This is a genomic window from Enterobacteriaceae endosymbiont of Donacia thalassina (assembly GCF_012568245.1).
In the GTDB taxonomy this organism is placed as follows: domain Bacteria; phylum Pseudomonadota; class Gammaproteobacteria; order Enterobacterales; family Enterobacteriaceae.
The window spans coordinates 232,917-290,587 of record NZ_CP046188.1; the positions used below are offsets into that span (position 1 = coordinate 232,917).

Annotated in this window: 70 protein-coding genes and 5 tRNA genes (2 of these 75 cut by a window edge); 16 read left to right on the forward strand and 59 right to left on the reverse strand. The window is 19.5% G+C overall.

Translation table 11 applies throughout. The features are described 5' to 3' along the window. Positions 1 to 1,027: the 3' portion of a proline--tRNA ligase gene (locus GJU02_RS01080; protein ID WP_168919254.1), read on the forward strand. It extends 728 nt beyond the left edge of the window; the window shows 1,027 of its 1,755 coding nt (coding positions 729-1,755); the start codon falls outside the window, past its left edge; it ends in the stop codon at positions 1,025 to 1,027. Here the strand turns inward: GJU02_RS01080 and tilS are convergent. The 11 genes from tilS to rpsB all read right to left on the reverse strand — a co-directional run bounded on the left by tilS (position 1,002) and on the right by rpsB (position 14,616). Beyond that, complete coding sequence (gene tilS, locus GJU02_RS01085) at positions 1,002 to 2,333, reverse strand: tRNA lysidine(34) synthetase TilS (protein WP_168919255.1); 1,332 nt, start codon at positions 2,331 to 2,333, stop codon at positions 1,002 to 1,004. The two genes, GJU02_RS01080 and tilS, sit on opposite strands and share 26 nt — an antisense overlap. Before the next feature lie 39 nt (positions 2,334 to 2,372). Then, complete coding sequence (gene dnaE, locus GJU02_RS01090) at positions 2,373 to 5,906, reverse strand: DNA polymerase III subunit alpha (RefSeq protein WP_168919256.1); 3,534 nt, start codon at positions 5,904 to 5,906, stop codon at positions 2,373 to 2,375. Beyond that, positions 5,903 to 6,352 carry a 3-hydroxyacyl-ACP dehydratase FabZ gene (gene fabZ, locus GJU02_RS01095; protein ID WP_168919257.1) on the reverse strand — a complete coding sequence of 150 codons (450 nt, stop codon included), beginning with the start codon at positions 6,350 to 6,352 and terminating at the stop codon, positions 5,903 to 5,905. The genes dnaE and fabZ overlap by 4 nt, the downstream gene beginning before the upstream one ends. A 79-nt stretch (positions 6,353 to 6,431) precedes the next feature. Beyond that, the gene (locus tag GJU02_RS01100) at positions 6,432 to 6,950 is read right to left on the reverse strand and encodes an OmpH family outer membrane protein (RefSeq protein ID WP_168919258.1); all 519 of its coding nucleotides are present in this window, start codon (positions 6,948 to 6,950) and stop codon (positions 6,432 to 6,434) included. Between the two features lie 32 nt (positions 6,951 to 6,982). Next, a complete protein-coding gene (bamA, locus tag GJU02_RS01105) occupies positions 6,983 to 9,472 on the reverse strand; it encodes an outer membrane protein assembly factor BamA (RefSeq protein WP_168919259.1) in 2,490 nt (829 codons plus the stop codon). Further along, complete coding sequence (gene rseP / locus GJU02_RS01110; protein WP_168919260.1) at positions 9,453 to 10,814, reverse strand: RIP metalloprotease RseP; 1,362 nt, start codon at positions 10,812 to 10,814, stop codon at positions 9,453 to 9,455. Before rseP ends, bamA begins: the two co-directional genes overlap by 20 nt. Before the next feature lie 91 nt (positions 10,815 to 10,905). Beyond that, positions 10,906 to 11,640 (reverse strand): polyprenyl diphosphate synthase, encoded by a 735-nt coding sequence (gene uppS / locus GJU02_RS01115; RefSeq protein ID WP_168919261.1) that lies wholly within the window; start codon positions 11,638 to 11,640, stop codon positions 10,906 to 10,908. A gap of 72 nt (positions 11,641 to 11,712) precedes the next feature. Beyond that, positions 11,713 to 12,267 (reverse strand): ribosome recycling factor, encoded by a 555-nt coding sequence (locus GJU02_RS01120; RefSeq protein ID WP_168919262.1) that lies wholly within the window; start codon positions 12,265 to 12,267, stop codon positions 11,713 to 11,715. 30 nt (positions 12,268 to 12,297) lie between these two features. Next, on the reverse strand, positions 12,298 to 13,026 hold the full coding sequence (pyrH, locus tag GJU02_RS01125) for a UMP kinase (protein ID WP_168919263.1): 729 nt from the start codon (positions 13,024 to 13,026) through the stop codon (positions 12,298 to 12,300). A 60-nt stretch (positions 13,027 to 13,086) separates the two neighbouring features. Then, positions 13,087 to 13,896: a translation elongation factor Ts gene (tsf, locus tag GJU02_RS01130; protein WP_168919264.1), complete on the reverse strand. Its 810-nt coding sequence runs from the start codon at positions 13,894 to 13,896 to the stop codon at positions 13,087 to 13,089. A gap of 21 nt (positions 13,897 to 13,917) precedes the next feature. Next, the gene (gene rpsB, locus GJU02_RS01135; protein WP_425482340.1) at positions 13,918 to 14,616 is read right to left on the reverse strand and encodes a 30S ribosomal protein S2; all 699 of its coding nucleotides are present in this window, start codon (positions 14,614 to 14,616) and stop codon (positions 13,918 to 13,920) included. Between the two features lie 161 nt (positions 14,617 to 14,777). On the opposite strand from rpsB, the gene map reads away from it, so the two are divergent. Further along, complete coding sequence (gene map, locus GJU02_RS01140; protein WP_168919265.1) at positions 14,778 to 15,557, forward strand: type I methionyl aminopeptidase; 780 nt, start codon at positions 14,778 to 14,780, stop codon at positions 15,555 to 15,557. Between the two features lie 69 nt (positions 15,558 to 15,626). On the opposite strand, the gene rpoD is transcribed toward map, so the two are convergent. The 3 genes from rpoD to rpsU all read right to left on the reverse strand — a co-directional run bounded on the left by rpoD (position 15,627) and on the right by rpsU (position 19,559). Continuing rightward, positions 15,627 to 17,429 (reverse strand): RNA polymerase sigma factor RpoD, encoded by a 1,803-nt coding sequence (rpoD, locus tag GJU02_RS01145; protein WP_168919462.1) that lies wholly within the window; start codon positions 17,427 to 17,429, stop codon positions 15,627 to 15,629. Positions 17,430 to 17,569: 140 nt separating this feature from the next. Continuing rightward, positions 17,570 to 19,300 carry a DNA primase gene (dnaG, locus tag GJU02_RS01150; RefSeq protein WP_168919266.1) on the reverse strand — a complete coding sequence of 577 codons (1,731 nt, stop codon included), beginning with the start codon at positions 19,298 to 19,300 and terminating at the stop codon, positions 17,570 to 17,572. A 43-nt stretch (positions 19,301 to 19,343) separates the two neighbouring features. Further along, positions 19,344 to 19,559 (reverse strand): 30S ribosomal protein S21, encoded by a 216-nt coding sequence (gene rpsU / locus GJU02_RS01155; RefSeq protein WP_168919463.1) that lies wholly within the window; start codon positions 19,557 to 19,559, stop codon positions 19,344 to 19,346. A 122-nt stretch (positions 19,560 to 19,681) separates the two neighbouring features. Here rpsU and tsaD point away from each other — a divergent pair, with 122 nt between their 5' ends. Together tsaD and uppP are read left to right on the forward strand one after the other, a co-directional pair. Further along, a complete protein-coding gene (tsaD, locus tag GJU02_RS01160) occupies positions 19,682 to 20,698 on the forward strand; it encodes a tRNA (adenosine(37)-N6)-threonylcarbamoyltransferase complex transferase subunit TsaD (RefSeq protein WP_168919267.1) in 1,017 nt (338 codons plus the stop codon). 100 nt (positions 20,699 to 20,798) lie between these two features. After that, complete coding sequence (uppP, locus tag GJU02_RS01165; RefSeq protein WP_168919268.1) at positions 20,799 to 21,602, forward strand: undecaprenyl-diphosphatase UppP; 804 nt, start codon at positions 20,799 to 20,801, stop codon at positions 21,600 to 21,602. Between the two features lie 24 nt (positions 21,603 to 21,626). Here the strand turns inward: uppP and GJU02_RS01170 are convergent, their stop codons facing one another. Beyond that, a complete protein-coding gene (locus GJU02_RS01170; protein WP_168919464.1) occupies positions 21,627 to 22,856 on the reverse strand; it encodes a multifunctional CCA addition/repair protein in 1,230 nt (409 codons plus the stop codon). 202 nt (positions 22,857 to 23,058) lie between these two features. Here GJU02_RS01170 and ribB point away from each other — a divergent pair, with 202 nt between their 5' ends. Then, positions 23,059 to 23,706: a 3,4-dihydroxy-2-butanone-4-phosphate synthase gene (ribB, locus tag GJU02_RS01175; protein ID WP_168919269.1), complete on the forward strand. Its 648-nt coding sequence runs from the start codon at positions 23,059 to 23,061 to the stop codon at positions 23,704 to 23,706. A gap of 15 nt (positions 23,707 to 23,721) precedes the next feature. Here ribB and GJU02_RS01180 read toward each other — a convergent pair. The 5 genes from GJU02_RS01180 to trxA form a co-directional block, all read right to left on the reverse strand. Beyond that, positions 23,722 to 23,795: transfer RNA gene (locus tag GJU02_RS01180), tRNA-Pro, on the reverse strand. Positions 23,796 to 23,827: 32 nt separating this feature from the next. Further along, positions 23,828 to 23,900 (reverse strand) — tRNA-His (locus tag GJU02_RS01185). A 53-nt stretch (positions 23,901 to 23,953) separates the two neighbouring features. Next, positions 23,954 to 24,027 (reverse strand) — tRNA-Arg (locus GJU02_RS01190). A gap of 155 nt (positions 24,028 to 24,182) precedes the next feature. Continuing rightward, positions 24,183 to 25,442: a transcription termination factor Rho gene (gene rho / locus GJU02_RS01195; RefSeq protein WP_168919270.1), complete on the reverse strand. Its 1,260-nt coding sequence runs from the start codon at positions 25,440 to 25,442 to the stop codon at positions 24,183 to 24,185. A 156-nt stretch (positions 25,443 to 25,598) separates the two neighbouring features. After that, positions 25,599 to 25,931 (reverse strand): thioredoxin, encoded by a 333-nt coding sequence (gene trxA, locus GJU02_RS01200; protein WP_246208769.1) that lies wholly within the window; start codon positions 25,929 to 25,931, stop codon positions 25,599 to 25,601. Positions 25,932 to 26,271: 340 nt separating this feature from the next. Between trxA and dksA the strand changes: the two genes are divergently transcribed. Further along, positions 26,272 to 26,724: an RNA polymerase-binding protein DksA gene (gene dksA, locus GJU02_RS01205; RefSeq protein ID WP_168919271.1), complete on the forward strand. Its 453-nt coding sequence runs from the start codon at positions 26,272 to 26,274 to the stop codon at positions 26,722 to 26,724. Between the two features lie 28 nt (positions 26,725 to 26,752). Here dksA and GJU02_RS01210 read toward each other — a convergent pair whose 3' ends face one another. The 5 genes from GJU02_RS01210 to tsaC form a co-directional block, all read right to left on the reverse strand. Continuing rightward, a complete protein-coding gene (locus GJU02_RS01210; RefSeq protein ID WP_168919272.1) occupies positions 26,753 to 27,517 on the reverse strand; it encodes an ABC transporter permease in 765 nt (254 codons plus the stop codon). A gap of 23 nt (positions 27,518 to 27,540) precedes the next feature. Further along, positions 27,541 to 28,455, reverse strand: coding sequence for an ABC transporter ATP-binding protein (locus GJU02_RS01215; RefSeq protein ID WP_168919273.1), 915 nt, complete (start codon positions 28,453 to 28,455; stop codon positions 27,541 to 27,543). A 100-nt stretch (positions 28,456 to 28,555) separates the two neighbouring features. Continuing rightward, the gene (locus GJU02_RS01220; protein WP_168919274.1) at positions 28,556 to 29,176 is read right to left on the reverse strand and encodes a Fe-Mn family superoxide dismutase; all 621 of its coding nucleotides are present in this window, start codon (positions 29,174 to 29,176) and stop codon (positions 28,556 to 28,558) included. A gap of 26 nt (positions 29,177 to 29,202) precedes the next feature. Beyond that, positions 29,203 to 30,033, reverse strand: coding sequence for a shikimate dehydrogenase (aroE, locus tag GJU02_RS01225; protein ID WP_168919275.1), 831 nt, complete (start codon positions 30,031 to 30,033; stop codon positions 29,203 to 29,205). 2 nt (positions 30,034 to 30,035) lie between these two features. Further along, complete coding sequence (tsaC, locus tag GJU02_RS01230; protein WP_168919276.1) at positions 30,036 to 30,596, reverse strand: L-threonylcarbamoyladenylate synthase type 1 TsaC; 561 nt, start codon at positions 30,594 to 30,596, stop codon at positions 30,036 to 30,038. 123 nt (positions 30,597 to 30,719) lie between these two features. On the opposite strand from tsaC, the gene def reads away from it, so the two are divergent. Both def and fmt read left to right on the forward strand, forming a co-directional pair. Next, positions 30,720 to 31,256, forward strand: coding sequence for a peptide deformylase (gene def / locus GJU02_RS01235; RefSeq protein WP_168919277.1), 537 nt, complete (start codon positions 30,720 to 30,722; stop codon positions 31,254 to 31,256). Next, positions 31,253 to 32,227: a methionyl-tRNA formyltransferase gene (fmt, locus tag GJU02_RS01240; RefSeq protein WP_168919278.1), complete on the forward strand. Its 975-nt coding sequence runs from the start codon at positions 31,253 to 31,255 to the stop codon at positions 32,225 to 32,227. Before def ends, fmt begins: the two co-directional genes overlap by 4 nt. On the opposite strand, the gene rplQ is transcribed toward fmt, so the two are convergent. The 28 genes from rplQ to rpsJ form a co-directional block, all read right to left on the reverse strand. Continuing rightward, positions 32,220 to 32,606 (reverse strand): 50S ribosomal protein L17, encoded by a 387-nt coding sequence (gene rplQ / locus GJU02_RS01245; RefSeq protein WP_168919279.1) that lies wholly within the window; start codon positions 32,604 to 32,606, stop codon positions 32,220 to 32,222. The two genes, fmt and rplQ, sit on opposite strands and share 8 nt — an antisense overlap. Positions 32,607 to 32,631: 25 nt before the next feature. Next, complete coding sequence (locus tag GJU02_RS01250; protein ID WP_168919280.1) at positions 32,632 to 33,648, reverse strand: DNA-directed RNA polymerase subunit alpha; 1,017 nt, start codon at positions 33,646 to 33,648, stop codon at positions 32,632 to 32,634. A gap of 22 nt (positions 33,649 to 33,670) precedes the next feature. Next, the gene (gene rpsD, locus GJU02_RS01255) at positions 33,671 to 34,291 is read right to left on the reverse strand and encodes a 30S ribosomal protein S4 (RefSeq protein ID WP_168919281.1); all 621 of its coding nucleotides are present in this window, start codon (positions 34,289 to 34,291) and stop codon (positions 33,671 to 33,673) included. A 42-nt stretch (positions 34,292 to 34,333) separates the two neighbouring features. Continuing rightward, on the reverse strand, positions 34,334 to 34,723 hold the full coding sequence (rpsK, locus tag GJU02_RS01260; protein ID WP_168919282.1) for a 30S ribosomal protein S11: 390 nt from the start codon (positions 34,721 to 34,723) through the stop codon (positions 34,334 to 34,336). A 23-nt stretch (positions 34,724 to 34,746) separates the two neighbouring features. Then, positions 34,747 to 35,103, reverse strand: coding sequence for a 30S ribosomal protein S13 (gene rpsM / locus GJU02_RS01265; RefSeq protein ID WP_168919283.1), 357 nt, complete (start codon positions 35,101 to 35,103; stop codon positions 34,747 to 34,749). A gap of 48 nt (positions 35,104 to 35,151) precedes the next feature. Beyond that, complete coding sequence (gene rpmJ, locus GJU02_RS01270) at positions 35,152 to 35,268, reverse strand: 50S ribosomal protein L36 (protein ID WP_168821094.1); 117 nt, start codon at positions 35,266 to 35,268, stop codon at positions 35,152 to 35,154. A gap of 33 nt (positions 35,269 to 35,301) precedes the next feature. Next, positions 35,302 to 36,636, reverse strand: coding sequence for a preprotein translocase subunit SecY (gene secY, locus GJU02_RS01275; RefSeq protein ID WP_168919284.1), 1,335 nt, complete (start codon positions 36,634 to 36,636; stop codon positions 35,302 to 35,304). 7 nt (positions 36,637 to 36,643) lie between these two features. Further along, complete coding sequence (rplO, locus tag GJU02_RS01280) at positions 36,644 to 37,072, reverse strand: 50S ribosomal protein L15 (protein WP_168919285.1); 429 nt, start codon at positions 37,070 to 37,072, stop codon at positions 36,644 to 36,646. A gap of 1 nt (position 37,073) precedes the next feature. Continuing rightward, positions 37,074 to 37,253: a 50S ribosomal protein L30 gene (gene rpmD / locus GJU02_RS01285; protein ID WP_168919286.1), complete on the reverse strand. Its 180-nt coding sequence runs from the start codon at positions 37,251 to 37,253 to the stop codon at positions 37,074 to 37,076. Next, positions 37,237 to 37,764 carry a 30S ribosomal protein S5 gene (gene rpsE, locus GJU02_RS01290; protein WP_168919287.1) on the reverse strand — a complete coding sequence of 176 codons (528 nt, stop codon included), beginning with the start codon at positions 37,762 to 37,764 and terminating at the stop codon, positions 37,237 to 37,239. Before rpsE ends, rpmD begins: the two co-directional genes overlap by 17 nt. Positions 37,765 to 37,787: 23 nt before the next feature. Beyond that, positions 37,788 to 38,141 (reverse strand): 50S ribosomal protein L18, encoded by a 354-nt coding sequence (rplR, locus tag GJU02_RS01295; protein WP_168919288.1) that lies wholly within the window; start codon positions 38,139 to 38,141, stop codon positions 37,788 to 37,790. A gap of 28 nt (positions 38,142 to 38,169) precedes the next feature. Beyond that, positions 38,170 to 38,703: a 50S ribosomal protein L6 gene (gene rplF, locus GJU02_RS01300; RefSeq protein WP_168919289.1), complete on the reverse strand. Its 534-nt coding sequence runs from the start codon at positions 38,701 to 38,703 to the stop codon at positions 38,170 to 38,172. A gap of 17 nt (positions 38,704 to 38,720) precedes the next feature. Then, positions 38,721 to 39,113, reverse strand: coding sequence for a 30S ribosomal protein S8 (gene rpsH / locus GJU02_RS01305; protein ID WP_168919290.1), 393 nt, complete (start codon positions 39,111 to 39,113; stop codon positions 38,721 to 38,723). A gap of 31 nt (positions 39,114 to 39,144) precedes the next feature. Then, complete coding sequence (rpsN, locus tag GJU02_RS01310; RefSeq protein ID WP_168919291.1) at positions 39,145 to 39,450, reverse strand: 30S ribosomal protein S14; 306 nt, start codon at positions 39,448 to 39,450, stop codon at positions 39,145 to 39,147. Positions 39,451 to 39,467: 17 nt separating this feature from the next. Further along, positions 39,468 to 40,004: a 50S ribosomal protein L5 gene (gene rplE, locus GJU02_RS01315; RefSeq protein WP_168919292.1), complete on the reverse strand. Its 537-nt coding sequence runs from the start codon at positions 40,002 to 40,004 to the stop codon at positions 39,468 to 39,470. Between the two features lie 17 nt (positions 40,005 to 40,021). After that, positions 40,022 to 40,336 carry a 50S ribosomal protein L24 gene (rplX, locus tag GJU02_RS01320; protein WP_168919293.1) on the reverse strand — a complete coding sequence of 105 codons (315 nt, stop codon included), beginning with the start codon at positions 40,334 to 40,336 and terminating at the stop codon, positions 40,022 to 40,024. 21 nt (positions 40,337 to 40,357) lie between these two features. After that, complete coding sequence (gene rplN, locus GJU02_RS01325; protein ID WP_168919294.1) at positions 40,358 to 40,729, reverse strand: 50S ribosomal protein L14; 372 nt, start codon at positions 40,727 to 40,729, stop codon at positions 40,358 to 40,360. A gap of 85 nt (positions 40,730 to 40,814) precedes the next feature. Further along, positions 40,815 to 41,069, reverse strand: coding sequence for a 30S ribosomal protein S17 (gene rpsQ / locus GJU02_RS01330; RefSeq protein ID WP_168919295.1), 255 nt, complete (start codon positions 41,067 to 41,069; stop codon positions 40,815 to 40,817). 4 nt (positions 41,070 to 41,073) lie between these two features. Further along, entirely contained in the window at positions 41,074 to 41,268 is a 195-nt protein-coding gene (gene rpmC / locus GJU02_RS01335; protein WP_168919296.1) for a 50S ribosomal protein L29, read from the reverse strand. 12 nt (positions 41,269 to 41,280) lie between these two features. Beyond that, positions 41,281 to 41,682 carry a 50S ribosomal protein L16 gene (gene rplP / locus GJU02_RS01340; protein WP_168919297.1) on the reverse strand — a complete coding sequence of 134 codons (402 nt, stop codon included), beginning with the start codon at positions 41,680 to 41,682 and terminating at the stop codon, positions 41,281 to 41,283. Positions 41,683 to 41,700: 18 nt separating this feature from the next. Beyond that, entirely contained in the window at positions 41,701 to 42,417 is a 717-nt protein-coding gene (gene rpsC / locus GJU02_RS01345) for a 30S ribosomal protein S3 (protein WP_168919298.1), read from the reverse strand. Then, the gene (gene rplV / locus GJU02_RS01350; protein WP_168919299.1) at positions 42,417 to 42,767 is read right to left on the reverse strand and encodes a 50S ribosomal protein L22; all 351 of its coding nucleotides are present in this window, start codon (positions 42,765 to 42,767) and stop codon (positions 42,417 to 42,419) included. The genes rpsC and rplV overlap by 1 nt, the downstream gene beginning before the upstream one ends. Positions 42,768 to 42,813: 46 nt before the next feature. Then, entirely contained in the window at positions 42,814 to 43,101 is a 288-nt protein-coding gene (gene rpsS, locus GJU02_RS01355) for a 30S ribosomal protein S19 (RefSeq protein WP_168919300.1), read from the reverse strand. A gap of 23 nt (positions 43,102 to 43,124) precedes the next feature. After that, entirely contained in the window at positions 43,125 to 43,946 is an 822-nt protein-coding gene (gene rplB, locus GJU02_RS01360) for a 50S ribosomal protein L2 (protein WP_168919301.1), read from the reverse strand. Positions 43,947 to 43,957: 11 nt separating this feature from the next. Further along, on the reverse strand, positions 43,958 to 44,269 hold the full coding sequence (rplW, locus tag GJU02_RS01365) for a 50S ribosomal protein L23 (protein WP_168919302.1): 312 nt from the start codon (positions 44,267 to 44,269) through the stop codon (positions 43,958 to 43,960). Then, entirely contained in the window at positions 44,266 to 44,871 is a 606-nt protein-coding gene (gene rplD, locus GJU02_RS01370) for a 50S ribosomal protein L4 (protein ID WP_168919303.1), read from the reverse strand. The genes rplW and rplD overlap by 4 nt, the downstream gene beginning before the upstream one ends. A gap of 32 nt (positions 44,872 to 44,903) precedes the next feature. Next, on the reverse strand, positions 44,904 to 45,545 hold the full coding sequence (rplC, locus tag GJU02_RS01375; RefSeq protein ID WP_168919304.1) for a 50S ribosomal protein L3: 642 nt from the start codon (positions 45,543 to 45,545) through the stop codon (positions 44,904 to 44,906). A gap of 48 nt (positions 45,546 to 45,593) precedes the next feature. Continuing rightward, positions 45,594 to 45,905, reverse strand: coding sequence for a 30S ribosomal protein S10 (gene rpsJ, locus GJU02_RS01380; protein ID WP_168821827.1), 312 nt, complete (start codon positions 45,903 to 45,905; stop codon positions 45,594 to 45,596). Positions 45,906 to 46,138: 233 nt separating this feature from the next. Between rpsJ and ruvX the strand changes: the two genes are divergently transcribed. From ruvX to hemW, 3 genes are all read left to right on the forward strand, one after another. Continuing rightward, complete coding sequence (gene ruvX / locus GJU02_RS01385; RefSeq protein WP_168919305.1) at positions 46,139 to 46,573, forward strand: Holliday junction resolvase RuvX; 435 nt, start codon at positions 46,139 to 46,141, stop codon at positions 46,571 to 46,573. 67 nt (positions 46,574 to 46,640) lie between these two features. Further along, positions 46,641 to 47,201, forward strand: a complete 561-nt coding sequence (locus GJU02_RS01390; RefSeq protein WP_168919306.1) for a hypothetical protein — start codon at positions 46,641 to 46,643, stop codon at positions 47,199 to 47,201. A 9-nt stretch (positions 47,202 to 47,210) separates the two neighbouring features. Further along, complete coding sequence (hemW, locus tag GJU02_RS01395; protein ID WP_168919307.1) at positions 47,211 to 48,359, forward strand: radical SAM family heme chaperone HemW; 1,149 nt, start codon at positions 47,211 to 47,213, stop codon at positions 48,357 to 48,359. On the opposite strand, the gene trmB is transcribed toward hemW, so the two are convergent. Then, positions 48,352 to 49,047, reverse strand: coding sequence for a tRNA (guanosine(46)-N7)-methyltransferase TrmB (trmB, locus tag GJU02_RS01400; RefSeq protein ID WP_168919308.1), 696 nt, complete (start codon positions 49,045 to 49,047; stop codon positions 48,352 to 48,354). The genes hemW and trmB overlap by 8 nt on opposite strands. A gap of 83 nt (positions 49,048 to 49,130) precedes the next feature. On the opposite strand from trmB, the gene GJU02_RS01405 reads away from it, so the two are divergent. Further along, positions 49,131 to 49,373: an oxidative damage protection protein gene (locus GJU02_RS01405; protein ID WP_168919309.1), complete on the forward strand. Its 243-nt coding sequence runs from the start codon at positions 49,131 to 49,133 to the stop codon at positions 49,371 to 49,373. Between the two features lie 12 nt (positions 49,374 to 49,385). On the opposite strand, the gene GJU02_RS01410 is transcribed toward GJU02_RS01405, so the two are convergent. Both GJU02_RS01410 and GJU02_RS01415 read right to left on the reverse strand, forming a co-directional pair. Then, positions 49,386 to 49,458, reverse strand: a tRNA-Ala gene (locus tag GJU02_RS01410). A gap of 8 nt (positions 49,459 to 49,466) precedes the next feature. Next, positions 49,467 to 49,540 (reverse strand) — tRNA-Ile (locus GJU02_RS01415). Positions 49,541 to 49,685: 145 nt separating this feature from the next. Between GJU02_RS01415 and rmuC the strand changes: the two genes are divergently transcribed. The 4 genes from rmuC (at position 49,686) to GJU02_RS01430 (ending at position 54,565) form a co-directional block, all read left to right on the forward strand. Then, positions 49,686 to 51,026 (forward strand): DNA recombination protein RmuC, encoded by a 1,341-nt coding sequence (rmuC, locus tag GJU02_RS01420; protein WP_168919310.1) that lies wholly within the window; start codon positions 49,686 to 49,688, stop codon positions 51,024 to 51,026. 396 nt (positions 51,027 to 51,422) lie between these two features. Then, positions 51,423 to 51,545 (forward strand): hypothetical protein, encoded by a 123-nt coding sequence (locus GJU02_RS02280; RefSeq protein WP_281349767.1) that lies wholly within the window; start codon positions 51,423 to 51,425, stop codon positions 51,543 to 51,545. Positions 51,546 to 51,871: 326 nt separating this feature from the next. Then, positions 51,872 to 53,272: an asparagine--tRNA ligase gene (gene asnS, locus GJU02_RS01425; RefSeq protein ID WP_168919311.1), complete on the forward strand. Its 1,401-nt coding sequence runs from the start codon at positions 51,872 to 51,874 to the stop codon at positions 53,270 to 53,272. A gap of 87 nt (positions 53,273 to 53,359) precedes the next feature. Continuing rightward, the gene (locus GJU02_RS01430; RefSeq protein ID WP_168919312.1) at positions 53,360 to 54,565 is read left to right on the forward strand and encodes a porin; all 1,206 of its coding nucleotides are present in this window, start codon (positions 53,360 to 53,362) and stop codon (positions 54,563 to 54,565) included. A 69-nt stretch (positions 54,566 to 54,634) separates the two neighbouring features. Here GJU02_RS01430 and GJU02_RS01435 read toward each other — a convergent pair whose 3' ends face one another. The 3 genes from GJU02_RS01435 to aroA form a co-directional block, all read right to left on the reverse strand. Further along, complete coding sequence (locus GJU02_RS01435) at positions 54,635 to 55,285, reverse strand: MBL fold metallo-hydrolase (protein ID WP_168919313.1); 651 nt, start codon at positions 55,283 to 55,285, stop codon at positions 54,635 to 54,637. A 59-nt stretch (positions 55,286 to 55,344) separates the two neighbouring features. Next, positions 55,345 to 57,003, reverse strand: a complete 1,659-nt coding sequence (rpsA, locus tag GJU02_RS01440) for a 30S ribosomal protein S1 (RefSeq protein WP_168919314.1) — start codon at positions 57,001 to 57,003, stop codon at positions 55,345 to 55,347. Positions 57,004 to 57,279: 276 nt separating this feature from the next. Then, positions 57,280 to 57,671: the final stretch of a 3-phosphoshikimate 1-carboxyvinyltransferase gene (gene aroA, locus GJU02_RS01445; RefSeq protein WP_168919315.1), read on the reverse strand. Its footprint extends 901 nt past the window's final position; only the last 392 of its 1,293 coding nucleotides appear in the window; its start codon lies off the right edge, out of view; it ends in the stop codon at positions 57,280 to 57,282.

Sequence of the window (57,671 nt, forward strand, 5' to 3'; positions counted from 1 at the left end):
ATATGATATAAATAAAAAAAAATTTCTTAAAAAAAAAGTATTAACTTTAAAAAATTGTTTAAATTATAAAGAATTAGCTAAAATTTGTAATTTATCAATAAGGAATATTATTAAAACATTTATTTTAAGAACATCAGATAAAAAAAATCCCTTTATTGCTTTATTAATTAGAGCTGATTATGAATTAAATTTACATAAAATAAAAAAAATTAATAATAAAGTAATTAAAGTTTTATCAAAAATTGAAATAGAAAAAATTTTTCAAATGAATATAAATTCATTAGGACCTTTTAATTTAAAAATGCCTATTATTGGAGATTATTCTATAATTAATATGTATAATTTCATTATAGGAGCTAATATTAAAGATAAATATTATATTAATACAAATTGGCAAATAAATTTATCAATTCCTAATAATATTCAAGATATTCGTTATGTAACTAATAATGATTTAACTCCTGATAGTAAAAGTTTAATTAAAATTAAACGTAGTATTGAAATAGCTCATATTTTTCAAATTGGTAATAAATATTCAAAAATAATGAATACATATATTTATGATAAAGATAAAATTAAAAAAAACATATATATGGGTTGTTATGGTATTGGTATATCAAGATTAATAGCAGCAACAATAGAACAAAATTATGATACAAGAGGAATTTATTGGCCAAATTCATTATTAGCGCCTTTTATAGTAGCTATTATACCAATTAATATGTATAAATATTCTATAGTTGAAAAATATTCACTTTTAATTTATAAAAAATTTAAAATATTAGGAATAGATGTGATTCTTGATAATAGAAATGAAACACCTGGAGTTATGTTTGCTGATATTGACCTTATAGGAGTTCCACATATAATTATTATTAATAATAATAATATTATTAATAATAATGTTGAATATAAATATCGAAAAACAGGATTCAAAAATATTATTCCTATTAATTTAATTGTTGATTTTATTTTTAATAAAATAAAATTAAATAAATGTTTTAATATATTTTATTCCAAAAAATAAAAAAATTATCTTTTTCAGATATAGTAGCTTTACCCTCTTTAGTAATTAATTTATTTTCTAATTCTGCAATTAGTGTTTTATTATAAAATAGTAATGGAATTTGTTCTCTTTTCCATTTAGGAATGGATAATTTTTTCCATATACTATTAATATTTTTTTTAGTTTTAATATTATTAAAATAATATTTACCTAAAACATTAAATTTTACATATATAGTTTCATTATATTTAGGTTGTCTAATATATATCGATTCTTTTTTATAATTAAAATTAATATATAATATTACTAATTTCCCTAATTTATTAGGTAAAATTAAAGGAGTTATTAAATTATTCCAAATTAAAATAGTATTTTTTAAATCAGGAAAATATTTTATACAATATAAATAATTTTTATATTTTCGAATAATATACTCCCCTACTTTAATTTGAGGGTTGTTATTTTTTTTACAACAAATAATTTCATCCCATATAATGGATAATATTTTTCTAGAAGGCATATAATAATATTTATTATATTCTATCCATTTTCTAATAATAAAATTTCTTTTTATAATACTATAATTATATAATGGTTGAATAAATAAACTATTATTTTTTTGTATTAATTTATTTAATATTGGATTTATTAAATTTGTTAATAATTCTTCCTGTTCTTTATAATTTTTTATTGCTTTAATAACTGATTTTTTAAAAAAAGGCCATCTATTAGTTATTTTTGGTAAAATAATATTACGTAAAAAATTACGATCATATTTTATATTTTTATTACTCGGGTCTTCTATCCATGTTAATTTTTTTTTTATAGCATAATTAATTATTTTTTTTTTATTTATTTCAATTAATGGACGAAATAATATTAGATTATTAAAAATCTTAATTTTAGATATCCCAGATAAACCTTTTGGTCCACTTCCTCTCTTTAAAAATAAAAAAAAGTTTTCACATTGATCATCTAAATGATGAGCAGTTACTAAAATTTCATTTTTATAAATAATATTTTGAAATATTTCATATCTTTTTTTACGAGCATATTGTTCTATATTTTTTTTTATTTTAAAATTTATATTTTTATAAAAAAAGGGGATATTCCATTTTTTACATTGTGAAAAACAAGTTTTTAACCAATTATTTGATTCATAATTTAAATTATGATTAATATGTATAGCTCTTAATAAAAGAGGATGTTTTTTTCTTAATTTAAATAAATTATATAATAACACTGTAGAATCTATACCTCCACTATATGCTATTAATATTTTTTTAAATTTATATAACATTATCTGTATTTTTTTTTCTATTAACATATTTAAATACTTTTTTAAATTAAATTTAAATAATAAATTTTAATTAAATTCTAATTTAATATTATTATTATCATTCAATAAAGAAATAAACTTATCAAAATCATTTTCATCATTATAAATGAAATAAGATTTATTATAATAAATTCTATTTTTAATACCTAAATTTTCATAAAAAAAATATATTTGTATATTTTTTTTATTTTTTTTTTTTTTTAAAAACAAAAATTTTTTTAAATTTTTAAAAAATAATATATTTTGTAAAATTTTTTTATTTATAAAAATAATATTTATATTATTTAAATATTTATCTCTAGCTATCGTAATATTCATAATACTATTAGCATTACATATAAATAATTTTAATAAATTGTTAAAATATAATATACCATTTATAAGAATAATATTATTTAATATAACAATATTATTTTTATTATTTATAATATCTAATGACAAATGCACTTCAATAATATTGGAACTATCATCTAAATTAAAAGATAAATATTTTTCTTTTTTTTTATTATAAAAAGTACGTATATTACTAATAATACCTCCTATTGTTATCCTTATAGGTAATTTACTATTTTTTTTATAATTTCTTAAAATATTTTTTATGTTATTTTCTTTTGTATAGAACAAAATTTCTTTTAAATATCCATTTAATGGATGTTCTGTTAAATAACAACCTAAAATATTTTTTTCTTTTATAAGAATATCTTTTTTGGCCCAAAATAAATTTATATCATTATGAATATATTCATTATCTTTTAATAATATTTTATTATTTTCATTAAAAAAATTTATTTGACCTGTTTGTTTTTCTTCTAAATATTTATTAATAATTTTTATAATTTTTTCTAAATAATTTATTAATAATCCTCTGTTAAAATTAAAGCAATCTAATGATCCAGATAATATTAAAACTTCCATAATTCTTTTATTTATTTTTTTAAAATTTATTTTAGTAAAAAAATCAAATATAGATTTAAAATAACCTTTTTGTTTTCTAGCATTAAGTATATTATAAGCTTGTTGTTCACCAATACCTTTAATAGCTCCTAATCCATATATAATATTATTATATTTATCAACATGAAATTTATATAAACTATTATTAATATTAGGTGGTAAAACATTAATTTTTAAATTCTTACATTCATTAATTAAAGAAATAGTTTTATTTGTATTATCCATTTCTGATGTTAAAACAGCTGCCATAAATTCAGCAGGATAATATAATTTTAACCATAAAGTTTGATAAGATATTAAAGCATATCCAGCAGAATGAGATTTATTAAATCCATAAGAAGCAAATTTTTCTAAATAATCAAAAATTTTCATAGATAAAATATTATTAATTTTTAATTTATTTGAACCATATAAAAAACGTTTTCTTTGTCGTCCCATTTCTTTATGTTGTTTTTTACTTATTACTCTTCTTAAAATATCTGCCTCTCCTAAACTATAACCTGCTAATACTTGAGCTATTTTCATTACCTGTTCTTGATATAAAATAATTCCATATGTAGACTGTAATATTGGTTTTAATTTTTCATGTTGCCAATTTTTATCAGGATATGAAATAATTTCTTTACCATGCTTTCTATTAATAAAATTTTCAACCATACCTGATTGTAAAGGTCCTGGTCTAAATAGTGCTAGTAATGCTATTAAATCTTCAAAATTATCTGGTTTTAATTGTTTAATAAGTTCTTTAATACCTCTCGATTCTAATTGGAATATACCTAGGGTTTGCGCAGTTTGTAAAAAATAAAAAATTCGAGTATCATCTAGTTTTAGATTATTAATATTAACTAATTTTTTATTATTTTTAATTAATTTTTTATTAATCATATTTAAAGCATGATTAATTACAGTTAAGGTTCTTAATCCTAAAAAATCAAATTTTACTAAACCAATATCTTCTATATCATTTTTATCAAATTGTGTAACTATATTTTCTCCATTATAATCACAATATATGGTTGTATATTTTATAATATCCTCAGGTGAAATAACAACACCTCCAGCATGTTTACCAACATTTTTTATTGTACCTTCTAATTTTAAAGAAGTATGTACCAATTCTCTAATATTAGTATCTGATTGATATAAATTAGATAATTTTTTATTATTCATAAATGCTTTTTTTAAATTAATACCTAAATCAAAAGGAATTAATTTTGAAATACGATTAATAAAATCGTATGGATAACCTAAAACTCTACCTACATCTCTTATAACAGATTTTGCCGTCATAGTTCCAAATGTTATAATTTGAAATACTGATTCTTTCCCATATATTTTTTTTACATGATTAATTACTAAGTCACGTTTTTCCATACAAAAATCAATATCAAAATCTGGTAAAGATATTCTTTCTGTATTTAAAAATCTTTCAAAAATTAAATCAAATTTTATTGGATCTAGATTAGTAATACCTAGAACATAAGATACTAATGAACCTGCCCCAGAACCTCTTGCTGGTCCTACAGGTATATTATGATCTTTTGCCCACTGAACAAATTCCATAACTATAAGAAAATAACTAGGAAATCCCATTTTATTTATAATATTTAATTCATGATTTAATCTTTTTTTATATATATTTTTTTTTATTTTAAACAAATTTAATTCTGGATATAATTTTTTTAATTTTTTTTCTAAACCTATATAAGATTTTTTAATAATATATTTTTCTGGTGTTATATTTTTTTTTATATAAAATTTAGGTAAAAAATATTGACCAAATGATAAAAAAACATTACATCTTTTCGCTATTTCTACACTATTCTGTAGTGCTTCAGGAATATCTCGAAATAAAAAACACATTTCTTCTGTATTTTTTAAAAATTGTTCTTTACTATAATTAGATTTTTTATAACTTTTATTTAAATTATATCCCTTATTAATTGCCACTCTAATTTCATGTGGATAAAAATCTTTTTTATTTAAAAAACGTACATTATTTGTAGCAACTATAGGAATATTAAAATAATTAGATAAATTTAATATATAATTAATATAATTTTCTTCATAATTACAATTAATTCTAGTTATTTCAAAATAAAAACAATTATAAAAATAATTTTTAAAAAATTTAATTATTTTATTTACTAAAAAAAAATTTTTTTTTAAAAAATTTTTACCTATTTCTCCTTCTAATCCTCCAGATAATATAATTAATCCTTCATTGTACTTCTTAAGTAATTTATAAGTTATGGTTGGTCCTAAATCATTATTATAACCAGATTTATAAGCATAAAAAATTAATAATTTAATATTTTGTAAACCAATATTATTCATTGCTAAGATAGTTAGCATTGAATATTTATTAGAATTAATATTTTCAAAATTTTTAATTTTTAAATCAACTCCAATAATAGCTTTTAATCCTAATTTATTAGCAAGTTTATAAAATTTTATTAAACTAAATATATTATTAAAATCAGTAATAGCTATTGCTGGCATATCTAATAATAAACTTTTTTTTAAAATTTGTTTAATTTTAGCAAGACCATCCTTAATAGAATAATCACTACGTACATGTAAATGAATAAATTTAGGATAATTCATATTTTTGATTTTAAAATTTTTATACACATAATTTTTGACTCACAAATAATTTTATTATTAATTTTTGCTATACTATTAAAAAAAATTAAAGATTTTTTTTGTTTTTCTAAAATACTTTCTATTATTATTTGATCTCCAGGAAAAGCTGGATTTTTAAAACGAGCTTTATCAATACCAGCGAGATAATATATTATTTTTTTTTTTGATTTTTCATAATTTGTACTTTTATATAATAAAAGATTTGTAGTTTGTATCATAGATTCTAATAATAATACTCCTGGATAAATTGGATTTTTAGGAAAATGACCCTTAAAATAAGGTTCATTTAGAGAAATATTTTTTATAGCATTTAAAAATTTAAATTTTTTAAATGCTATAATTTGATCTACTAAAACAAAGGGATATCTATGTGGTAAAATAGATAAAATTTCATTAGTATTTAACATATAATTTTAATTATTATTTATAATAAATATAAATTTATTATATAATTTTTCTATAATTAATCTATTTAAAATTTATTTATTAAATAATTAAAACATTATTTTGTTCATTTGCTAAATCAATAATATCATTTGTTATATCTTTAACATTTTTAATATAAGCTATATTAGAAGTATCTAATACAAGATTATATTTACCTTTTTCTGCAATAATATTAATTAAATTATATATAAAAATTAATATTTTATTACGTGCTTGTTCTTGTTTTTGATTATTTTTTTTTGTAAAATATGATATTTTTTGTAATAAAATTTTTTTATCATATATAATTTCTTTTTTTATTTGTTCTTTATCATTTTTTGATAATTTTTTATTTTCTAATTTTTTTATTTTAGATAAAAATAATTTTTTCATTTTTTCTATTTTTAGAAAATTTGAATGTAATTCTTTTTCTAATTCTTTAGAAATCTTTTTTTTTTGAGGTATAGTATAAAAAATTTTTGCAATATTTATTATTGCTATTTTAGGACAACAATAAGCATTATTAAATGGAATAATAAAAATCATTATTAACAATATATTTTTTAATAAATATTTCATATAAAAATGTACTCCTTTTTTTTAAAATAAAATTACCATCTTTTTGAAAAATTAAATTGAAAAAATTGAATTTTATCTGTTTGATATGTTTGAAATGGATATGCAAAAGATATAGTTATATCTCCAAATGGAGTATGAAATTGAAATGATAAACCTATTGAAGATCTAATTTGTGAAAAAATATTAAAATTTGGAATTTTATACAATTTAAATAAATAATTATTTTTCCATGAAGTATCTATTAAATTACCAATATCTAAAAAAATAGAAGATCTTATTTGATTTATATATTTACTATCTAAAAATGAAATAGGCATTATTAATTCATTATTTATATTAAATAAAACATTACCTCCAATTGCATTATTGGATAAACAAATAGTTTTTCCATTATTACAATGGTATTTTTTTGAAGAAAAATATACTCCTTTAGGACCAATACTATTGGTTTGAAAACCTCTAATTGTATTAGAACCTCCTAAATAAAAATTTTTATAAAAAGGATATTTACCTCCTAAAAATCCATTTCCATAACCAAAATTACTTTTAAATAAAAATATTAAAGGATTATTTTTAAATAAATTTTTAAATATTTTAAATTGTAAAGGAATATATCTTGAATAATTAAAATTAATTTTATAATTACGATTTTTACTATACCAAGGAATAGAAAAATATGTATTAATAGAACTTAATATACCATCTGATGGTATATTAAAATTTTTTAAATTACTATATAAAAAAGTATAATTAATTATAAATTCATCTAATACATAATTATTATGTAATTTATTATATATTTTATATCCTATATATCTAAGATAATTCCATAAAGATAATTGTGGTTCAATATTACTAATATTATTTTGTATAAATCCAATACTATTAGTTAATATTGAATTATCATTTATAGGAAATTTTAAAATTCCAAAAAAACCTTTATTCTTATTTATATAATTATAAAAAAAATTATCATCTTCGTTAATTGTATTTAGAAATATTTTTATACCAGCATTAATTTTTTTAAAAAAGATATGATTTTTCATTATAAAAAATTCTAGATAAGAATGATAAAAATCTTTATTAAAATTAATATCTATATCATAACCAGTACCGATAAAATTATTTTGTTTTAAAATAGTATTAAATCCTAATAAACCTCCTTTAATCATTCCTAATCCTGATTTTAAAGATCCTTCATTTTTTTCATCTACCTGATATATTATATCTACTGTATTATTTAAATCATTATTTTTATGTAAAAAAATTTCTACTTTATTGAAATATCCTAAAGAATATAATCTTTCTTGAGTTTTTTTTATTAATTCAATATTAATTGGATTACCTTCAATTTGTAATAATTCATTTCGTAAAATATAATCTTGGGTAAAATGATTTCCTAAAAAATTAATTTTTCTTACATAATATTTATGATTAGTTTTAATTTTAAAAATTATATCTATTTTATTATTTTTTTCATCTAAAATATTTTTTATTAAAATTTGAGGTGTTAAGAATCCATTTTTTCCTAAAAAATTTTTTATTTTATATTTTAATTCTATTATTTTAGAATTTTGATAAATTTTTCCGGGTATAATATTAATTATATTTTTAATATATTGAAAATATTTTTTTTTATCAATATCGATTATAATTTTATTATAAAAAAATTTTTTGTTTTCTTTAATTTTTATTATTAAATAAATATTTTTTTTATCATATGATAAATTTTGTATAATATTTTTAATTTGAAATTTTACATATCCATTATTTATATAAAAATTTTTTAATTTATTTAAAATTTTAATAATAAAATTAATTTTATATTTTTTTTTTTTTGAAAAAATAAATAAAAAATTATTATTTATTTTCAAATAATTTAATAAAAATTTGGTTGTATAAAAATTATTACCGATAATATCAATTTTATTTATTTTTGTAAAATTATCTTCTTTAAAAATTATTAAAATATCAATTTTATTATTTATATTTTTTTTAATTTTTATTGTAATATATGAAGATAACATAGAATATTTTAAAAATAATAATTCTATATTTTTTCTAAAAAAAAATAATACATTATTATTTAATATTTTACCTTTTTTTATTTGCAATTGATTTAATAAAAAATTAATAAAATTATTATCAATAATTTTATTACCTTTAATAATTATATTATTAATAATAGGTTTTTCCATAACTTTTATAAAAATAAAATTTTTATTTTGAAAAACATTAATATTATTAACCATATTAGTAATAAATAATAAGTGCATTAAATTAGATATTTCTTTTAAAGAAATACAATTTTTTGTATTTATATATGAATATATTTTAATATCTTTAATTTTTATTTTATTAAGACCAAAAAATATTATATTTTTAATACAATATTTTTTTTTTTTTAAAATAGCAGCACAACACATATGATGTGTATTAAAAATTAATAAAAAAACAAGAATATATTTATAATACTTAATATTTTTTAAAAAATATTTTTTTTTAAAACTGTTTAAAATCATTTATTAATGTAAACCCCATCATTATGATTAAAATAATTATACTAATAATATATATTAATTGTTTAAAATGATATGATAATTTTGTACCAATAATTTTTTCGTAAATTAAAAATAATAATTGTCCACCATCTAAAATTGGAATAGGAAATAAATTAATTAAACTTAAATTAATATTTATTAAAGCTAAAAACATAAAATAATAAATAAAATTTTTACGAATTAAAATACTCGCAATATGTCCTATCGAAAGAGGACCATTTAATTTATAAATATTTTTTTTATTATGAAATAAGTAAATAAATGAATTTAAAATTAATTTTATTGATTTTAGAGTTTCTTTAATAGCTTTTTCTAATGATTTAATAAAATTTAACTTATATATACATATTGAAGTATCTTTAATATTTTTAATTTGAGGTAAAAAACCTAAAAAATTATTTTTTTTAAATTTATTAAAAGTATTTAAAATACTAATATTTATATTTTTTTGTTTTCTTTTTATATTCATATGAATAATTTTATTTTTATTATTATAAATGATTTTTTGAAAGTTATACCAATCAATAAATTTTTTTCCTTCAATACTAATAATTTTATCACCAATACATAATTTTGATTTTTCTGCTGGTGATCCAGGTAATATATAAGTAATAATAGGATTAATTTTTAATCCTTTAGGTATAATACCTAACATTAATATTAAATTTTTTTCTTTTGAAAATTTAATAAAATTATTATCAATATTTATTTTTTTATTCATAATTAAATTAGAATTTGTTTTATTATTTTCTAAATTTATTTGATGATTTATATTACTATGTTTAATTAATTCTAAATTTAAAAAAATCCAATTATTACTATTAATATTATTAATTTTTTTAATTTCTAAGTTAGGTTTTAATCTAATTAAATTAGCAATTGAAACATAATTAATTTCATTAATAATATTTCTTTTTATAGGTAAACCTATAAAAAAAATTATCCAATAAATAAATATTGCAAAAATAATATTTGCAAGTGGACCACCTAAAATAATTAATAATTGTTTAAAAAAATTTATCTGATTAAGAAATAATAATTTAAACTTTTTTATATATTTTATATTATTTTTTGTAATTACATCAGGTATTTTTACATAACCACCAAATGGTACTAATCTTAGTATATAATTTGTTCCATATTTATCACGATATTGAAAAATTTTTTTACCAAAACCTAAAGAAAAACATTCTACATAAATATTAAATAATCGTGCTATATAAAAATGTCCGTATTCATGAATTATAACTAAACTACTTATAGTTATAATAAATATTATGATATCATATAAAATATTAATCAAAATTTTACTCCTAAAATTAGTATTAATTAATACAAATAATAATAAAATTTTTTAGAAAAAAATTTAAAATAATTTATAATTAAAATTATATTTAATCTCCTCCAAAACGACGAGTTCTTTTTATAAAAATATTTAACGCTTTTTTAAAATCTTTTTTATTAAAATCAGGCCATAATTTTTTAGTAAAATATAATTCTGAATATGCAATTTGCCAAATTAAAAAATTACTTATACGATATTCACCTCCAGTTCTAATAACTAAATCTATAGGGAAAATGTCATTAAGACAAATATAATTATTTATTATACTTTCATTAATATCTTTAGGATTTAATAAACCTTGATAAACTTTTAAAGCAACTTTTTTTACACTATTTACGATATCCCAACGACCACCATAATTAGCAGCTATATTTAATAATAATTTATTATTATTTTTTGTTAAATTTTCTGCTTTAATAATAGCCTTTTGTAAGGAAAAATTAAATTTTTTTGTATTACCAATAATTTTTAAACGTATTTTTTTATTTTTTAAATTTATAGTTTCAGTATTTAAAATTTCTTTAAATAAATCCATTAAAAATTTTACTTCATTATTAGATCTTTTCCAATTTTCACTACTAAAAGCATATAAAGTTAATACTTTAATATTATATTTTAATGATAAACCAATTATTTTTTTTACAGTTTTTGCTCCTTCTCTATGACCTAAAAATTTTAATTTTTTATTTTTTTTAGCCCATCTTCTATTACCATCCATAATAATAGCAATATGATTTGGATAAGAAGTAAGATTTTTTTTTTTACTAATTCTATTGATTTTCATTTTTTTAAAATTTAAATTTTTATTTAATAATTAATAAATAAAAATTTAAAAATTTTCTTTAAATTTTAATTATTAATATAATAATTCCTTTTCTTTTTTTTTTAAAAATTCTTTTATGTTATTTATATATAATATAGTTTGTTTTTGAATAAGATTATATAATCTTTGTTCTTGATTTTCATCAATATATTTTTTTTTTAAAAAAATTTTAATTTTATTATTTGTTTTTCTACGTATATTACGAATATTAATTTTATTTAATTCTGCTTCTGTTTTTATATTTTTAAAAATTTTTATTTTTCTAGATTCTGTAATAGGAGGAATATTTACATAAATGTTATGATCAATTATTTTAGTTGTTACATCTAATTTTGAAAGTACAATACTTTTTTCTATATTTTTTAATATTGTATAATCAAATGGAGTTATTTTAAGGGTAGAAGAATTTTCTACAACTATAGATGATATATGGTTAATTGATACTAATTTATTATTTAATTTTAAAAAAATATTATTTAATAAATAAGGAGATAATCTATTATATGAAATAATATTAATTTTTTTTATAAATATATCTAAACATTTCTTCATACTATTTTTATTTTCATTTATAATATCATTATACATATTCATATCCTTTATTTAAAGTATATTATTTTATTTGTTTTTAATTATTGTTCCTTCAATTGTTCCTGTTAAAATTCTGTAAAGTGATCCTGGTTTTTGAATATTAAAAATATGTATAGGCATATTATAATCACGTGCTAAAATAAAAGCTGTATTATCCATAATTTTAATTTTTTTTTTTATTACGTAATCATAATCTATCTTATTAAAAAATTTAGCATCAGAATAATTTATAGGATCTTTAGAATATACTCCATTAACATTTGTTGCTTTAAATATAGCATTAGCTTCTAATTCAATACCTCTTAAACATGCTGCTGTATCTGTAGTAAATAAAGGATTACCAATTCCACCTGTTAATATAATTATATTGTTTTTAATTAAATCAATTGCTTTAAATGCATTATATCCTGTACATATACCTTGAATAGGAAAAGATGACATTAAATATACATTAATTAATTTATTTTTAATTGATTGATATAATAATAAACCATTAATTATGGTTGATAACATACCAATTTGATCCCCTAAAACTCTTTTTAAATTATTATTTCCATTACAATATTTTCCTCTAAATAAATTTCCACCTCCTATAACTACAGCTATTTCAATACCTAAAGGTAAAATACTTTTAATTTCTTGTATAATATAATCTAATAATTTATTATCTATACCAGATAGATTTTTACCTTGTAAAAATTCGCCACTTATTTTTAATATAATACGATTATAAATTATTTTTTTTTTAATATTCATATAGTATTTATTATATTTTTTATATAAAATATATTTTATTAAATTATATCAATAAAATAATTAATTTTTAATTATATTTGTACCTAATTCTAAATATATAAATTCTAAAACTTTTATTTTATTTTCATTTAAAAAATGTAACACTGTTTTATTATTATCTAATAAAAATTTTTGATTATATAAAGTGATATTATTTATAAATTTTTTTACACGTCCTTCTATAATTTTTTTTATAATTATTTTAGATTTATTATTTTTTTTCATTGCAATATTTTTTTGTAATTGATATTCATGATTTATAATATCTATAGGAATATTTTTTTCATGAATATAATCAGGTTTTAACATTGCTATATGCATAGAAATTTGTTTCATCAATAAATCATTATCTCTATCACATTTAATTATTACTCCAATACGTTTGCTATGATGTATATATTTACCTATAAATTTTCCTTTAAGAAAACCTAAACGATTAATACATATATTTTCTTTTAAAATTCCAATTAATTTTATTCTTTCTTGATTAAATATTTCTTTTATTAAAGAAATATCTGTTTGATTATGTTTAAATATATATTTTAAAATATTTTTTCCAAAATTTCTGATTTGTTGTGATTTTGCAACAAAATCTGTTTGACAATTTATTTCTAATAATATTCCAAAATCTTTAGTAATATAACTAAAAATTAAACCTTCTTTAGTTTTATTTTTAGATTTTTTAATAGATTCTATATTTTCATATTTTCTTATATAATCTATAGCTTGATTAATATTTCCTTTTGCAGCTATTAATGCTTTTTTACATTGTAAAATACTAATATTTGTAATATTTCTTAATTCTTTAATTTTATTAATGTTAATTTTCAATATTATCTCCTAATTAATTTTTTAAATTTTTTTCTTATGAAAATGTAAATTATTATTTATAATAACTTTAGTTACATAATATAAATATAATTTTATGGCACGAATAGCATCATCATTAGCAGGTATAACAAAATTAATCCCTTCGGGATTTGAATTAGTATCTACAATAGCAAAAATAGGAATATTTAATTTTTTGGCTTCTTTTATAGCAATTTTTTCATAATTTGCATCAATAACAAATATAGCATCAGGTAAACCTCCCATATTTTTAATACCTCCTAAACTTTTTTCTAAATTAAATAATTCTCTATTACGTGTTAATGCTTCTTTTTTTATTAATTGTTTAAATATTCCATTTTTTTTTTGTAATTCTAATTCCTTTAATTTTTTTATAGACTGTTTTACAGTTTTCCAATTAGTTAACATACCTCCTAACCAACGATGATTAACAAAAAATTGATTACAGTTAATTGCAGTTTCTTTTATAAGAAGAGATGCTGCTTTTTTAGTACCAATAAATAAAATTTTACCTCTACGAGAACTTATCTTTTTTAATTCTTTTAATGCATTATTAAACATTATAATAGTTTTATCTAGATTAATAATATGTATTTTATTTTTATATTTAAAAATAAATTTTTTCATTTTGGGATTCCAATAACGAGTTTGATGACCAAAATGAGCTCCTACTTTAAACATTTTATTAATAGATATACACATTATTTTTATCCTTATTTTTTATATTACTAAAATAACATTATATAATTTTTATCTATACAAAAATAATTAATAATATTTATTATTTTAGATATCATTTAAATTTAATCATTATAATATAACATTTAATATTATAAAATTAATAAATTTATAGAAATAAAATAATGAAAATATCAATTAAAAATTCTGAAGAAATAAAAAAAATTTATAAATCTTGTCAACTAGCAGCAGAAGTATTAGAAATGATTGAAAGTTATATATTACCTGGAATTAGTACGGAAGAAATTAATAATATATGTCATAATTATATTACAAAAATTCAAAAAGCAAAACCTGCTACTTTAGGATATAATGGTTTTCCAAAATCTATATGTATTTCTAAAAATGATATAGTATGTCATGGAATTTCAAATAAGAATGATATATTAAAACAAGGAGATATTATTAATATAGATGTAACTATTTTATATAATAATTATTTTGGTGATACATCAAAAATGTTTTTTGTGGGAAATAAAATTTCTAAAAAATCACAATTATTATGTTTAACTGCTCAAAAAAGTTTATATAAAGCAATCAGTATTTTAAAACCTGGGCTTAGATTATATAAAATTGGAAAAATAATACAAAAATATGTAGAAAAAAAAAATTTTTCTGTAGTAAGAAATTATTGTGGACATGGCATAGGTAAAAATTTTCATGAAGATCCTCAAATTTTACACTATAAATCATATGATTATGGTATTATATTAAAACCAGGAATGGTATTTACTATTGAACCCATGATAAATATAGGACATCATGAAGTGTATTTATCCAATGATAATTGGACTGTAAAAACTAAAGATAAAACTAATTCAGCTCAATATGAGCATACTGTACTTATTACTAATTTAGGTTATAAAGTATTAACTTTAAGAAAAGAAGAAAAAATACCTTTATAAATATCTGATATAGTTAAGTAATTATAAATTTATAATTACTTAACTATATTAAAATTATTATTAATATTATTAATTATCTAAAAAACTTTTTAATATTTCTGAACGACTAGGATGTCTTAATTTTCTTAATGCTTTTGCTTCTATCTGTCTAATCCTCTCTCTAGTTACATCAAATTGTTTTCCTACTTCTTCTAAAGTATGATCAGAATTCATATCAATACCAAATCTCATTCTTAATACTTTAGCTTCTCTTGGTGTTAAACTAGATAAAATATTGTATGTTGCTACTCTTAAACTTTCAGAAGTTGCTGAATCTAATGGTAATTCTAGAGTATTATCTTCAATAAAATCACTTAAATGTGATTCATCATCATCACCTATAGGTGTTTCCATAGAAATTGGTTCTTTAGCTATTTTTAGTACCTTTCTAATTTTATCTTCAGGTATCAGCATATATTCAGATAATTCTTCTGGTGTAGGTTCTCTACCTAATTCTTGCAAAATTTTTCTAGAAACTCTATTAAGTTTATTTATAGTTTCGATCATATGAACAGGAATTCTTATTGTTCTAGCTTGATCAGCAATAGATCTAGTAATAGCTTGCCTTATCCACCATGTGGCATATGTAGAAAATTTATAACCTCTTCTATATTCAAATTTATCTACTGCTTTCATTAAACCTATATTTCCTTCTTGAATTAAATCAAGAAATTGTAATCCTCTATTTGTATATTTTTTAGCAATAGAAATAACTAATCTTAAATTAGCTTCAATCATTTCTTTTTTTGCTCTTTGTGTTTTTAATTCACCTATAGATATTTTTTTATTAATATTTCTAATTTTTCTAATTGTTAATCCTGTTTCTTTTTCAATATTAATTAATTTTAGAATACTTCTATTTATTTTATTTAAAAAAATATTTTTTTCATGTAAATGAAATTTATTTTTTAATTTTAATTTTTTTAATTTTTTGAAAAAAAGATCTTTTTTTATTTCATTATTATAAAATATGCACATAAATTTTTTTTTTGATATATTATATTTTTTTAAGCATATTTTCATAATATTATATTCTTCAATGCGTATACGGAACATTATAGAACGCATTTTAGATACCAAATAATTAAATTCTTTAGATACTAAACGAAATTGTTTAAAAATTTCTGCAAGATTTTTTAATTCAATTAATGATTTATTATGATTTCTACCCTTTTTTTTTATAAAAATTAATGTTATATAATATTGTTTTTGTAATTCTAAAAATTTTTCTTCAGCTAAATTATTATCTATAATATTTTCGTTACTTTCTGTTTGAATATTATTTAATAATTCTTGATTATTAGAAGATATAATTTCTTCTTTAATATTAGAATCAATAAAACCATGGATTAAATCTGATAAACGTATATCACCAGATTTAACTTTATCATATTTTTTTAATAAATATTTTATAAAAACAGGATATTCTGCTATAGAAGATTGTACTTGATTAATACCTTCTTCTATACGTTTAGCTATATTAATTTCTCCTTCTCGTGTTAAAAGTTCTACAGTACCCATTTCTCGCATATATATACGTACTGGATCTGTTGTTCTCCCCATTTCTGATTCTACATTAGATAATACTTGTACGGCATCTTCTGCTTCTGTTAAATTATTTGTATTATTATTTAATATTAAATCATCATTATCAGGAGCTTCTTCCATTACTTGTATACCCATATCATTTATCATTTGAATAATATTTTTAATTTGATTTGAACTAACAATATTATCAGGTAAATGATCATTAATTTCTGAATAAGTTAAATAACCCTTTTCTTTTCCACGCGTTACAAGAAATTTAAGCTGTGATTTTGAGTTATGATCCATAAATAGTTCCATACTTTTATTTATTAATATTTAAATAAAATTAAATGAAATAAAATTTAAAACAAATTATTTATTTAATAAATAAAATTTTATATATGTTATTAAAAATATTTTAAATATATTTTATTAAATTTTTCAAATTATTTTTTTTTAATTAATATTTTATTTAAAGACCATAATTCTTGTTTTTTTTTATAATCTAATCCTATCTTTCTTTCTAAAGATATTAAATATTCTATTCTATCTTCTAAAATATTTATTTTTAATTTTTTTATTAAATTTATAAAGAATTTTTTTATTTTATTATCAGGAATCATATGGTTCCATGTTACTAAAATTTCAAGAATTTTTTTTAATTTTGTTCCTCTATATTGTTCTAATATTTTAACTGTTGTTATATTTTTATTTTTATAAAAATTAACAAATTTAATAAAAAAAAATAAACCATTTATATTTGAACTTTTAAAAATTTTTAATTGTGGAACAAGTTTTATTAATTCGGGATTTTGTACTAATAAACTTAATAGTCTACGAATAGTAGTTTTTTTAAAATTATTATTTTTAACTATTTTTTTTTGAAATTTTAATGAATTATATATATCTACAAGATTAATAATACCTACTTTTTCTCCCAATGTTTTAATTAAATTTATTTGAAGAAAATAATCCGGAATTAACTTAATAAATGATAAAGCTTTGTAAATAAAACGTGTTTTTTCCTCACAAGAGGAAAATAAATTTTTTAAAAATAATTGTTTAAAAAAAAATTTGGAAAATGATAAAGTATTATTAATTCTTTTTTTAAAAAGAATTCTTCCTTCTTTTCTAATTAAACTATCAGGATCTTCACCATTAGGTAAAATCATAAATTTTATTTCTTTACCATTAACTAAATGAGGTAAACTAATTTTTAAAGATTTCCACTGAGCTTTTATACCTGCTTGATCTCCATCATAACAATAAACAATTTTATTTGTTATATTAAATAATTTTTTTATATGTATATCAGTAATAGCTGTTCCTAATATGGCTACTGCATATTTTATATTAAATTGAAATAAACTAATAACATCAATATATCCTTCTACTATTAGTATTTTTTTTATAATATTATTTTCTTTTTTTGTTTCGTATAATCCATATAATTCATTACTTTTATGAAAAATAATATTTTCTGAAGAATTTAAATATTTAGGATTTTTATTTTCAAAAACTCTTCCTCCAAATCCAATAATAAAACCTTTTATATTTTTAATTGGAAATATAATTCGATTATAAAAAATATCATAAAAATTATTATTGATTTTATTTTTTTTTAAAATACCTAATTTTTTATATAAAATTTTTATAATATTTTTATTATTTAAAAATTTTTTATGCCAATATAAAGGAGAAAACCCAATAGAAAAATATTCTATAATATATATGTTAAAACCTCTATTTAATAAATATTTGTAAGCTTCTCTACCTTTGCCTAAAGGATCTAATAGAGAATTTTTATAAAAAATACTTAAATTAAAAATAAATTTATAATAAATATTATTTTTTTGAAATTTTTTATTTACACTATTATTATATGTAATAGGTATACTAAATATATTTGCTATTGATTCTATACTTTCAAGAAAAGATAAATTATCATATTTCATAACAAAATCAATAATATTTCCATGTGCACCACATCCGAAACAATGATATAATTGTTTTACAGAACTAACTGCAAATGAAGGATTTTTTTCTAAATGAAAAGGACAAATTCCAAAAAAATTTTTTCCTCTTTTCTTTAATTTTATTTTATTTTTAATTAAATTTACAATATCAATTTGGTCTAATAAATGATTAATAAATGAACGAGATACATATTTAATCATAAAAATGATTTTTCATAATTCATTATTTACTAATAATAATTTTTTAATATAAACGAATTCTTTTAGAATTTTCTCTAAATATTTTTTTGGCATGTCTTTTTATTGCAGATGCTTTAGCTCTTTTTCTTTTTGTTGTTGGTTTTTCATAAAATTCTCTACGTCTTACTTCTGCTAAAATTCCTGCTTTTTCACATGAACGTTTAAAACGTCTTAAAGCTAAGTCAAATGGTTCATTTTCACGTACTTTTATAATTGGCATATACATATATCCATATTCAAAATTATTTAAATTTTATAATTATATACTATAGTATATAATAAAAAATATATAAATAATTTTTTTAAATTACTCAAACAAAAGTTTTAATATAAAGGTTAAATATGCTTTTTATGGGGATAGAAACATCATGTGATGATACATCAGTAGCTTTTTATGATGAAAATATAGGAATATTGTGTAATAATATTTATACACAAAAAATTCATTCTAAATATGGAGGTGTTGTACCTGAATTAGCAGCAAGAAATCATTTAAACAAAATTATTCCTTTAATTAAAAAATCTTTATTAAAAATAAAAAAAAATTTAAAAGATATTGATGCAATAGCTTATACAGCAGGACCAGGACAAATAAATTCTTTAATAATAGGAGCAATTATTTCACATACTTTAGCGTTTTCTTTGAATATTCCTATTATTCCAGTAAATCATATGGAAGGACACTTATTTTCAGTTATGTTACAAAAAAAAAAACCAGTTTTTCCCTTTATAGGATTATTAATTTCTGGTGGACATACTCAATTAATTTATACATATAAATTTGGAAAATATAAAATATTAGGAACAAATATAGATGATGCTGTAGGTGAAACTTTAGATAAAGTATCTAAATTATTAGGATTAGAATATCCAGGTGGTAAAAATTTATTTAAATTATCAAAATATGGTACTCCAAAAAAATTTTTTTTTCCAAGACCTATGATATTAAAAAAAAATAATTTTAATTTCAGTTTTTCTGGATTAAAAACTTTTGTAATAAATTTTATAAAAACACAAAATTTAAAAAATTTTAAAATTAAAGCAGATATTGCATGTGCATTAGAAGAGGCAATAATAGAAACTCTTTATATTAAAAGTTTATGGGCTTTAAAAAAATATAATATTAATCAATTAGTAATTGCAGGTGGAGTTAGCTCTAATAACAATTTAAGATTATTCTTATATAAGAATTTAAAAAAAAAAAATATTAAATTATTTTATAGTAATAAAAAATTATGTACTGATAATGCAGCTATGATTGCTTATCTTGGATCAAAAAAATTTTTATCAAAAAAAAAAAAATATATATTAAATAATATTCATATAAATTCTAAATTATCTTTAGAAGATAAAATTTAATTTATATTAATAAAAATATTAAAATTTTAACTGAAAAAATTATTTAATAAAAAAAATTATTTTAATTAAAATAATTTTTTATTAATTGAGATATTTAATAATGTTACTAAATTATTTTTCTTCTATAATATTAAGTATAATACAAGGTTTAACTGAATTTTTACCTATTTCTTCAAGTGCACATATTATTATTTTTTCTAAAATATTTAATATCATAAAAAATGATAATTTTCAATTTTTTGAAATAATTATTCAATTAGGATCTACATTAGCAATAATCATATTTTTTTGGAAAAAAATCATAAAAATTATATTTAATACAATGAAATATAATTTTTTTTTACAAAAAAAAATCAATTTATTATCTATATTCATATCTGCAACTCCATTAATATTTATTGGATTATTTTTTTACAAAAAAATTAAAATAATTAATGATATTCATCATACTATTTATGGATTATTTATTGGTGGAATATTATTATATTTTTCGGAAATATTTAAACCAAAAAAATATATTATTAATAATATTAATTCTTTATCATATATAAATTATTTTTTTATTGGTTGTTTCCAATGTTTAGCTTTATTACCAGGAGTTTCAAGATTAGGATCAACATTATCTATTAGTTTATTGATAGGAATGAAACGTACTATTGCAACTAAATTTTGTTTTATTATATCTATACCAATTATTATTGGAGCTAATTTATTAGAATTATATAAACATCATTCAATAATAAATATTTATAACATGAAAATATTTCTTATTGGTTTTTTAATTTCATTTATTATTAGTTTAATAATTATTAAAAAATTTATTTATATTATAAATAATATTTCTTTAAAATGGTTTGTTTTATATCGTTTATTTTTAATAATAATACTAATTTTTTCTAGTTAATGTTTTTTTTTATAAATTAATATTTTAGTTTTTTAATTTTAAAAAATATTTTATTAATTTTAATCTTTCATCTTGAATTTTTTTAGATATAAAATCTCCCTTTAAATTACTATTATTAATAATACTTTTTATATTTAATTTAGAAATATATTTATACATATTAATAAAATATTTTCCTTGTTTATATTTTATATATTCTAATGTTAATCTACCTCTTGCATCAGCTTCACTAATTAAAGCTATTTGTTTTACTCTCTCTGGTTTTCTCCAAGCATCAATAATATTATATATATTTAATATATCTTTTGGTTTTTGATTATATATATCATGAATAATATCATGTATACTAGCAGCTATTATAGATAAGTGTTTAATATTATTTGGAATTTTTAATTTATTACATAAACCTTTTATTAAAGGTATACCTGCATTTCCATGTCCTGGGTGCCTTGGCCATAATTTTTGTGGAGTTAATCCTTTACCTATATCATGACATAATGCTGCAAATCTTGTTGGTACATTTTTTGTTAATTTAGATATTATTTTTAATGTAAGCATAGTATGTATACCTGTATCTATTTCTGGATGCCATTTAGATGGAGCTGGTATACCATATAATTTATTTATTTCCGGAAAAATAATAGATAAAGCATTACATTTTTTTAAAACTTGAAAAAATACTTGAGGATTTGTTGATTGAAGAGCATTATATGTTTCTTTCCAAATTCTTTCTGGTTTTAAATAAGATAATTCTCCAGAATCACTCATAATTTTCATTAATTCTAATGTATTTTCATGTATACGAAAATTTAAATATTTTAATTTTGCAGCAAATCTAGCTACACGTAAAACTCTTAAAGGATCATCTTTAAATGATGATGAAACATGTTTTAATAAACGATTTTTAATATCTTTTATACCATTATATGGATCATAAAAATTACCTAATTTATCTTGTGCAATAGCATTAATAGTGAGATCTCTACGTAATAAATCCTCTTTAAGAGAGATTGTAGAAGATGCGCAATATTTAAAACCTTTATATCCATGACCAGATTTATATTCTGTTCTAGCTAATGAATATTCTTCATGAGTTTTTGGATGTAAAAAAACAGGAAAATCTTTTCCAACTAAATTAAAACCTAGTTTTAACATTGAATTTATATTTGATCCTACAACAACCCAATCTTTATCAGTTACCTTTATATTTAAGAGATTATCTCTTATAGCCCCACCAACTAAATAAATTTTCAATTTATTACTCCTTTCCCTTAACATTTATTATTTATCTGTATTATAGATATAATAAGTTATCGTACTATATTAGTATAGTATTGGTGTTTATTTTTTAAAATTTATTTTTTTTTAATTCATAAATTAAATCTTATATTTTTTAAAAAAGATCCTAAAATATTAATATATAATATTTTTAAATTGACAATATAAATATTATTTTATGAATATACTTGATACAGAATTTGGAACTTATGAAAAACGTATAAAAAATGCTATTTTTTCTTTACAAAAAGGATATGGAATTTTAATTTTAGATGATAAAAAAAGAGAAAATGAAAGTGATATAGTATTTTCAGCGGAAAAAATTTCTATATCTGATATAGCTTTTTCTATTAGATATGGTAGTGGTATTGTTTGTTTATGTATTACAGAATATTTACGTAAAAAATTAAAATTACCTATGATGGTAAAAAAAAATACCAGTATTTATAAAACAGGTTTTACAGTTACAATTGAAGCAGCTCAAGGTATATCAACTGGAGTATCAGCACAAGATAGATTTACAACTATTAAAACAGCTATTGCAAATAATGCTATACCTGAAGATTTAAATAAACCAGGACATATTTTTCCATTAAGAGCTGTAAATGGAGGAATTTTTAAAAGAGAGGGTCATACTGAAGCAACAATAGACTTATTAAAAATTGCAAAAATGAAACCTACTGGCGTATTATGTGAATTAACTAATAAGGACGGATCAATGGCAAAAATATTAGATACAATATCTTTTGCGAAAAAAAATAAAATGGTATTAGTTACTATTAATGATATTAAAAAATATATTATAAGAAATAATATCAATATTTAATTAAAATATTATATATCGGCGAGAGAGGATTTGAACCTCCGACCCACTGGTCCCAAACCAGTTGCGCTACCAAACTGCGCTACTCGCCGTATATAATTTTTATTATTTATCTTTTTATATGGGTGGTTAATGGGAATTGAACCCATGACAACTGGAATCACAATCCAGTGCTCTACCAACTGAGCTATAACCACCATTAAATTAATTATAAATTAAAATAATTTTATAATAAATATTCATTTATATTTACACCCGACAGGAATTGAACCTGAGACCTCTGTTTTCGGAAAACAGTACTCTATCCTACTGAGCTACGGGTGTATTATATTAATAATAATACAAATTCATTTCTTTAATGTCTAGTTTTTTTTATAAAAAATTATTAATTTTCTTTATATTTATAAATAATAACATGTATTAAATAATTTAAATTTTATTTAATATAATTTTTGATAAAAAATATAAATATAATGATATTAAGATCTTTTCATCATATCAAAAAAATCATTATTAGTTTTTGTCATTGATAATTTATTTATTAAAAATTCCATTGCATCTATTTCATTCATAGGATGTATTATTTTTCTTAAAATCCACATTCTTTGAAGTTCTTCTTGAGAACTTAATAATTCTTCTTTTCTTGTTCCAGATCTATTATAATCTATAGCAGGAAATACTCTTTTTTCTGCTATTTTACGTGATAAATGTAATTCCATATTACCAGTACCTTTAAATTCTTCATAAATAACATCATCCATTTTTGATCCTGTTTCAATTAATGCTGTTGCTATAATTGTTAAACTACCTCCTTCTTCAACATTTCTTGCTGCTCCAAAAAAACGTTTAGGACGATGTAATGCATTAGCATCAACACCTCCAGTTAAAACTTTTCCAGATGCAGGGGCAATCGTATTATATGCTCTAGCTAAACGTGTCATAGAATCTAATAAAATAATTACATCTTTTTTGTGTTCTACTAATCGTTTAGCTTTTTCAATAACCATTTCAGATACTTGAACATGTCTTGATGGAGGTTCATCAAAAGTTGAAGCTATTACTTCACCTTTGACTAATCTTTGCATTTCAGTAACTTCTTCTGGACGTTCATCAATAAGTAAAACTATTAAAACGCAATCAGGATGATTATATGCTATACTTTGGGCTATATTTTGTAATAACATAGTTTTTCCTGCTTTAGGAGGAGCTACTATTAAACCTCTTTGTCCTCTCCCTATTGGTGATGCTAAATCTAGAACACGAGCTGTTAAATCTTCTGTAGAACCATTACCTCTTTCCATACTTAATCTAGAATTTGCATGTAATGGTGTCAAATTTTCAAAAAGAATTTTATTTCTAGCATTTTCTGGTTTATCAAAATTTACTTGATTTACTTTTAATAATGCAAAATATCTTTCTCCTTCTTTAGGGGGACGTATTTTTCCAGAAATAGTATCCCCTGTACGTAAATTAAAACGTCTAATTTGGCTTGGAGAAACGTAAATATCATCAGGTCCTGCTAAATAAGAACTATCAGAAGAACGTAAAAATCCAAATCCATCTTGTAATATTTCTAATACTCCATCACCAAAAATATCTTCGCCACTTTTGGAATGTTGTTTTAATATAGTAAAAATAATATCTTGTTTACGCATTCTAGCTAAATTTTCTAGATAAATATTTTCACCTAAATCTATTAATTCAGATATGGATTTATTTTTTAATTCGGTAAGATTCATAATGGTGAGGTCTTAAACTTTGAATAATTCTTGAATATTTTTATAAAATTTATACATAATTTTTTTATGTAAAAATTATATTTTTTTATTAAATTTTAAAATAAAATAATTAAATTATTATTTTTTATTTACAAAAAAATAAATACATAAATAAATCTATTTTAAATTTTTATTTAAAAAATTTTCTAATTGTATTTTATTTATAGATCCAATTATTTTATCTATAATATTACCATTTTTAAATAATAAAATTGTTGGTATACTACGAATATTATATTTTTCTGCAATATTTTTATATTTTTCAATATTTAATTTAGTAAAAATTATATTTTCATATTTATGAGATACTTCTTCTAAAATTTTTGAAAATATTTTACATGGGTTACACCATTCCGCCCAAAAATCAACTAAAACTAAATTATTTTTTTTTATTTCATATTGAAAATTTTTATCATTTAAATTTATTAAAACATTAATTTTATGTTGCATGAATTTACTATTCCTATATGGATATTATATTTAATTATTTTTTTTGTAAAATACTTATAAATATTTTAATTTTATAGTAAATTACTTTAATAAATTTAATTAAAAAAACTTAATTAAAATCTTGTCTTATTATATATTAAGAATAATTATTTTACAAGAAAATAAATAATATCTTAAAAAAACGAAAAATTTATATAAATAGAAATAATATTATTATAAAATAATAATTATATTATTTATTAATTACAAGTAATTTTTAAAATTTTATATTTAATTTAAAAAAATTTTATTCTTTTATAATATAACAATATTTTATTAAATAAAAAAATTTGGAAAATCAATGAAAAAAAATAATAATTTTTTATCATCTTTAAATATTTTATCTCTTGCTGGAGTATCTCCATATAAATTAAAACCTAATGAAAAATATATGAATAAAAAACAATTATTACATTTTAAAAAAATTTTAGAATCATGGAAAAATAAAATAAATAATAAAATTATTAATACAGTATCTTATATAAAGGATGAAACATCTAATTTTCCAGATCCTATAGATAGAGCTTCACAAGAAGAAGAGTTTAGTTTAGAACTACGTAATAGAGATAGAGAAAGAAAATTAATAAAAAAAATAGAAATAACATTAAAAAAATTTGATACTAAAAATTTTGGTTATTGTGATTGTTGTGAAATTGAAATTGGATTAAAAAGATTAGAAGCACATCCAACTGCAAATTTATGTATTGATTGTAAAACATTAGCAGAAATACGTGCTAAACAAATAGCTGAGTAAACATTTTAATTTAAAATTGTTTATTTTTTTAATCACGTAATCCTATACCTTTTTTAATTAAAATAAAAGTAAATAAATATAAAATAATAATAAAAAAAAACAAAATCTTTATAGTTAAAGATAATGATACTGTATGAATGCCTAAAAAACTATAACGAAATCCTGATATAATATAATATATAGGATTTATTTTTAATAATTTTTGCCAAAATATGGGTAAAATTGAACTTGAATAAAATATTCCACCTAAATATGTTAAAGGTGTTAATATAAATGTAGGAATAAAATTAATATCATCAAAATTTTTAGCAAAAATTGCATTTAATAAACCTACTATAGAAAATAAAATAGATGTTAAAATTATAATAGTACAAAAAAATATCCACGAATGTACATGTAAAGGAATAAAAAATTTAGAAATAAAAATTAAAATTGTACAAATAATTATACTACGTATTACCCCCCCACTAATATAACCTAATATTATAATATTTATTGGGACAGGAGCTATTAATAATTCTTCTATATAATGTTGAAATTTAGATCCAAAAAAAGATGATGCTACATTAGAATACGAATTGTTTATAATACTCATTATAATTAATCCAGGTATAATATATTGTATATAGCTAAATCCTGATATTTTATTAATATGTAAATTACCAAATATTATAAAATATAATAATATATTCATAATGGGGGGGACTATAGTTTGAATCCAAATACGCATAAAACGATCTATTTCTTTTTTGGAAATAGTAAATAATGCAATGAAATATGAATTTATGTTCATTTTATGATCCTTTTATAAAAAATTTAATTTTTAATAAAATCCATAAATATTTTTTCTAATCTGTTATATTTATTTTTTATACTAATAATTTTGATATTTTGTTGAGTTAATTGTTTAAAAATATTATTTAAATTTTGATTTTTCATTACTATAATTTCTAATTGAAAATTATTAATAATTTTATATTTATATCCATATATTTTAGGAGTAATATTATTTAATTTTTTATAATTTAATATAAAAATTTCAAATTTTAATTTATTTAATAATTTATTTATTGCACAATTTTCTATTAATATACCATTATTTATAATTCCAATATGATGACATAAAAATTCTGCTTCTTCTAAATAATGAGTTGTTAAAATAATTGTAATTTTTTTTTTAATATTTAATTTTTTAAAAAAAGACCATATGTAATAACGTAATTTAAGATCAATACCAGCAGTAGGTTCATCTAAAATTAATAATTCAGGTTCATGGATTAATGCTCTAATTATCATTAAACATCTTTTCATTCCACCTGATAAATTTTTAGCTTTTTGATTTCTTTCTTTCCATAATTTTAATATTTTTAAATATTTTTCTATTTTTTTTATTATTTTTTTTTTTCTTAAACCATAATATCCTGCTTGATTAATTAATATTTGTAATACTGTTTCAAATGGATTGAAATTAAATTCCTGAGGTACAAATCCTATTTTTTTTTTAGCTTGAAATTCATGTTTTTCAATATTTAATCCAAAAATTTTTATTTTTCCTGAAGATTTATTAATTAAAGAAGTAATTATTCTTATAATTGTTGTTTTACCTGCTCCATTAGAGCCTAATAATGCATAAAAATCTCCTTTTTTAATTTTTAGATTAAAATTTTTTAAAACTTGATTTTTATTAGCATAAATTTTAGATAAATTTTTTATTTCTAATGCATAAGACATAGTCTATCTTTTTATTTTTTATAGTTTAAATATTTAAATTATTTAATATTAAATTTTAAAATGATGTATTTTATTTTTTAATAAAATACATCATATATAATTATGTATTTAATAATAATTGAGTTATTTTATCCCAATTTAAAATATTCCAAAAAGCTTTAATATATAAATTTTTTTGATTTTGATATTTTAAATAATATGAATGTTCCCATAAATCTAATGCTATTATAGGAAATTTTAATAATTTATGATTTTTAGAATTCATTAATGGATTATCTTGATTTATTGTAGTAATTATTTTTAATTTATTTTCTATTTTAACTAACCAAATCCAGCCAGATCCAAAAAAATTTAAGGCTATATTTTCAAATTCTTTTTTAAAATTTTCTAAACTACCAAATTCATTTTTTAATATATTTAAAATAATATCATTAGGTTGAGTATTTTTTTTTAAAATTTTCCAAAAAAAACTATGATTTGCATGTCCTCCTGCATTATTACGTAAAAAAATTTTTTGTGCAGAAGAAATTAATATTTTATCTAAATTAGATATTAATGTTTTAATTTTAATATTTTTTATATTATTTTTTTTAAGTATTAAATTTGTATTATTAACATAATTTTGATGATGTTTTTGATGATGTATTTCCATTGTTTTTGTATCAAAAAATGGTTCTAAATCAGAATATTTATATAATAAATTTGGTAATTGATAAGTCATATAATATCCTTTTAAATAAAATATTATTAATATAAATTATATTTTTTATATTTTTTAATTATTATTTTAGTATTTGGTATAATACCATGCCATAAATAAAAAGAATATGCTGCTTGTTCAATTAACATTCCAATACCATCTGATATTTTTTTAGCACCATGAATAATACACCATTTTAAAAATGGTGTTTTATTAAAATTATAAAAAAGATCATAACAAAAAATATCAGGATTAATAATTGTAGAAGGAATATTAGGAATATTTCCTTGAATACTACTAGATGTAGCATTAATAATTAAATTATATTTAATTTTATTATTAATAATAAACAAATCTTCTAATTTAAGACAATTAAGATTTTTAATATTATTAAAATGGTTAATAATATTTTTTGCATTTTGATAAGTACGATTAACAATCGTAACATTACAACCAAATTTAATTAATGGATATATAATACCTTGTGCAGCTCCTCCAGCACCTAACAAAAGAATATTACTTGTATTATTTATAAATTTTAAATTTTGTAAATCTTTTAATAAACCAATACCATCAGTATTATCTCCTAAAATTTTTTTAGACTCAAGAATTTTTATTGTATTTACTACTCCAGAATATTGAGCTCTTCTTGTTAAAAAATCACATAATTTATATGCTTTTTTTTTAAATGGAATAGTAATATTCGCTCCTATACCTCCATTTTTTATAAAATGGAAAAATTTTTTATAAAAATTATTTATTGGAACATAAATTTTTATATATTTTTGTGATATTTTTGTCTGTTCAGAAAATAATTTATGTATAATTGGAGATTTACTGTGTTTTATAGGATTACCTAATACTGCAAATGTTTTCATATTTATCCTTTACGAATAACTAAATTTGAAAAACTATCTCTAATTTCAGATGGTTTTAAATATCCTCCTGTTTTCCCATTTAAAATTAAAATATGTTTTTTAGTATTATAAAAATGATATAATACTTCATCATATGTTAAACATGGTTTCATACCAGAAATATTTGCACTAGTAGAAACAATAGGTTTACCAAAATAATTACATAATTTACTTGTTAAATAATGATTAGTTACACGAACAGCTATAGAATTGAAATTTCCAGTTAACCAATAAGGAGTATTTATTGAAATAGGCATAACCCATGTAATCATACCTGGCCAAGTAGATAAAATTTTTTTTTTTTGATTTTTAAGAATTTTTTTTTCATTTATATATTTTGATAATTGACTATATTTAGAAGCAATTAAAATTAATCCTTTTTTTATACTACGTTTTTTTATTTTTAATAATTTATTAACTGCTTTTTTATTATCTGGATCACATCCTAAACTAAAAACAGATTCAGTTGGATAAGCTATAATTTTTCCCATTTTTAATGCGTTAATGAAAATTTTTATATCCATAATTTTATATAAATAATTTGATAAAGTTATAAATGAATTATATATTAATATATGTAGTTATTTAAAAAATTTAAAAAATTTCATATTACATTAAAAAATTATTTTTAAAAAAAGATATTTAATATGTCTATACTTAAATTATTATATTTTCCCAACAAAAAATTAAGAAATATAGCTAAACCAATTCAACATATTGATAATAATATTAAAATATTAGGACAAAATATGCTTGAAACTATGTATTATTATAAAGGCATTGGTTTAGCAGCAACACAAATAGGAATAAATAAAAGAATTATAGTTATTGATATAACTGAAAAAAAAAATAATCCTATTATTCTTATTAATCCTAAAATAATTAAAATTGATAAATTAAAAATTAATAGTAAAGAGGGTTGTCTTTCTATACCTATTAAACAAAAATATTTTATTTTAAGATATAATAAAATAAAAATTAAGGCTAAAAATTTGAAAAATGATATTATTGAATTAGAAATAAATAATCTATTATCTTTTTGTATACAACATGAAATTGATCATTTAAATGGGATATTATTTATTGATTATTTATCAAATTTAAAATATCAAAGAATTTATGATAAAATAAATAAAATTAATCATAAAATTTTTTTTTTAAAAAAACAAAATTATATAAAATGAAAAAAAAAATAAAAATTATATTTATAGGTACTTCAAAATTTGCTGCTTATCATTTAAAAGGTTTAATAAACAATTTTTATACAATATCTTGTGTTATTACTAAACCAGATACTTATGAAAATAGAGGATATAAATTAACTTTTAATTCTGTAAAAAAATTAGCAATAAAATATAAAATTAATATATTACAACCGGAATCATTACATTCTTTAAAATTAATTAATAATATTATTAATTATAAATGTGATATTATAATTGTTGTAGATTATGGTTTATTAATACCTAGTCAAATATTAAATATACCTAAATTATTTTGTATGAATGTACACGCTTCATTATTACCTAGATGGCGAGGAGCAGCTCCTATACAAAGAGCATTATTAGAAAATGATCTAAAAACAGGTATAAGTATAATAAAAATGAATAATTTTTTAGATCAAGGTGATATTATTTATCAAATAGAATATAATATTTTATTATATGATACATATGGTTCATTATATAAAAAATTAGCTGTATTAGGATTACAAGGATTATTATTTATTTTAAAAAAAATTTCAAAAGGAGAACAAATAAAATTTAAATCTCAAAATATAAATATAATAAAACCTACATATGCAAAAAAAATCTCTAAAATAGAATGTAAATTAAATTGGTATTTACCTGCAAAAAAACTTGAATGTATGATACGTGCTTTTAATCCTAAACCAGGAACTTATTTTATAATGAAAAACGAAAGATTTAAAGTTTGGCAAGCAGAAATTATCAACAATTTTAATAATAATTCTATTACTCAAATTCCAGGAAAAATATTGTTAATTAATAAATATGGGATACAAATAAATACTAAAAATGGAATTTTAAATATTCAAATTATTCAACCTAGTGGGAAAAAACAAATGAATATTCAAAATTTTTTAAATTTTAATCAATATAAAAATCTTTTTAAAAAAAATAAAATAATTATTTAATTTTTTTATTTTTTAAAATTATTTTTCTTCCTATTAATTCTATATATGCCATAGGCGCTTTATCTCCATTACGAAAACCACATTTTATTATACGTGTATATCCACCTAGTCTGTTTTGAAATTTGGGAGCAATAATAGTAAATAACTTAATAATATTTATTTTGTTATTTAATTTAGATCTTATTAATCTTTTACTAGAAATAGTATTTTTTTTTGCAATAGTAATTATTGGTTCTACAATTTTTCTTAGTTCTTTGGCTTTCATTAAAGTAGTTTTAATAATTTCATTATTAATTAATGCATTAACCATATTAAATAACATTGCACTACGATGAGTACTATTTTTATTAAAATAACGACCTGTTTTACGATGGCGCATTTTTTTTCCTTAATTAAAAATTTAATTATTTATTATTTTCTTGATTTTTATCTATAATTGGAGGCCAATTATCTAACCTCATTCCTAATGATAATCCTCTTGATGCTAAAATATCTTTTATTTCTGTTAAAGATTTTTTACCTAAATTTGGAGTTTTTAATAATTCTACTTCAGTGCGTTGCACTAAATCACCAATCAAATGAATTGATTCAGTTTTTAAACAATTTGCAGAACGAACAGTTAATTCTAAATCATCAACTGAACGTAATAAAAGAGGGTCAAATTCAGGTTTTTCTTCTTTAATTTCTTTTTCTTGTTGAATATCTCGTAAATTTACAAATGATTCTAATTGTTCAGCTAAAATTGTAGCAGCTTTTCTGATAGCTTGTTCTGGATCAATTGTCCCATTTGTTTCCATTTCTATTATTAATTTATCTAAATCTGTTCTTTTTTCTACTCTTGCTGCCTCTACATTATATATAATTTTTTTAATAGGGCTATAAGATGCATCTAATAATAATCGACCTATTTTATGATCATTTTGAAGAATATTATTATTTATTTTTGTATGAGCAGCAACATAACCTCTTCCTAATTCTACTTTTATTTTCATATTAATTGATGTATTCATATTAGTAATATGACAAATAATATGTTTTTTATTTATAATTTCTATATTATTATTATGAATAATATCAGCAGCTTGTACAATTCCAATTCCTGTTTTTTTTAAAATTAAAACTACTTCTTTTTTATTATTTTCCATTTTTATGGCTAATTCTTTTAGATTTAAAAGTATTTCAATAATATCTTCTTTAATACCTTCTTTTGTGCTATATTCATGTAATATACCTTCTATTTCTACTTCTGTTACTGCATAACCAGGAATTGAAGATAATAAAATACGTCTTAGTGCATTACCTAAAGTATGTCCAAAACCACGTTCTAAAGGTTCTAAAGTAACTTTAATAGTATTATTACTAATATGTTCTATATCTACTAATCGAGGTTTTAAAAATTCTGTCACAGAATTTTGATCCATTTATATACTCTCTTATAAAAAATTATTTGGAATATAACTCAATAATTAAATGTTCATTAATATCTGCAGGTAAATCAGAACGTTCAGGAATTCTTTTAAAAATTCCTTCCATTTTTTTGTTATTTACTTCTAACCAACTAGGTTTTTCTCTTTGAGAATATAAATCAATTGATGCATTAATTCTTAATTGTTTTATAGATTTTTCACATACAGAAATTTTATCATTTAAAGATACTTGATAAGAAGCTATATTTACAATATAGTTATTAACTTTTATAGATTTATGTGAAATTAATTGTCTAGATTCTGCTCTTGTAACTCCAAAACCCATCCTATACACAATATTATCTAGTCTTTTTTCTAATAAACATAATAAATTAAATCCAGTATTTCCTTTTATATGTGATGCTTTTTTATAATAATTATGAAATTGACGTTCTAATATACCATATAATCTACGTATTTTTTGTTTTTCTCTTAATTGAATTCCATAATCAGATAATCTAGATTTTTTTATACCATGTTGTCCTGGTGCTTGTTCTAATTTACATTTTGTATCAATAGCACGTACGTTAGATTTTAAAAATAAATCAGTTCCTTCTCTTCTAGATAATTTTAATTTTGGTCCTAAATATCTTGCCATTATATTTTTCCTGAAATATTTTAATTAATAATAAATAATTATTTATACTCTTCTTTTTTTTGGAGGTCTACATCCATTATGAGGAATAGGAGTAATATCTGTAATATTAGTTATTTTAAAACCAGCATTATTTAATGCTCGGATTGTAGATTCTCTTCCAGGTCCCGGTCCTTTTACCATAATCTCTAAATTTTTAATTCCATAATTTTTAACAATTTCAGAACATCTTTCCGCAGCTATTTGCGCTGCAAATGGAGTGGATTTTCTAGATCCCCTAAAACCTGATCCTCCTGCCGTTGCACATCCTAAAGCATTACCTTGTCGATCAGTAATAGTTACAATTGTATTATTAAAGGAAGCATGTATATGAGCAATACCATCTACAATTTGTTTTTTAAAATTTTTTTTAGATTTTAAAGATTTTTTTTTCATTATATATACCTATAATTAAAACATTATTTTTTTAAATATTTAAATAATTTTTTTCTAGTATGTGCATTAGTTTTAGTACGTTGTCCTCTAACAGGTAATCCTTTTTTATGACGTAATCCTCGGTAACAACCTAAATCAATTAATCTTTTAATATTTAAATTAATATTTCTTCTTAAATCACCTTCTACTTTAAATTTTAAAATAATATTTCTTAATAAATCTATTTTTTTTTCTGTAAGTTTATTAATTTTTATATTTTGAGAAATATTAGTTATTTTACATATACGAGTAGCATTAGATTTACCTATACCATAAATATATTTTAATGCTATTATTGTACGTTTATTATCAGGAATATTTACTCCAGCTATACGAACCATTTTATTATCCTTTATTAAATTTTTATAAATTATTTAAATTTAAAATAATTATCCTTGACGTTGTTTATGTTTAGGATCTGTTTTACAAAACACATATATTATTCTATTTCTACGAATAATTTTACAATTACGACATAATTTTTTTATTGAAGCACGAACTTTCATTATATTATATCTCCAAAAAATATTTAATATATATTATCCTTTTAAATTAATTTTCTTAAGTATAGACTCATATTGAGTAGACATAATTAATGTTTGAATTTGTACAATAAAATCTATAATTACAACTATTACTATAAGTAAAGATGTACCACTTAAATAAAATGGAACAGTAAGCATACTACGTAAAAATTCTGGTATAAGACAAATAAAAGTAATGTATAGACTACCTGTAAATGTTAACCGCATAATTATTTTTTTTATATATTTAGCTGTTTGTTCTCCTGGTCTAATACCAGAAATATATGCACCAGATTTTTTTAAATTATCTGCAGTTTCCTTTGGATTAAAAATTAGCATAGTATAAAAAAAACAAAAAAATATAATTGCGAAAATATATAATCCAATATATATTGGTTGTCTAGGTTGTAAAGATATAGCAATATTCTTTAAAAAATTATAATTAGTAATGTTACTAAGCCATGAGAATATAGTAGAAATAAATAAAATTATACTAGAAGAAAATATTGCAGGAATGACTCCAGAAATATTAATTTTTAATGGTAAATGAGTATTCTGTTGCATATTATTATACATTTGTCTACCATAATATTTTCTAGTAGCATATTGTACATTAATTTTTCTTTGTCCTTTTTCAATAAAAACAATAAATAGAGTTATTAAAAATGTTAAAAACAATAAAATAAAAATAATGTAAAAATTTAAATTTCCTTGTTTAATTTGTTCTATAATTTGTCCTATATTAATAGGCAACGTAGTAATAATACCTATTACTATAATAATAGAAACTCCATTACCAATTCCTCTTTTTGTAATTTGTCTACCTAACCACATTAAAAATGTAGTACCTGTAATTAAACTTAAATTAGAAATGATAAAAAAATCAATATTAGGATTTATTACTAAATTATTTAATCCTGGTAAATTAGGTAATCCAGTAGTTATTCCTACTGCTTGAATACAGGATAAAATTAATGTAGTATATTTAGTATATTTATTAATTTTTCTTTTACCTTCTTCACCCTCTTTTTTTAAAGAAATAAAAAAAGGATGTACTAGTGTTAAAAGTTGCATAATAATAGAAGAAGATATATACGGCATCACACCTAAAGCAAATATTGATGCTCTACTAAGAGCTCCTCCAGAAAACATATTAAACATATCAATAATAGTACCATGTTGTTTAATAATTAAAGAATGTAATATACTAATATTAATACCTGGAATAGGTATAAATGAACCTATACGGAAAATAATTATAGAAGTTAATAAAAATATAAATCTTTCTTTTAACTCAATAAAACCTTTTTTAGTACTTTGAAAATTTAATTGTTTAAATGATTTAATCATTTATTATCTATTCCTCAATTATACCACCTAATTTTTTTATAATTATTTTGACACTTTTTGTACAATTTAATTTAATAATTTTTTTTGGAGATATTATATCTCCTTTATTAATAATTTTAATATATTTAATTTTTTTACTAATTATTTTATTTAATTTTAAAATATTTAGATTAATAAAATCACTATTTATTTTAGCTAAATCTCCTAATCTTACTTCTTTAAAGAAGATATTTTTTTTTGATTTAAAACCAAATTTTGGTAATCTTCTGTGTAAAGGACTTTGTCCTCCCTCAAATAATTTATTAATATTATAACCAGATCTAGATTTTTGTCCTTTATGACCTCTCCCACTTGTTTTACCTTTTCCTGAACCAATTCCTCTACCTAATCTTTTTTTATTCTTTTTAATTTTAGAAAATAAATTATTTAAATTCATATTAATATGAAACCTTTATCATATAAGATATTTTTTTAATCATCCCCAAAATACTAGGTGTATTTTTTTTTATAACAGTATGCCCAATATATTTTAATCCTAAACTAATTAAAATTGCTTTATGTTTAGGTAATCTACCTATAGAACTTTTAATTTGTGTAATCTTAATATTTTTTAACACTATGCATATTCCTTTTTATTTCTTCTATAGTTTTATTTCTTTTAGCCGCAATCATTTTTAATGAATGTATATTTGATAATCCTTTTATAGTTGCTTTAACTATATTAATTGGATTTGTAGAACCATAAGCTTTCGCTAAAACATTATATATTCCTACTACTTCTAATACCGCTCTCATAGCTCCACCTGCAATAATACCTGTTCCTTCATAAGCTGGTTGTATAAAAACATAAGAACCAGTATGATAACTCCTAATAGGGTATTGAATTGTATTATTATTGAGGATAATATTTATCATATTTTTTTTAGCTTTTTCCATAGCTTTTTGTATTGCATTAGGTACTTCTTTTGCTTTACCATATCCAAAACCAATTCTTCCTTTACCATTACCAACTACAGTTAATGCTGTAAAAGAAAAAATACGTCCACCTTTAACAGTTTTAGATACTCTATTAACAGAAATTAATTTTTCTTTTAATTCGTTATTTTGATTTTTATCATAAATGTTCATAAAATTTTTTCTTTTAAAAAATGTTAAAATTTTAAACCTGTTTGACGTGCAGCTTCTGCTAATGCTTTAATACGTCCATGATATTTAAATCCTGAACGATCAAATGAAATACTTAAAATACCTTTTTTTATAGTTCTGTTAGCTATTTTTTTACCTATAAAAATAGCAGCTTTTATATTTCCAGTATATATTAATTTTTGTTTTATTTTTTTTTCTAAAGTTGAAGCTGTTACTAATATTTTGTTATTTACAGAAATTATTTGTGCATATATATGACGAGAAGTACGATGTATTGACAAACGTATTATTTTAAATTTTTGTAAATTTCTACGAAATTTAGTTGCTCTACGTATACGAGAAATTTTCTTAATATTCATAATTTTTTTTATAATCTTTTATTTTATCTTATTTTTTTTTTGTTTCTTTAATTTTAATTATTTCATTACTGTAACGAATTCCTTTACCTTTATATGGTTCAGGAGGTCGATAAGATCTTATATTTGCAGCTACTTGTCCTAAAAGTTGTTTATTAGCTCCTGTTAAAATTATTTCATTTTGATTAACACATTTTCCAGTAATACCTTTCGGTAAATTAAAATTTATTGGATGAGAAAACCCTAATAATAAATTAAGTATATTATTTTTAATTGAAAATTTATAACCTACACCAAATAATATTAATTTTTTTTTAAAACCTATTGTTACACCAATAATCATAGAATTCATCAGAGAACTAGCTGTACCAGCTTGAGTCCAACCATCTTTACATTTTTTTTTTGGTTCAAATAATAATTTATTTTTTTTAAAAATTATTTTAACTTTTTTATTAAAAGTATTTTCTAGTATCCCATTCTTACCTTTAATATTTATTTTCTGTCCATTAATATTAATTTTAGTATTATCTGGGATAATAATAAATTTTTTAGCTATTCTAGACATTATTTATATACCTTTTTTTAGGATACATAACATATAATTTCACCACCTATTCCATAATAACGTGCGGTATAATCAGTCATTATTCCTTTAGATGTAGAAATAATAGCAATACCTAAACCAGCCATCACTTTAGGTAAAAATTTTTTTTTTTTATAAATTCTTAAGCTAGGACGACTAATACAATATATTTTTTCTATAACACCTTTCCCTTTAAAATATTTTAAAGTAATTTCTAATAAAAAATTTCTTTTTTTAATAAGATCAAAATTTCTAATATATCCTTCAACTTTTAAAATGTTAGCAATAGATTCTTTTAATTTTGAATATTGCATAAAAATTTTAGATTTATGTGACAATTGACCATTACGTATACGTGTTAACATATCTGCAATTGGATTTTGTATACTCATATAAAGTTATCCTATATTAGTTTATAATAAATTACCAACTAGATTTTTTTAATCCTGGAATATCTCCTTTCATTGCAGCTTCTCTTAATTTAATTCTACTTAATCCAAATTTTCTTAAAAATGCATGTGGCCGACCAGTTATTTTACATCTATTTCTTTGTCTTGATAAACTAGAATCTCTCGGTAAGGATTGTAATTTAAATATAGCATCCCAGCGAGATTTATCAGATGTATTTATATCAGAAATAATTTTTTTTAATTTTTTTCTTTTTAAAAAAAATTTTTTTCCTAATTTTATTCTTTTTAATTCACGTGCTTTAATAGATTCTTTTGCCATTTTATAAACCTTTTTTATTATCTAAATGGAAAATTAAATGCTTTAAATAAAGCATAACTTTCTTTTTTTGATATTTTATTAGTTGTTATTGTAATATCTAATCCACGAATATGATCTATTTTATCAAAATTAATTTCTGGAAAAATTATTTGTTCTTTTATTCCTATACTATAATTACCATCTTTATCAAAAGATTTTTGGGATAAACCTCTAAAATCTCTAATTCTAGGAATTACTATCCATAATAAACGTTCAAAAAAATTCCACATCTTTTTTTTTCTTAAAGTAACTTTACATCCAATAGGATATCCTTTTCTTATTTTAAAAGCAGCTATTGATTTATGAGATTTTGTAATTATTGGTTTTTGTCCACTAATCATAATTAAATCATTTATAGCATTATTTAAATGTTTTTTATCAGAAATAACTTTTCCTACACCCATATTTAAAGTAATTTTTTTTATACAAGGAACTTGCATTATAGAAGTATATTTAAATTTTAATATTAAATTTTTTATTATTTTATTTTTGTAAAAATTATATAATTTTGACATTAAATATTATCTCTAATTTATTTTATATTTTTATTATTAGATTTAAAAAATCTTTTTTTTATTCCTTTTTCTTTTTTAATTCCAATACGATCAGCTTTTCCTATATCTTTATTAAAGATAGCAATATTAGAAATATGAATACCTGCTTCTTTTTCTATAATTCCTCCTGTATGTGATATTGCAGGATTAGGTTTACTATGTTTTTTAATTATATTTATTCCTTTAATTATTACTAAATTTTTTTTTATAAAAGATTTAATCTTTCCCTTTTTCCCTTTATCTTTACCAGTTAAAATTATTACTTCATCATTATAACGTAATTTATATATCATATATTTATATCTCTTACTTAATTAAATAACTTCAGGAGCTAATGAAATAATTTTCATAAATTTTTCATTTCTTAATTCTCTAGTAATAGGACCAAAAATTCTTGTTCCAATTATTTGCTCATTAGTATCATTTAATAAAACACATGAATTATGATCAAATCTTATTATAGAACCATCAGAACGTCTTATTCCTTTTTTTGTTCTAACTATTACTGCTTTTAATACATCACCTTTTTTTACTTTTCCTCTAGGAATTGCATCTTTTACAGTAACTTTGATTATATCTCCAATATTAGCATAACGACGTCGTGATCCTCCTAGAACTTTAATACACATAACATTCTTAGCACCAGAATTATCTGCTACATTTAGTTTTGTATGTTCTTGTATCATATATTAATTATCTCTATTTTGAATAAATAAAATATTAATTTTTCATATTTTTTAAAAAAAAATCAATAAATATAAAATTTTATTATTAAATTATTGTTTTTTTTATAATACTTACTAGAATCCAAGATTTAGTTTTTGATAATGGACGGCATTCTTTAATTTCAACAAAATCACCAACATTACATATATTTTTTTCATCATGTACATGTAATTTTGTAGTACGATTAATATATTTACCATAAATAGGATGTTTTATTAATCTATTAATACTTACAATTATTGATTTTTGCATTTTATTACTTATTACTTTTCCTTTCAAGATTTTTATTTTTTTTTGCATAATTTTATAACCTTTTTTTTCTTTGTGATAAAATTGTTTTTATTCTTGCAATATTTTTTCTTGATTTTTTAAGTAAATGAGTTTGTTTTAAATTCCCTGATGTTAACTGTATTTTTAAATTAAATTGTTCTCTAGATAAACTTAATAATTCATTTTCTAAATCTTTATTATTTTTTTTTATAATTTCATTTATTTTCATATAATGTTTATTTTATTTTTTTAAAAAAATAGTTTTAATAGGTAATTTTGCTGCACCTAATTTTAATGCTTTACGAGCTATATTTTCAGGTACTCCATCAATTTCATACAAAATTCTACCAGGTTGTATTAATGCCACCCAATATTCTACATTTCCTTTTCCTTTCCCCATTCTTACTTCTAAAGGTTTTTCTGTTATAGGTTTATCTGGAAAAATTCTAATCCATATTTTTCCCTGTCTTTTAATTGAATGACTAATAGCTCTTCTTGCTGATTCTATTTGTTTAGAAGTAATTCTCCCCCGATTTATTGCTTTTATTCCATAAGTTCCAAAATTAATATTCATATTTACAATAACACCACGATTTCTTCCTTTGTGCATTTTTCTAAATTTTGTACGTTTTGGTTGTAACATTATAATAAAACCTCTTTTTTATTTACGACCTTTATTACGTTGTATTCTATAAGAATGAGGATGATGTTTAATGGGTTTTGTAAAAATTAATTTTTTTTTAAAAGTATTTTTTAATATTTCTCCTTTAAAAATCCAAACTTTTACTCCTATTATTCCATATGTAGTATTTGCTTCAGATAAACTAAAATCAATATCTGCTCTTAAAGTATGTAATGGGACTCTACCTTCTCTATACCATTCTTTACGTGCAATTTCTGCACCACCTAAACGTCCACTAACCTCTACTTTTACTCCTTTAGCACCTAATCTCATAGCATTTTGTACTGCTCTTTTCATTGCTCTTCTAAACATTATTCTTTTTTCTAATTGTGCTGATATTATATCAGCTACTAATTTTGCTTCTAATTCTGGTTTTCTAACTTCTGTTATATTTACTTGAGCGGGGACTCCTGTAATTTCAGAAATTACTTTTCTAAGTTTTTCAACATCTTCTCCTTTTTTACCTATTACTATACCAGGACGTGCTGTATGAATATTAACTCTAATACTTTTTGATGGTCTTTCTATTGTTATTTTTGAAACAGATGCTTTTATTAATTTTTTGTTTAAAAAATTTCTTACTTGTAAATCACTATATAAATATTTTGCATAATTTTTTGTATTTGCAAACCAAATAGAATTCCATATTTTTGTAATTCCTAATCTTAATCCATTTGGATGTGTTTTTTGACCCATTAATTTTTTTCTCCAATTATATTATCTGATAATACAATAGTAATATGACTTGTATATTTTAAAATTCTATCTGAACGACCTTTAGCCCTAGGCATAATACGTTTCATATTACTTCCTAAGTCTATAAAAATTTTTAAAATAAATAAATTATCTATATCTAAGCCATAATTATGCTCAGCATTAGCTATAGCTGAATTTAATACTTTTTTAATTAAAAATGCAGCTTTTTTATTAGAAAAATTTAAAATATCTAACGCTTTAGATATATTATTTCCTCTAATAATATTAGCTATTAATCTTAATTTTTGTGCAGAAGAAGGAGCATATTTATGCTTTGCTATAATTTCCATTATTTCTCCTAAATAAAAATAGTATATTTAATACATACATATATTTTTATTTTTTTAAAGTTTTTTTAATTTTCTTATCTGCTGTATGTCCTCTATATGTACGTGTTGGAGCAAATTCTCCTAGCTTATGCCCAACCATTTCATCCAAAATATAAATTGGAATATGTTGTCTACCATTATGAACTGCTATAGTTAATCCAATCATATTAGGAAAAATAGTAGAACGTCTAGACCAAGTACGTAATGGTTTTTTATCTTTTGTTTTTATTGATTTTTCCACTTTTTTTAATAAATGTTGATCAATAAAAGGACCTTTTTTTAAAGAACGAGGCATATTTTAATTACCTTTAATTAATATTATTTATTACGATGTTTAATAATGTATTTATCTGTTCTTTTATTTTTTCTTGTTTTTTTCCCTTTAGTTTGTACACCCCATGGAGTTACAGGATGTTTCCCAAAATTTTTTCCTTCTCCCCCCCCGTGAGGATGATCTATAGGATTCATCGCAGTTCCTCTAACTGTTGGTCTAACTCCTTTCCATCTTTTTGCTCCTGCTTTTCCAAAAGATTTTAACATATGTTCATTATTTCCTATTTCTCCTAATGTAGCTCGACAGTTAGCTTGAATTTTACGGATTTCTCCTGATTTTAATCTTAAAGTTATATATAAACCTTCTTTTGCAATTAATTGAACATATGTACCAGCAGATCTGGCTATTTGTCCTCCTTTTCCTGGTTTCATTTCAACATTATGTAAAATAGTACCAACAGGAATATTATTTAAAGGTAATGTATTACCAATTTTTATATTTACATTTATTCCTGATTCTACAATATCACCAATTTTAAGATTTTTAGGAGATAGAATATATTTTCTTACTCCATCTTTATATTTAATTAAAGCAATATGAGCAGAACGATTAGGATCATATTCAATACGTTCTACTATAGCAGGAATATTATCTTTATTTCTTTTAAAATCTATAATACGATATAATTTTTTATGCCCTCCACCAATATGACGTGTTGTAATACGGCCATAATTGTTTCTCCCCCCTGTTTTTTTTTTCTTCTCTGTATTAGAAGAAAGAGATCTACCTTTATATAAAGAATGATTAATTATTTTAATCATATGACGTCTACCAGGAGATGTTGGGTTATATTTTTTTATTGTCATATTTTATAAATTTAATCCTTATAAATTTTATTTATATTAAAATCAATTTTTTGATTTTTTTCTAAAATTATATATGCTTTTTTCCAATTATTACGTTGATAATTATATTTCTTATTTTTTTTTTTTTTACCTTTAACAATTAAAGTATTAACACTTTTAATTTTTACATTAAAAATTTTTTTTATTACTTTTTTTATATCTATTTTAGTTGCTTTTTTTAAAACTTTTATAATTAAAGTATTTGTTTTTTCTGCAACAAAAGAAGATTTTTCAGAAATATGAGGTCCTTTTATAATTTTAAAATCATGTTCTTTTAAAATCATTTTAATATCTCTTCTATATGTTTAATAGCATTAACAGTAATAATAATTTTATTAGCATTTATTAAATAAATAGGATTTATATTTATTGAATTTTTAATTTTTATATTATATAAATTACGAGATGCTAATAATAAATTATTATCAATAAATGTTGTAATAATCATTATTTTTTTTACTAAATATTTTTTTAATTTCTCAATTAATAATTTAGTTTTTGGTTTATTTATAGTAAATTCTTTTACTAAAATTAATCTTTTTTCTTTAATTAATTTTGAAAAAATACTTTTTAATGCATTACGAAACATTTTTTTATTAATTTTTTTATTATATATTTTATTTTTTGCAGCAAAAGTAACTCCACCAGAACGCCAAATTGGACTTTTTAAAGATCCTGCTCTGGCTTTTCCAGTACCTTTTTGTTTCCATGGTTTTTTGTTTGATCCTTTTATTTCTCCTCTTGTTTTTTGTGCTTTACTTCCTTGTCTCCCTATTGTTCTATAGGATTCTATTAATTGATGTATTAATATTTTGTTATAATTCCTATTAAAAATAATATCTGAAACTATAACTATTTCTTTAGTATCTTCTGTTATAATTTCCATTATAAATACCTAGTTAATATATTTATTTTCTATTAAATTAAATTTTTTATTGCTGGTTTTACAATAACATTACTACCAGTATATCCTGGAATTGCTCCTTTTATTAGTAATAAATTTTTTATAATATCTAATTTAATTATATGTAAATTCTGAACAGTAATTTTTTTATTACCTAATTGTCCAGCCATTTTTTTACCTTTAAAGACTTTTCCAGGAGTTTGATTTTGTCCAATAGATCCTGGAACTCTATGTGATAGAGAATTTCCATGACTTGCATCTTGAGTTTTAAAATTCCATTTTTTTACAGTTCCTGCAAATCCTTTTCCTTTTGATATGCCTGTAACATCTACCATAACTATTTGTTTAAAAATATCAATATTTATTTTTTGTCCTATATAAAATTTTTGTTGATTATAATCTTTAAGTCGATATTCCCATAAAATATATCCTGCTTCTGTTTTTGCTTTAGCAAAATGTCCTATTTCTGCTTTATTCATACGACTTGTTTTTTTAAATCCTGTTGTCATTTGAATTGCATTATATCCATCATTTAAAATAGTTTTAATTTGAGTAATACGAATAGTTTCAAACTGTATAACAGTTATTGGTATGGATATACCTTCTTTAGTAAAAATTCTAGTCATACCCATTTTTTTTCCTATTAATCCAATCATATATTATATATACTCTGTTTATATGTTAAAAAATTATAATAGATTTTATTAACCTAAACTAATTTGAACATCAACACCTGCAGCTAAATCTAATCTCATTAGAGCATCTACAGTTTTTTCTGTTGGTTCTATAATATCAACTAAACGTTTATGTGTACGAATTTCATATTGATCTCTGGCATCTTTATCAACATGTGGTGAAATTAATATTGTAAATTTTTCTTTGCGAGTAGGCAAAGGTATTGGACCACGAACTTGAGCACCAGTACGTTTGGCTGTTTCAACAATTTCTGCTGTTGATTGATCAATTAAACGATGATCAAAAGCTTTTAGACGAATACGGATTCTTTGGTTCTGCATTAGACCAGAGCCTCTTTGTTTTAAAATTTAAATAACTCTCTATATATATATTGAGAGACCTATTTTATTTTATAAAAATAAAAATCATATTATTATGACTTATAAACTACAAATAAAGCAATATATTTAATTTATAAAAGTTAAAAAACTATATAATAGTAATTATTAATATAATTTCAAATTTTAATTATTTAAAATATATTTTATTTTAAAATATTTTATATATACTTAACATGACAAAAAAATATAATAATATAACATTGTTAGCTTTTGATTATGGAACTAAAAATATAGGAGTTGCTGTCGGACAAAGTTTAATACGTATAGCTCATAAATTAAAAGTTATTAAAAATAAAAAATCAGGTGATATTAATTGGAATGAATTCAATAATTTAATTATTCAATGGGAACCTAAAAAAATTATAATTGGATTACCATTACAAATGGATGGTAGTTATCAATATATTACTTTCTTAGCTAAGAAATTTGCTTTTAATATAAAAAAAAAATTTAATATTGAAATAATATTTCATGATGAAAGGTTGAGTACTATTGAAGCTAAGTATATTTTATTTTCAAAAGGAGGTTGGAAAAAATTAAAAAAAAGTGATATTAATTCATTATCAGCATGCATTATTTTACAAAGTTGGTTTGAAAATAATAAATAAAATAATTATTAATTATTTTAAATTATTTCATAAAAATATATTTTATGTAATTTGAGGTTATTATGATATGGTAGTAATGATATGTTTGTATAAACATTTAATTGAAATTATGATCTTAATATTTTTATTAAGATTATGGATTTATTTTTCTGTTAATAATTATTATAATTTTTTTGTAAAATTTATTATTTCATTAACAAATATTTTTTTAAAATATATTCAGAAGGTTATTTTTATTAAAAATAGAAATGAAATATTATCAAAAATCATAATATTAATTTTACTATTTTTTAAATATCCATTATTAATTTTAGTTCAAGATAAAAATTTATTTTTTCGTATTTTTGGTTTATACATATTTGTAAGTATATTAACTTTTTTAAAGTTTTTTGGATATTTATTTTTTTGGTTAATTACAATATATTTAATATCTAATATTTTTCGTATTCAGAATAATAATTTTAATGATCTTTTAGATATATTTATAAATCAAATTGGTAATATTACAAAATTATTTTTTTTAAATATTGATAATATTAGTATATTTTTGTTTATTATTAATATAATTTTATATTTTTTGAATAATATATTTATGAATTTATTTTCTCAATTTTGGTTTTTAATATAAACAAATCATATGACTTATTTTAATAAATATTATAGTTTATATATTCACATACCTTGGTGTTTAAAAAAATGTCCTTATTGTGATTTTTATTCAACTATTTTTACAAAAAATAGTAAACAAATATATGAACAATATATAAAAAGTTTATTATTAGATTTAGAAAAAACTTTATTTTTTGTTAAAAAAAAAATTTATATTAAAAGTATCTTTTTAGGTGGAGGTACTCCAAGTTTATTAGATGAAGAATTAATATTTTTTCTTTTAAATGAAATAAAAAAAAAAATAAATGTTTTAAAATTAGTCGAAATTACTATTGAAATAAATCCATCTTCTATATCTGATAAAAAAATTAAAAGTTATATAAATAGTGGTATTAATCGTTTTTCTATTGGAGTTCAAAGTTTTAATAATAAAAATTTAAAAATTTTAGGAAGATTACATAATTCTGCAGAAGCTATTAATGCTATTAATATTTTAATTAAAAGAAAAATTTCAAATTTTAATTTAGATATAATGTATGGAATACCTGGGCAATCATTAAAAAATGCTTATGATGATTTATATCAAGCAATTTTATTTAAACCTAATCATATTTCATGGTATCAATTAACTATTGAAAAAAATACAATTTTTGAAAAATTTAAACCTAAAAATTTATTAAATGATGATTTATTATGGAAAATATTTTTACAAGGTAGAAAAATATTTTTTAAACATAAATATTTTCAATATGAAATATCTTCTTTTGTAAAAGAAAAAAAATTTATGTGTAAACATAATTTAAATTATTGGTATTTTGGTAATTATTTAGGAATTGGTTGTGGTTCACATAGTAAAATTACTTTATTAAATAATAAAATTATTAGAATTGTTAAAAACAATAGTATAAAACAATACATAAATAATAATTTTATTCATTCTATAAAAACAGTTTCATATAAAGAAATAATATTTGAATTTTTTTTAAATCGTTTTAGATTATATAAAAAAATTTATAAAAAAGAATTTAAAAAAGCTACTGGTATAGAATTAATAAAAATTAAATCTTTAATTAAAGAAGGAATAAAATTAGATTATTTAAAAGAAAATAATGATTATTTATTTATAACAAATAAAGGATATCTATATTTAAATAATTTATTAGAAATTTTTATTTAGATAAAATAATTTTTTTATATTCTATGTAATATATACTTTTTTTTTTTTTCTTTGCTTTATTAAAAAATTTACTATTTCTTAAATATAAATTAATATTTTGATATATATTTTTATATTTATAAGATTTTAAAATTATAAAATTTTTATTATTAATATTTTTTATATCAGATATAATATTATTTTTATAATCTTCACAATCAGTAATTATATATAATATACCGTAATTTATTAATTTTAAAAAAATAATTTTTAAAAAATCTATTTTTAATAATCGTCTTTTTTTATGTTTGTTTTTTTGCCAAGGATCAGGAAAATATAATTGAATTATTTTAATTGAACAATCAGGTATCATATTTTTTAAAACTAAAAAAGCATCATAATAAATTAATTTTAAATTTTTAATTTTATTTTCTTTTATTTTACAAAGATATTTTATAATCCCTGGTAAAAAAACTTCTATACCAATAAAGTTATATTGTATATTTTTCATAGCAAAATTAATCAGATTATTATCTAAACCAAAACCAATATCAATAATTATTGATAATTTATTATTAAAAATATTTATAAAATTTAAATTCTTATTCTGATAATTAATATTAAAAATATTAAAATATTTGTCAAAAATTATTTGTTTAGATTTTTTTAATTTTCTATAACGACAAACAAAACTTTTTATATTATTCATATTTTTTAAAATCAGTAAATAATTTTCGAAATATTTAATTATATATTAATATATTAATAAAATAAAATATAGAAGAAAATTTTATGCAAAAAAAAATTTTTTGTGTTTATCTACAATGTAGAATGGAAAAATTAAATTATAAAGTATATCCAGGACATATAGGAGATATAATCTATAATCATATATCTAAAAATGCATGGATGAAATGGTTAACATATCAAACTAAATTAATTAATGAAAAAAAATTAAATATGACAAAAAAAAAAGATATTTTTTTCTTAGAAAAAGAAATGATTAATTTTTTATTTAAAAATAATAAAATTTAATTTTTAATAAAATGGAGCTAAGCGGGATTGAACCGCTGACCCTCTGCGTGCAAAGCAGATGCTCTACCAACTGAGCTATAGCCCCTAAACATATAGGCTTGAGTGGATTTGAACCACCGACCTCACCCTTATCAGGGGTGTGCTCTAACCATCTGAGCTACAAGCCTAATAATACTATATTAAATATATTTTAATTAATTCATATTTTCATGTAAATGTCAATAATAATTATTATATATATTAAAAATATAAACTTTCTTTTTTTATAAAAAGAAATCATAATAATATTTTTTTAAAAGGTTAATATATTTAATGTTTTTTTATAAAAAATTTATTTATTTTTTTGTACAATTCTTGTTTATTATTATATTTTTTTTTTATAAAAAAAAAAAACAAATTTCTGAAAAATATTTAATAAAAAAAATCAAAGAAAATAGACAATTAGAAATTGAATTAATAAAAAAAATAGCACAAATAGAATTTTTACAAAAAATAAAAATAAAAAATAAATCTTTGAATAAAATAGTATCTAATCAAATTAAAATAATATTACATTTAAAGATAAAAGTTGAGGAACTTAAAACCAAATTAAATAATACTATTATTTTTTTTGATAAGAAAGAAAAATTAATTATTAATAATAATCATTATATAAATACAGAATTTCAAAATTTAGCTAATCAAATTTTAGAAAAAAGTGAAAAAAGAATAAATAAATACAATAATCAAAATATAAAAAATATTATTTATCCTCTAAATATAAAATTAGAATCTTTAAAAGAACAATTACAGAAAAATTTAAATCAGGAATCTTTAGAAAGAAATATATTAACTAATGAAATTCAAAATTTGAAAAAATTAAATATAAATATTTCTCAAGAAGCTATTAATCTTACTAATGCTTTAAAGGGAAATAATAAAATCCAAGGTATTTGGGGAGAATTAGTTTTAAATAAAATTTTAGAATCTTCTGGATTAAGAAATGGACACGAATATGAAACACAAAAAAAAATTGAACTAGAAAACAAAGAAAAAATACAACCAGATGTAATTATTAATTTACCTTATGATAAAAAGGTAATTATAGATTCTAAAATGACTTTAATAGCCTATGAACGCTATTTTAATACTAATGATAAAAATCAACAAAAAAAAGCATTAAATGATCATATATTAGCTATTCGTAATCATTTACGAATACTAAGTAATAAAAAATATCAATGTTTGTCTAAATTAAAATTATTAGATTATATTATAATGTTTATTCCTATTGAATCTGCTTTTTCATTAGCAATAAATTTTAAACCTTCTTTATTATATGAAGCTTTAAAGTTAAATATTATGTTAGTTAGTCCTACAACATTAATGATTTCATTAAGAACTATTGAAAATTTATGGCGTTTTGATAAACAAAATAAAAATTCTTTAGTTATTGCTAGTAAAGCTTCAAAATTATATGACAAAATTAGATTATTTGTGGAAGATATATATATTTTTGAAAAAAATTTTAATAAATTACAAATTAGTTATAATTCAGCTACTAAAAAATTATTTAAAGGAAAAGGTAATATAATTTCTCAAGCTGAAAATTTTCGTAATTTAGGGATAGAAACAATAAATAAAATTAATAAAAATTTTATAAACAAAAATTAAAAAATTTTTTAAATAAAATTTATAAAGAATATACTTATATTTAATATAAGTGTTTATTTAACAAATAAACAATTTAAAAAAAATAAAGGTAATATTACTTATAAAGTAATTAAAAATTACTGTTTTTTAACAATGAGTATGATTATACATCTTTATTATGCTTATTTATGGAATAATAATATTTTTAATAAAATATAAAAATTTTGTAGTAAAAGGACAATATGGTTTAGATTAATATAAAATTATTTATCTTCTAAAAAACAATTATTAGTTTTTAATTCAAAAATTGAATTAATATTGCATTATTTTGTTCTTATATATTTATATTGTTGTAATACTTTTAATATTTTTTTTAAAATATTAAAATTTTGGGTTCATAGAATTTATAAAATTATAATGCATTATTTTTCTGTTAATAAATGTGAATTAAAAAAATGTTTAGATATGAATATATTAATTAGTTTAACAAAATTATTTTTTCCTAATAAATATAGAACAAGTTTTATAAAAGATATTTAATTAATTTATAAAGAAAATTTATTAATTGGAACATATGCTCCATTTTTATTATTAAAAAAAATGTATAATTAAACATATAGAAATTTAAAGGATAGAAATAAAACTTCATTATTACCTAATTTTTTAAAAAAGATTATATTTTTAAAAAAAGAAAAATATTCAACTTTAAATATTCAAACAGAAAAAATTTATTTAATGTTTTAATTTTAAATAAAAATATTTGAAATTATGATTTTGATAAATTAATATTTATTTTATAATAAAATAAATATTAATTTTTAAATCTAACATAGAATTTTAAAATTCTAATTAAGAGAAAAATAATAATGTGTTTAATTTCTAGTATATCTCAATTAATAACTGGAAAAACAAGAATTAATAGTAAAATATCCATAGGAGGTTGGGTTCGTAATAAAAGACATTCTAAATTAGGTATGTCTTTTATTGATTTATATGATGGTTCATGTATATATGATATACAAGTTATTGCAAATAATAAATTAAGTAATTATGAAGATGAAATATTAAACATTACTAGTGGATGTTCTTTAAAAATTAAAGGAATATTTAAATATTCACCTAAAAATTTACAAAAATATGAAATATATGCATTAAAAATAAAAATTATAGGCTGGGTAAATAATCCTGGAAAATATCCTATTTCTTCTAAAAAACATAGTTTTAAATATTTAAGAGAAGTATCTCATTTAAGATCTAGAACAAAAATAATAAGTTGTGTGACAAGAATAAAACATAATATAGCTTTATATATACATAATTTTTTACATAAAAAAAATTTTTTTTGGATTAATACTCCTTTAATTACTACATTAGACACTGAAGGATCAGGAAAAATGTTTAGAGTGTCTACTTTAGATTTATCTAATATTCAGTATACAAAAAATAAAAATATTTTTAAAAAAGATTTTTTTGGTAAAGAATCATTTTTAACTGTTTCTGGACAATTAAATTTAGAAACATATGCATGTTCTATGTCAAAAGTTTATACATTTGGTCCTACATTTAGAGCTGAAAATTCAAATACTAAACGTCATTTAGCAGAATTCTGGATGTTAGAAATAGAAATAGCATTTTCTAATTTAGAATATATTATTAATTTTATAGAAAAAATGTTAAAAAAAATTTTTAAATATGTTTTAAATTTTCATGAAAAAGAAATTTATTTTTTATCTAAAAAAATTGATAATGATTTATTTAATAAAATAAATAAAATTTTATTAAATAAGTTTAATATAATTGAATATACTGATGCTATAAATATTTTAAAAAATTGTAAAGAAAAATTTTCTAATATAATTAGATGGGGTGAAGATCTTTCAATAGAACATGAAAAATATTTAACAAATAAATATTTTAATAATGCAGTAATAATATATAATTATCCTAAAAATATTAAAGCATTTTATATGTATTTAAATAATGATAAAAAAACTGTAGCATCAATGGATGTTTTATTACCTGATATAGGAGAAATTGTAGGAGGCTCACAACGAGAAAGCAGAATAGATATATTAGATGAAAGATTAAAAAATTTTAAACTTCATAAAAATGATTATTGGTGGTATCGTGATTTAAGAAAATATGGGACTGTTCCTCATTCTGGATTTGGTTTAGGTTTTGAAAGATTAATATCATATATTACTGGAATATATAATATTAGAGATATAATTCCATTTCCTAGAACTCCTTATAATGCAAAATTTTAAAATTTTCTATAAATATAAAAAAATTATTTTTTTATAAATTTTATTTAAAATATAAATAAACAGTAATGATTAATAAGGATAAAAATTATGAAATATAATATATTAAAATTTTTAATACCTTTTTTATTAATAATTAGTAGTATTACAACTACTAATGCAAGTGAAATTTATAATAAAAATGGACAAAAAATAGATTTATATGGATTTTTAAATATAAAAAAAGCATATTCTAAAAATAGAAAAAATATTCCAGAAAAATATGAAAATATTATATCAAATATGATTTTTGGTTTAAAAGGAACTACTAATATTTTTAATGATGTTTATGGTTATGCTCAATTTGAATATAGTTTACCAATTAATCAATCTGAAATAGATAAAAATATTTTTCCTTCTGTACGTTTAGGTTTAATAGGATTAAATTTTAATCATGGTAATAGTTCTATAGATTTTGGAAGAAATTATGGAATTTTATATGATACAACTTCTTACATTAAGAAGAAAAATTTTTTCACAGATGACTTAATGTATAATTATAATGATAAATTTATGTTTGGAAGAACAAATAATCTTTTAACATATAGAAACAAAAATTTTTTTGGTTTAATAAAAGGATTAGATATTTCTCTACAATATAAAAGTCCTCATTTTTATTATGAAAATGATGTTTTTTATAATAAAAGAAATAATAGAGATCGTGATATTTTCTTAGAAAAAGAAAAAAATAAAAAAGGATGGGGAGCTTCAATTAGGTATAAAATAGGAAACTCAGGAGTAAGTATTACAGGTTCTTATTTTAATTCTTCTAAAATAATTGATAAAAATGACGAATTAAAAAAAGTTTTTTTTATAAAAAATTCAAATAATAACGATAATAATATTAATGCTTTTTCAATTGGTGCTAAATACGAAAAAAACAATATTTATTTAGCAACTGTTTTTAGCGAAGCTAAAAATTCATTAACATATTTAAATAGAAATAATTATTATTTTGCTAATAAAATTAAAAATTTAGAAATTATTGGACAATATAAATTTAGTGATAATTTACAAGCTACTATTTCATATATCCAATCAGAAGGGAATAATATTCCAGCTGGATATCATTATGCTGGTGGAAATATAAGTTTTTTAAAATATGTAACAATTAATACAATTTATAAATTTAATAAAAATTTATCAGCTTATTTTGATTATCGTATTAATTTATTAAATAAAAACAATAGATATATAAAATCAAATGATATTTTTACAGATAATATTTTTGGTATAGGTTTAATTTATAATTTTTAAATATTTAAATATTTCTCTTTTTATTAACTAACTATTTCTTAATTTAAGAATTTTATAAAAAAATAAATATTAGAAATAGTTAGTTTTTTTAATAAATTTAAGAAAGGGATTATTTATTAATTCATAATAAATATTAGTTTTTTCTCCATGACCAGGTAAAATTACTGTTTTCCCCCCTAAAGGAATAATTTTTTTTTTTATAGAAGTTATTAAAAGATTAAAATTACTATTAGGTAAATCTGTTCTACCTATACTATTTTTAAAAATAGTATCTCCTGATATTAAAAAATTACTTGATTTATTAAAAAAAACTACATGACCTGGAGTATGCCCAGGACAATGATATGTTTGTAAAATAATATCCCCTATATAAATATTTTGATTATTTTTTAACCATATATTATTTCTAAATATACAATGTGGCAGTTGAAAAATTTGATTTTGTAATTGGATATTTTTTATCCAAAAACTATCTTTTTTATGTGGACCTAATATAGGAATATTTAAAATTTTAGATAAAATATAGGCATTTCCAATATGATCTAAATGCCCATGAGTGATTAATATTTTAATTATTTTTAACTGATATTTTTTTAAAATATTTAAAATTTTAACATATTCTCCTCCAGGATCAATTAAGGCAGCATTTAATGTTTTTTTACACCATATTATATAACAATTTTGATTAAAATTTGTCACAGGGATAATTATATATTTCATATAAATTTACATAGATAAAAATTTTAAAATTATTAGTTTAATATATTATAATTTATTTATTATTCACACTTCGCCGCTTTAAAAGCTTCTGTCATTACATTAGAAAAATTATTTTTTTTATTTTTTTCTTTAATTTTATCTTCTATAATTTTTAAATTAATAGTTATATTAATAATTCTAGTTTTACGATCAATGTTATTTATTTTTCCTTCTATATTTTGTCCTACTTTAAAGTACTTTAAAATATTTTCAATTTTATAATTTTTATATTCAGATAATTTAATATTACCTAATATTCCATCATTAAATTTTAATTTAATATTTTGATTATTATCTATTTTAGTAATCATACCTGTTACTAGATTATTTTTCTTCTGTTCTTTGAAATATTTGTTTAACGGGTCCTCTTTTAATTGTTTAATTCCTAAAGAAATTCTTTCTCTTTCTGAATCTACTTGTAAAACTATAGTTGTAATATCATTACCTTTTTTATATTTATATACTTCATCTTCACCATTATTTATCCATGATAAATCAGATAAATGAACTAACCCATCTATACCTCCAGTTAAACCAATAAAAATACCGAAATCTGTTATTGATTTAATTTTACCTTTAACATGATCACCTTTTTTATAATTTTTAGAAAATTCTAACCAAGGATTAATAGTACATTGTTTAATTCCTAAAGAAATTCTTCTTCTTTCTTCATCAATATCTAATACCATAACTTCAACTTTATCATTTACATTTACAATTTTTGTAGGATGTATATTTTTATTTGTCCAATCCATTTCTGATACATGAACTAATCCTTCTACACCTTCCTCAATTTCAACAAAACATCCATAATCTGTTAAATTTGTAACACGTCCTAATAATTTACTATTTTCAGGATAACGTTTAGATATTGATTTCCATGGATCTTCTCCTAATTGTTTTAATCCTAATGAAACACGAGTTTTATCTTTATCAAATTTTAATATTTTAATTTTAATTTCTTCTCCAATAGAAACAATTTCACTTGGATGTTTTACTCTTTTCCATGCCATATCAGTAATATGTAATAATCCATCAACACCACCTAAATCAACAAATGCTCCATAATCAGTAAGATTTTTTACTAATCCTGTAATTTCCATACCTTCATATATAGTATTAAGTAAATGATTCCTTTCTTCACTATTTTCTAATTCTATAACTGCTTTTCTAGATACAACAACATTATTTCTTTTTTGATCTAATTTTATAACTTTAAAATCTAATTCTTTACCTTCTAAATGAGAAGTATCTCTAATAGGTCTAATATCAACTAAAGATCCTGGTAAAAAAGCTCTAATACTATTAAGTTCTACAGTAAAACCCCCTTTTACTTTACCAGTAATAATACCTTTAATATTATTATTATTTATATTAGCTTGTTCTAAAATTAACCAAGATGCATGTCTTTTAGCTTTTTCTCTAGATAAAATAGTTTCACCGAAACCATCCTCTATTGAATCTAATGATACATCTACAGTATCTCCTACTTTAATTTCTAAATTACCTTGAGAATTTTTAAATTGTGAAATAGGAATACAGGATTCTGATTTTAGTCCAGCATCTACTAAAACAATATCTTTTTCAATAGAAATAATAGTTCCAGAAATTATTGATCCTAAATTAATAATTTTATTTTTTAATGATTTTTCAAATAATTCTGCAAAGCATTCATTCATATTAGTAACTTTAAAATAATTTATAATAAAAATATCCACTTAAATCATATTAAGTCTTATTTTTTAAAAAACTCATATATTCCTTTTATGAGAGAAAGTTAAATATAATTTATAAACATAAATTATGTATTTATAATATTTGATATAATTATTCATATAACGTTAACATTAATATTTTTTTTCTGCAACCATATATATATTATAGTATTCATGTATTAATTTTAATATTTGAAAATTTGTAAATTTTCTATTTTAGAATAGATGTTTATAATTTAATTAATTAAAAAAACTTATTTTTTTTAATTCTTTAAAAAAATTTGGATATGTTTTACTAGTACAATTAGGATTAATAATTCCTACTGAATTATTAGATAATGATAATAATGAAAAACACATAGCCATACGATGATCATTATATGTTTCAATAACAACTTTTTTTATATATTTAGGAGGTGAAATAATAATATAATCATTACCTGTAATAATTTTTGCACCAGTTTTTCTTAATTCTTCAGACATTGCTTGTAAACGATCAGTTTCTTTTACTTTCCAATTATATATATTTTTTATAGTTGTAATACCTTTTGCAAATAAACTAGTAACAGCTAAAGTCATAGCTATATCTGGAATATCATTACAATCTATATTTATTGATTTTAAAGTATTTT

Bases quoted from the DNA above. Each gene is read 5' to 3' on its own strand.
- GJU02_RS01250 (WP_168919280.1), bottom strand. From the start codon at position 33,648: ATGGATCAAAATTCTGTGACAGAATTTTTAAAACCTCGATTAGTAGAT.
- rpsK (WP_168919282.1), bottom strand. From the start codon at position 34,723: ATGAAAAAAAAATCTTTAAAATCTAAAAAAAATTTTAAAAAACAAATT.
- rplP (WP_168919297.1), bottom strand. From the start codon at position 41,682: ATGTTACAACCAAAACGTACAAAATTTAGAAAAATGCACAAAGGAAGA.
- rpmC (WP_168919296.1), bottom strand. From the start codon at position 41,268: ATGAAAATAAATGAAATTATAAAAAAAAATAATAAAGATTTAGAAAAT.
- rplW (WP_168919302.1), bottom strand. From the start codon at position 44,269: ATGATTTTAAAAGAACATGATTTTAAAATTATAAAAGGACCTCATATT.
- rpsC (WP_168919298.1), bottom strand. From the start codon at position 42,417: ATGGGTCAAAAAACACATCCAAATGGATTAAGATTAGGAATTACAAAA.
- GJU02_RS02280 (WP_281349767.1), top strand. From the start codon at position 51,423: ATGCATTATTTTTCTGTTAATAAATGTGAATTAAAAAAATGTTTAGAT.
- GJU02_RS01390 (WP_168919306.1), top strand. From the start codon at position 46,641: ATGGTAGTAATGATATGTTTGTATAAACATTTAATTGAAATTATGATC.
- rplO (WP_168919285.1), bottom strand. From the start codon at position 37,072: ATGAATTTAAATAATTTATTTTCTAAAATTAAAAAGAATAAAAAAAGA.
- GJU02_RS01210 (WP_168919272.1), bottom strand. From the start codon at position 27,517: ATGAACATAAATTCATATTTCATTGCATTATTTACTATTTCCAAAAAA.
- fmt (WP_168919278.1), top strand. From the start codon at position 31,253: ATGAAAAAAAAAATAAAAATTATATTTATAGGTACTTCAAAATTTGCT.
- rpsJ (WP_168821827.1), bottom strand. From the start codon at position 45,905: ATGCAGAACCAAAGAATCCGTATTCGTCTAAAAGCTTTTGATCATCGT.
- rpsM (WP_168919283.1), bottom strand. From the start codon at position 35,103: ATGGTTCGTATAGCTGGAGTAAATATTCCTGATAATAAACGTACAATA.
- tsaD (WP_168919267.1), top strand. From the start codon at position 19,682: ATGCTTTTTATGGGGATAGAAACATCATGTGATGATACATCAGTAGCT.
- secY (WP_168919284.1), bottom strand. From the start codon at position 36,636: ATGATTAAATCATTTAAACAATTAAATTTTCAAAGTACTAAAAAAGGT.
- ribB (WP_168919269.1), top strand. From the start codon at position 23,059: ATGAATATACTTGATACAGAATTTGGAACTTATGAAAAACGTATAAAA.
- dksA (WP_168919271.1), top strand. From the start codon at position 26,272: ATGAAAAAAAATAATAATTTTTTATCATCTTTAAATATTTTATCTCTT.
- fabZ (WP_168919257.1), bottom strand. From the start codon at position 6,352: ATGTTAAATACTAATGAAATTTTATCTATTTTACCACATAGATATCCC.
- asnS (WP_168919311.1), top strand. From the start codon at position 51,872: ATGTGTTTAATTTCTAGTATATCTCAATTAATAACTGGAAAAACAAGA.
- rplN (WP_168919294.1), bottom strand. From the start codon at position 40,729: ATGATACAAGAACATACAAAACTAAATGTAGCAGATAATTCTGGTGCT.
- GJU02_RS01100 (WP_168919258.1), bottom strand. From the start codon at position 6,950: ATGAAATATTTATTAAAAAATATATTGTTAATAATGATTTTTATTATT.
- rplX (WP_168919293.1), bottom strand. From the start codon at position 40,336: ATGATATATAAATTACGTTATAATGATGAAGTAATAATTTTAACTGGT.
- trxA (WP_246208769.1), bottom strand. From the start codon at position 25,931: ATGCAACATAAAATTAATGTTTTAATAAATTTAAATGATAAAAATTTT.
- ruvX (WP_168919305.1), top strand. From the start codon at position 46,139: ATGACAAAAAAATATAATAATATAACATTGTTAGCTTTTGATTATGGA.
- GJU02_RS01215 (WP_168919273.1), bottom strand. From the start codon at position 28,455: ATGTCTTATGCATTAGAAATAAAAAATTTATCTAAAATTTATGCTAAT.
- rplE (WP_168919292.1), bottom strand. From the start codon at position 40,004: ATGTCAAAATTATATAATTTTTACAAAAATAAAATAATAAAAAATTTA.
- rplV (WP_168919299.1), bottom strand. From the start codon at position 42,767: ATGGAAATTATAGCAAAGCATAAATATGCTCCTTCTTCTGCACAAAAA.
- rmuC (WP_168919310.1), top strand. From the start codon at position 49,686: ATGTTTTTTTATAAAAAATTTATTTATTTTTTTGTACAATTCTTGTTT.
- tilS (WP_168919255.1), bottom strand. From the start codon at position 2,333: ATGTTAATAGAAAAAAAAATACAGATAATGTTATATAAATTTAAAAAA.
- rplD (WP_168919303.1), bottom strand. From the start codon at position 44,871: ATGGAAATTATAACAGAAGATACTAAAGAAATAGTTATAGTTTCAGAT.
- rpoD (WP_168919462.1), bottom strand. From the start codon at position 17,429: ATGGATCATAACTCAAAATCACAGCTTAAATTTCTTGTAACGCGTGGA.
- rpsU (WP_168919463.1), bottom strand. From the start codon at position 19,559: ATGCCAATTATAAAAGTACGTGAAAATGAACCATTTGACTTAGCTTTA.
- uppP (WP_168919268.1), top strand. From the start codon at position 20,799: ATGTTACTAAATTATTTTTCTTCTATAATATTAAGTATAATACAAGGT.
- rpsH (WP_168919290.1), bottom strand. From the start codon at position 39,113: ATGAGTATACAAAATCCAATTGCAGATATGTTAACACGTATACGTAAT.
- rpmJ (WP_168821094.1), bottom strand. From the start codon at position 35,268: ATGAAAGTTCGTGCTTCAATAAAAAAATTATGTCGTAATTGTAAAATT.
- trmB (WP_168919308.1), bottom strand. From the start codon at position 49,047: ATGAATAATATAAAAAGTTTTGTTTGTCGTTATAGAAAATTAAAAAAA.
- dnaG (WP_168919266.1), bottom strand. From the start codon at position 19,300: ATGATTAAATATGTATCTCGTTCATTTATTAATCATTTATTAGACCAA.
- GJU02_RS01405 (WP_168919309.1), top strand. From the start codon at position 49,131: ATGCAAAAAAAAATTTTTTGTGTTTATCTACAATGTAGAATGGAAAAA.
- rplF (WP_168919289.1), bottom strand. From the start codon at position 38,703: ATGTCTAGAATAGCTAAAAAATTTATTATTATCCCAGATAATACTAAA.
- rplB (WP_168919301.1), bottom strand. From the start codon at position 43,946: ATGACAATAAAAAAATATAACCCAACATCTCCTGGTAGACGTCATATG.
- GJU02_RS01220 (WP_168919274.1), bottom strand. From the start codon at position 29,176: ATGACTTATCAATTACCAAATTTATTATATAAATATTCTGATTTAGAA.
- GJU02_RS01120 (WP_168919262.1), bottom strand. From the start codon at position 12,267: ATGTATAATGATATTATAAATGAAAATAAAAATAGTATGAAGAAATGT.
- rpsS (WP_168919300.1), bottom strand. From the start codon at position 43,101: ATGCCTCGTTCTTTAAAAAAAGGTCCTTTTATTGATCAACATTTATTA.
- rplQ (WP_168919279.1), bottom strand. From the start codon at position 32,606: ATGCGCCATCGTAAAACAGGTCGTTATTTTAATAAAAATAGTACTCAT.
- rho (WP_168919270.1), bottom strand. From the start codon at position 25,442: ATGAATCTTACCGAATTAAAAAATAAATCCATATCTGAATTAATAGAT.
- rplC (WP_168919304.1), bottom strand. From the start codon at position 45,545: ATGATTGGATTAATAGGAAAAAAAATGGGTATGACTAGAATTTTTACT.
- rpsA (WP_168919314.1), bottom strand. From the start codon at position 57,003: ATGAATGAATGCTTTGCAGAATTATTTGAAAAATCATTAAAAAATAAA.
- rpsE (WP_168919287.1), bottom strand. From the start codon at position 37,764: ATGAACATTTATGATAAAAATCAAAATAACGAATTAAAAGAAAAATTA.
- GJU02_RS01435 (WP_168919313.1), bottom strand. From the start codon at position 55,285: ATGAAATATATAATTATCCCTGTGACAAATTTTAATCAAAATTGTTAT.
- uppS (WP_168919261.1), bottom strand. From the start codon at position 11,640: ATGAAAATCAATAGAATTAGTAAAAAAAAAAATCTTACTTCTTATCCA.
- def (WP_168919277.1), top strand. From the start codon at position 30,720: ATGTCTATACTTAAATTATTATATTTTCCCAACAAAAAATTAAGAAAT.
- bamA (WP_168919259.1), bottom strand. From the start codon at position 9,472: ATGATTTTAAACAGTTTTAAAAAAAAATATTTTTTAAAAAATATTAAG.
- pyrH (WP_168919263.1), bottom strand. From the start codon at position 13,026: ATGAATATTAAAAAAAAAATAATTTATAATCGTATTATATTAAAAATA.
- dnaE (WP_168919256.1), bottom strand. From the start codon at position 5,906: ATGAATTATCCTAAATTTATTCATTTACATGTACGTAGTGATTATTCT.
- GJU02_RS01430 (WP_168919312.1), top strand. From the start codon at position 53,360: ATGAAATATAATATATTAAAATTTTTAATACCTTTTTTATTAATAATT.
- rpsN (WP_168919291.1), bottom strand. From the start codon at position 39,450: ATGGCAAAAGAATCTATTAAAGCACGTGAATTAAAAAGAATAAAATTA.
- aroE (WP_168919275.1), bottom strand. From the start codon at position 30,033: ATGAAAACATTTGCAGTATTAGGTAATCCTATAAAACACAGTAAATCT.
- rpsB (WP_425482340.1), bottom strand. From the start codon at position 14,616: ATGTGTATATCTATTAATAAAATGTTTAAAGTAGGAGCTCATTTTGGT.
- hemW (WP_168919307.1), top strand. From the start codon at position 47,211: ATGACTTATTTTAATAAATATTATAGTTTATATATTCACATACCTTGG.
- rplR (WP_168919288.1), bottom strand. From the start codon at position 38,141: ATGAATATTAAGAAAATTTCTCGTATACGTAGAGCAACTAAATTTCGT.
- tsaC (WP_168919276.1), bottom strand. From the start codon at position 30,596: ATGGATATAAAAATTTTCATTAACGCATTAAAAATGGGAAAAATTATA.
- rpsD (WP_168919281.1), bottom strand. From the start codon at position 34,291: ATGGCAAGATATTTAGGACCAAAATTAAAATTATCTAGAAGAGAAGGA.
- rpsQ (WP_168919295.1), bottom strand. From the start codon at position 41,069: ATGCAAAAAAAAATAAAAATCTTGAAAGGAAAAGTAATAAGTAATAAA.
- map (WP_168919265.1), top strand. From the start codon at position 14,778: ATGAAAATATCAATTAAAAATTCTGAAGAAATAAAAAAAATTTATAAA.